This window comes from Thermus sp. (genome assembly GCF_039793865.1).
GTDB lineage: Bacteria > Deinococcota > Deinococci > Deinococcales > Thermaceae > Thermus.
The window spans coordinates 1-55,014 of record NZ_JBAMMI010000091.1 but is presented as its reverse complement, the minus strand read 5'-3'; the positions used below and the strand labels follow the sequence as shown (position 1 = coordinate 55,014).

The following is a 55,014-nucleotide window of genomic DNA, read 5'->3' as shown; positions in this document are numbered from 1 at the left end:
TCAACCGGGAGCCCCTCCCCAACGCCGGGGGGCTTGCCCTCTACGCCGGGGTGGTCTTGGCCCTGGTGGTGGCGGCCTTCCTAAGGCCCATCCTGGTGGAGAAGGTCCTCATCCAGATCCTGGCCATCCTCCTCGGGGGGGCCTGGCTCGTGCTGGTGGGCTTCATTGACGACCAGTTCGGCCTGCCGCCCCTCTTCCGCCTCTTCGTCCAGACCCTCTCCGCCCTCCTCCTCGTGGCCGTGGGGGTGCGCTTTGAGGCCGCCTTCGGCACCCCCTTGGACCCGGCCTTGGGGCTTTTCCTCACCTGGCTCTGGGTGGTGGGAATCACCAACGCCCTAAACCTCATGGACGGCCTGGACGGCCTCGCCGGGGGCATCGCCTTCATCAGCGCCATGAGCCTCCTCTTCGTCTCCGCCCAGTTCCCCTTTTGGGCGGCGGGCACCCTGGTGCTTTCCGCCCTGGCGGGGGCCTCCTTGGGCTTCCTGCGGCACAACCTCCACCCAAGCCGCATCATCCTGGGGGACGCCGGGGCCTACTTCCTGGGCTACACCCTGGCCGCCACCGCCCTCCTCGGCAACCTCAAGCTCACCACCTTCCTGGGCCTCCTCCCCCCGGCCCTCTTCCTCCTCCTCCCCATCCTGGACACCACCCAGGTGGTGGTGCGGAGGCTCCTTAGGGGCCAGAACCCCCTCGCCACCCCCGGCAAGGACCACATCCACCACCGCCTCCTGGCCCGGGGGCTTTCCCAGAGGCGGGTGGCCTTCCTCCTCTGGGGGGCGGCCCTCCTCTTCAACCTCCTCGCCATGGTCTACCTCAGGGTGCCCTGGGAGGCCATCCTGGCGAGCCTTCTCGCCACCTCCCTGGGCCTCGCCTGGGTCACCTACCGGAGGCTTCGGGCCCTTTGGAGGGGCGAATGAAGCGCGTGGTCCTCGCCTTCGGCACCCGGCCCGAGGCCACCAAGATGGCCCCCGTCTACCTGGCCCTGAAGGCCATGCCCTACATCAAGCCCCTCGTCCTCCTCACGGGCCAGCACCGGGAGCAACTCCGGCAGGCCCTCTCCCTCTTCGGCATCCAGGAGGACCGGAACCTGGACGTGATGCAGGAGCGCCAGGCCCTTCCCGACCTCGCGGCCCGCATCCTCCCCCAGGCGGCCAGGGCCCTCAAGGAGATGGGGGCGGACTACGTCTTGGTCCACGGGGACACCCTCACCACCTTCGCCGTGGCCTGGGCCGCCTTTCTGGAGGGGATCCCCGTGGGCCACGTGGAGGCGGGCCTAAGGAGCGGCAACCTCAAGGAGCCCTTCCCCGAGGAGGCCAACCGCCGCCTCACCGACGTCCTCACCGACCTGGACTTCGCCCCCACCCCCCTCGCCAAGGAGAACCTCCTTAAGGAGGGGAAGCGGGAGGAGGGGATCCTGGTCACGGGCCAGACCGGGGTGGACGCCGTGCTCCTCGCCGCCAAGCTCGGGCGGCTTCCCGAGGGGCTTCCCGAAGGGCCCTACGTCACCGTGACCATGCACCGCCGGGAGAACTGGCCCCTTCTCCCCGAGCTCGCCCGGGCCCTCAAGCGGGTGGCCGAGGCCTTCCCCCACCTCACCTTCGTCTACCCCGTGCACCTGAACCCCGTGGTGCGGGAGGCGGTCTTCCCGGTGCTTAAGGGGGTGAGGAACTTCGTCCTTCTGGACCCCCTGGAGTACGGCCCCATGGCCGCCCTCATGCGGGAAAGCCTCCTCCTCGTCACCGACTCCGGGGGCCTCCAGGAGGAAGGGGCCGCCTTAGGGGTGCCCGTGGTGGTGTTGAGGAACGTCACGGAGAGGCCCGAGGGCCTAAAAGCCGGGATCCTCAAGCTGGCGGGCACGGACCCCGAAGGGGTCTACCGGGTGGTGAAGGGGCTTTTGGAAAACCCGGAGGAGCTTGAGCGCATGCGGCGGGCCAAGAACCCCTACGGGGACGGGAAGGCGGGGCAGAGGGTGGCGAGGGGGGTGGCCTGGCGGCTTGGCCTCGAGCCTAGGCCCGAGGACTGGCGTCCGTAGGCCAGGGCCTGAGCTGGTAAAGGCCCACCAGGAGGACCAAGCCCCCCAGGGCGAAGGCGGCAAGCCGCCCACCAAAGAGCTCAAAGAGGAGACCGGTGAGGTAGGCGCCCAAGGGTCCCGTGCCCAGCATCACCAGGCTGTAGACCGCCATGACCCGGCCCCGCAAACGGTCGGGCACGGCAAGCTGGACCAGGGTGTTGGCGTTGATGAGAACGGAGATCATCCCGAAGCCCCCCAGGGCCAGGAAAAGGGGCACGACGGGGGCCGGGGCGAAGAAGAGACCCAGGTGGGCCAGGGCCAGGGCGAAGACCCCGAGGAGGAGCCTTAGGGGCCTCGGCCTCCCGGTGAAGGCCATGATCAGGGCGGCGAGGATCGCCCCCACGCCCACGCTGGAGAGGAGGAAGCCATAGCCCGTGGCGGAAAGCCCGAGGACGAGCCGGGCGTAGGCGGGGACCAGGGTCTGGAAGTTCATGCCGAGGAGGCTCGCGAAGAGGACGAGCCCCACCACCCGGCGCACCAGGGGGTGGCCCAGGACGAACCCCACCCCCTCCAGGGCCTCCCGCCACCAGCGCCCATCCCCCTCCTCCCCTCGAGGCCCCGGGGCGAGGCGGCGGAGGACGAGGAGGAGGGGAAGGAAGGAAAAGGCGTTGGCGAGGTAAGCGGCCCCCACGCCGTAGAAGGCGATGAGGAAGCCCGATAGGGCGGGTCCCAGGAGGCGGCTCGTGTTGAAGCCGAAGGAGTTCAGGGCGATGGCCCCGGGGTAGCGCTCCCGGCCCGCCAGTTCCACGGTGAAGCTCTGGCGCACGGGCTGGTCCATGGCGTTCAGGGCCCCGTAGAGGAAGGCGAAGAGGAGGACGTGCCCGTAGCGCACCCACCCCGTGAGGGTGAGGAGGGCCATGAGGAGGGCGAGGAGCATCATCCCCCCCTGGGTGAAGAGGAGAAGGTTCCGCTTGGGGTAGCGGTCCGCCAGAACCCCGGCGGGGAGGGAGAAGAGGAGGGAGGGGAGGAACTGGAGGGCCACCACCAGGCCGAGCCGCTCGGCGCTCCCCGTGAGGAGGAGGACCAACCACCCCTGGGCCGCGGACTGCATCCAGGTACCCATCTGGGAGGTGAAGAGGGCCAACCAGTAGGCGCGGTAGCGGGGGTCCCGAAGGAGGGCCAGGGCCAGCACCCTCCCATGGTACGACTGACCGCTCAGTCATGCCCCGGGCCACCCCCCGCCTTGACAGGCCCCCAGGACCAGGGTAGGGTATAAGCGCAAAAGTATGCGGGAGGTGAACGCGATGCGGAAAAGCCTTATCCTGCTGGCCTTGTCCCTCACGGCCCTGGCCCTAGGCCAGAAGCCCAAGGTGGTCATCGGCACCGGAAGCACCGGCGGGGTCTTCTTCTACTACGGCACCGCCATGGCCGACATCCTCAACAAGGCTGGAGCGGTGGAGGCCCAGCCCGTGCAGACCGGGGGGTCCTACGACAACCTCCTCCTCCTCCGCGACCGCACCAACCCCCAGGGGAACACCTTCTACTGCGCCCTCACCACCACGGACTCCGCCTACGTGGCCTACACCGGGGAAGACCCCCGCTTCAAGGAAAAGCCCGCCAAGAGCCAGCGGGTGCTCTTCTACATGTACCCCTCCTTCATCCACCTGGTGACCTCGGAGAAGACGGGCATCAAGCTGGTGCAGGACCTAAAGGGCAAACGGGTCTCCACGGGTCAGCCCGGCTCCAGCACCGAGAACCTGGCCCTCCTCGTCCTTCAGGGGGCGGGGATCAAGCCCGAGAGCTTCGCCAAGCGGGAGCGCCTGCCCGTGGCCGAGGGGGCCAAGGCCCTAGCCGAGGGCACCCTGGACGCCTTCTTCTGGGTGGGGGGTCTACCCACCAGCTCCATCGTGGAGCTCTCCCAGACCCTGGCCCGCAAGGGGGACCGGATCTACCTGGTGCCCATAGACCCCAAGAGCACCACGGCCCAGGTGGTCCTGAAGCGCTTCCCCGGCCTGGTGGACACCTACAAGGTGCCCAAGAGCGTCTACAACACCCGGACCGACGTGCCCGGCCTGGCCACGGGCAACATCGTGGTCTGCCCGGAAAGCCTCCCCGAGGAGGCGGCCTACACCATGGTGAAGGCGGTGTTTGACAACCTCCAGACCCTGAGGACCGCCGTGGCCGCGGCCAAGGACACGAGCCTCGAGGCCACCGCCCGCCTCTACGGCAAGCTCCCCATCCCCTTCCACCCCGGGGCGGAGCGCTACCTCAAGGAGAAGGGGCTCATCAAGTAGCACGGCCCTGCGGCCGGGGCCGGGAACCGCCGCGCCCCGGCCGCCCTATGGAGCGGCCATGGACCTGGAAACCCCCTCCCTTCCCGAGACCCCCCTCGCCCGGATCGCCCGCTGGGTTCTCATTCTGGGGGCCCTCTACAGCCTCTACCTCGTCCTCCACCCCTTCACCCCCTTGGCCAAGGCGGAGATCCCTCTTTTGGACATCGTCCAGCTCCAGCGGAGCACCCACGTGCTCTTCCTCCTCGTGGGCGGCTACCTGGTGGCCCTCTACCTCCCGGCCCGCCGCACCTTTGGGGCTTGGCTCTTCGCCCTCTTCAGCCTCGTGCCCCTCTACAACTTCCTCTTTCCCCAAGTCCCCGGGGTGAGCCTGCCCCCGGAGGCCAAGCTCACCGGGCTCCTCTACTGGGGCGTGGCGGTCCTCCCCGCCCTCCTGCCCCGGCTCAGGCGCTACGCCGACCTCCTCGCCGCCCTCCTCGCCCTCTTCCCCACCCTCTACCAGCTCCGCTACTTTGAGGAGCTAGTCTACCGGGCCGTGCTGCCCGAGCCCTGGGACATGGCCATGTCCTTCGGCCTCATCATGCTGGTCCTGGGGCTCGTCTACCGCCTCCTGGGGCCGGTGATGCCGGTGCTGGTCCTCCTCTTCTTCACCTACAACCTCTACGCCGACCTCTTTCCCGGGGCCTTAAGGGGGACCAGGCAGGGCATAGACCTCCTCCTGGGCAAGACCTTCAACGAGACGGAGGCCGGGATCTACGGCCTCATCACCGGGGTCTCCGCCAAGTACCTGGTCTACTTCACCCTGCTTTCCGGCATGATCGGCGCCCTGGGCCTGGGCAAGGTGGTGGCCAACCTGGCCCTGGCCCTGGTGGGCAAAAGCCCCGCCACCCCGGGGCGGGTCACGGGGCTTGCGGGGGTCTTCATGGGGATGTTCTCCGGCTCGGGGGCCGCCGACACCCAGTTCGTGGCCGCCCTGACCAAGCCCCTCTACGAGCGGGCGGGCTACGACCGCCTGATCGCCGCCGGGATCGTGGCCACCGCCGGGACCATCGCCATCGTCACCCCGCCCGTCCTGGGGAGCATCGCCTTCATCATGGCCGAGATCCTTCAGATCCCCTACCTCAAGGTGGCGGCCATGGCCGTGGTCCCCGCCTTCCTCTACCTCACGGCGGTGCTTTCCTTCAACGAGTTCTACGCCCGCAAGGCGGGGCTTCCTCCCGTGGAGACTCCGCTCGGCATGGGCCGGGGGGCCTACCTCCTGCGCTACAGCTTCATCTTCCTCCCCATCCTCCTCATCATCCTCCTCCTCTACCTGGGCTACGAGGTGCGCACCGCCGCGAGCCTGGCCCTTCTCGTCTTCATCCTCCTCGCCTACCTGGACCCTACCTTAAGGCCCAAGGGGTTCGCCCCCATCCTGCGGGGCCTCGAGGAGGGCTTCCGCACCCTCTTGCCCATAGGGATCGCGGTGACCGCGGCCAACCTCATCTTCGCCATGCTGGTCATCTCCGGCCTCACCTCCAAGTTCAGCCAGCTCCTGCAACAGGTCTCGGGGGAGAGCCTCCTCTTCGCCACCCTCCTCACCGCCGTCTTCAGCCTCATCCTGGGGATGGGGGTGCCCCCCACGGCCACCTACGTCATCACCTCGGCCCTCACCGCCCCGGCCATCATCGCCCTGGCCCAGAAGAACGGCATCCCCGAGTCCGCGGCCGTCCTCGCCACCCACATGTTCCTCTTCTACTACGCCACCCTGGCCGACGTGACCCCGCCCGTGGCCCTCTCGGCCTACGCGGCGGCCAGCGTCTTCGGCACCGACCCCTTGAGGACGGGCGTCTACGCCGCCCGGGTGGCCCTGACCAAGTACCTCATCGGCTTCTTCTTTCTCCTCACCTACGCGGGCACCGCCCTCCTGGTGGTGCCGGTCCTGGAGCACTCCCCTCCCGGGGAGGCCTGGGCCCTCATCCTCTGGCGCGTCCTGGCGGTGGCCGCGGGCATCGTCTACTTCTCCGCCTCCGGGGTGGGGTACACGCGGAGGCCCCTTAGGCGCTGGGAGGCCTGGGCTTTGGGGCTTTTGGGCCTCGGCCTCCTCACCCCCCACCTCCTTCTGAACCTCTTCTCCTTCCTCCTGGGCCTGGCCTTCTTCACCCGGAGGTTGACGGGAAGGACCCGGAAGGCTTAAGGTGGCCCTGAAAAGGGGGGAAACATGAAGCGAGCCCTTCTCCTGGCCCTGGCCCTCTTGGCCCCCGCCCTCGCCCAAAAGCCCAAGGTGGTCATCGCCACGGGCGGGGTGGGCGGGGTCTACTTCTACTACGGCACCGCCCTGGCGGAGATCCTGACCAAGGCGGGGGTGGCCGAGGCCCAGGCCATCCAGACCGCCGCCTCCATTGACAACCTCCTCCTCCTGGAAAACCGCACCGGGGGCGGCACCTACTACTGCGCCACCGTCCTGCCCGACTCCGCCTACCTGGCCTACACGGGCGCCCACGAGCGCTTCCGGGAAAAGCCCGCCAAGAGCGTGCGCATCCTCTTCGCCATGTACCCCAACTACCTCCACCTCGTCACCCGGGAGGGCGCAGGGATCCGCGTGGTGCAGGACCTCAAGGGCAAGCGGGTCTCCACCGGAGCCCCGGGCTCGGGCACCGAGGTGGAGGCCCTCCTCGTCCTCCAGGCGGCGGGGCTTTCCCCCAAGGACTTCGCCAAGCAGGAGCGCCTGGGGGCCCAGGAGAGCGCCAACGCCCTCGCCGAGGGCAACCTGGACGCCTTCTTCTGGTCGGGCGGCCTGCCCACGGGGGCCGTCACCGAGCTCTCCGCCTCCCTGGCCCGCAAGGGGCAGCGGATCTACCTGGTGCCCATTGACCCCAAAAGCACCGTGGCCCAGACCTTCCAGAAGCGCTTCCCCGGGCTCGCCGGGCCCGGGGTCATCCCCAAGGCGGTCTACGGGACCCGCGCCGACACCCCCACCCTCACCTTCTGGAACCTCTTCGTCTGCCCCGCGAGCCTTCCCGAGGAGGCCGCCTACGCCCTCACCAAGGCCACCTTTGAGAACCTCCAGGCCCTGCGCCAAGCGGTGGCCGCCGCCAAGGACACCACCCTGGAGAACGCCGTGCGCTTCGTGGGCGGCGCCCTCCCTTACCACGAGGGGGCGCTGCGCTACTTCCGCGAGGTGGGGGCCCTGAAGTAGCCCCGCCCCGGGCCAAGGATGCCGGAGGGAAAGGCGGCCACCCCGGGGAAGACCCTCTCGGCCCGGCGCCTTAGGCGCTGGGCCCTTTGGCTCCTCCTCGCCCTCTCCCTGGTGCGGGTGGTGGAGGTGGAGGGCGGAGGCCAGAGGGCCTTCCTGGCCCTCTTCCCCTGGGAGGAGGCCCGGGTGGAGTTCGTGAACTCGGTGACGGGAAGGCCCGTCCTCCTAGAGTTCCGCCCCCTCTTCCGCTTCCAGGACTTCCGGGCCCACACCGATCCCGAGACCGAAGCCTACTACACCGGCGGGGTCTACCCCTGGAACCAGGCCCTGGCCGGGGAGCGGAGGCGGGAGCTCGCCTACTGCTCCGAGCTGGGCCTGGCCCTAAGGCTCGGAGGGCGCTGGTTCCGGGCCCAGGAGGGGTGCCTGCGCCTCCGCCTGCTCTTTCCCCCCTAGCGCAACACCTGGGGCACGACCCGGAGGGTGAGGGTCTTCCCCTGGCGCCAGACCTTGAGGGCCACCGCCTCTCCCGGCTTCTTGGCGTAGAGGACCTGCCGGAGCTGGGCGATGGAGGTGAGGGGCACCCCGTCCGCCTCCAAGAGGACGTCCCCGTCCACCCCCACCTGCAGGGCCTCCCCCGTGGGAAGCTGGATGTAGGCGAAGCGGCTCGGGGGCTTGAGGCCTGCCCGTTCGGCCGGGCTTCCCTTCTCCACCCCCTGCACGGCAAGGCCGTCCTGCGGCAGGCCGTACTGGGCCCGAAGGCGCTCGGGGTAGGCGGAGAGGGGGATCAGGGCCACGCCCAGGCGCGGGCGGCTTTTGGCGATCTCCTCCGCCGTCAGGGTCTTCCCCGCCTTGAGCGCGGGCAGGTACTGCTTCACCAGGTTGATGGGGAGGGCGAACCCCACCCCGGCGAACTGGGCGGCCCCGAACTGGCCCGTGGGGGTGAAGATGGCGGTGTTGATGCCAATGACCTCGCCCCGGGAGTTGAGGAGGGGCCCCCCGGAGTTGCCGGGGTTGATGGCGGCGTCCGTCTGGATCACCTGGGGCACCAGGCCCGACTCGTCCCCGATAGCCCCGGGGTTCTCCCGGATGGCGGAGACGATCCCCTGGGTCACGGTGAACTCCAGGCCGAAGGGGTTCCCCATGGCGATGGCCTTCTGGCCCACGCGGATCCGGTCCGAGTCCCCCAGGACCAGGGGGACGAGCCGCTCCTTCGGGGCGTCCACCTTGAGGAGGGCCACGTCCAGGGGAGGAGCCGCGCCCACCAGGCGGGCCCGGTACTCCTTGGGGTCGTTGTGGAACTTTACCGTGATCTGGCTCGCCCCCTCCACCACGTGGTAGTTGGTGAGGATATACCCTTCCTTGTCAATGACGAAGCCCGAGCCCGTGCCTTGCTGGGGAGGGGCCTGCAGGAAGGGGGCGAAGAACTCAAACCCTGGAGGGAGCGGGACGCTTTGCGGCCGGGTGACCACGGAGACGTAGACCACCCCGTCCCCATAACGCTCCACGATCTCCACGGTGTTCCGCTCGTACTCCAGAAGACCCCCGTCCGAAGGGGGCGGGGCGGTCTGGGGACGGGGGGTCTGGCCCTGGGAGAGGCCCCACCAGAGCACCGCCCCGGCCATCACCGAGAGCACCAAAAACCCCACGAAGGAACGGCCTAGGTTCATGCGCCACCTCCTGGCCCTACCTTACCCCAGCCCCGTTAGGCGGCGATTAGACGAAGACCACGGTGCGGTTCTCGTGGACGAGGATCCGGTCCTCGAGGTGCCAGCGCACCGCCCGGGCCAACACGGTGCGCTCAAGCTCCTGGCCCAGCCTCTTCATCTCCCGCACCGAGTGCCGGTGGGAGACCCGCACCACGTCCTGCTCAATGATGGGCCCCTGGTCCAGCTCCTCGGTGACGTAGTGGGCCGTGGCCCCGATGAGCTTCACCCCCCGCTCGTAGGCCTGGCGGTAGGGGTCGGCCCCGGCGAAGGCGGGGAGGAAGGAGTGGTGGATGTTGAGGATGCGCATGGGGTAGCGCTCCACGAAGCCGGGAGAGAGGACCTGCATGTAGCGGGCGAGGACCACGAGCTCCACTTGCTCCTCCTCCAAAAGGGCGAGGATCCTCTCCTCCGCCTCCTCTTTGCGCCCCTTCTCCACGGGCACGTGGTGGTAGGGGACGCCGAAGCGCTCCACCTCCTCCTCGTGGTCGGGGTGGTTGGAGACCACGAGGCGTAGCTCCATGGGAAGCTCCCCCACCCGGTAGCGCCAAAGGAGCTCCAAGAGGGGGTGGGCCGGCTTGGAGACCAGGATGGCGGTGCGCTTCCTCTCGGAGGCGTAAGCCAGGCGCCACCGCATTTGGAAGCGGCCCGCCACCACCTCCTGGAAGGCCCTTTCCAGGGCGGGGCGGGCCAGGTCCAGGTGGGAGGCGGTGAAGGCCACCCGCATGAAGAAGGTCCCCCCCTCGGGGTCGGTGGAGTGCTGTTGGAGGTCGGTGATGTTGGCCCCGTGGGCGTAGAGGAAGCCGCTCACGGCGGCCACGATACCGGGGCGGTCGGGGCAGGTGACGAGAAGCCGCGCCTCCTCCATGGGGGCTACTATATCCCCATGGAGACCAGGACCACGGACCTCTCGGACCTCTACCCGGAAGGGGAAGCCCTCCCCATGGTCTTCAAAAACTTTGGCGGCAGGGCCCGTTTCGCGGGGCGGGTCAGGACCCTTAAGGTCTTTGAGGACAACGCCTTGGTGCGCAAGGTCCTGGAGGAGGGAGGAGAAGGCCAGGTCCTCTTCGTAGACGGAAAAGGCTCTTTGCGCACGGCCCTCCTCGGGGGCAACCTGGCCCGCCTGGCCTGGGAAAAGGGGTGGGCCGGGGTGGTGGTCCACGGGGCGGTGCGGGACACGGAGGAACTCAGGGAGGTCCCCATCGGCATCCTGGCCCTGGCCGCCACCCCCAAAAAAAGCGCCAAGGAGGGCAAGGGAGAGGTGGACGCGCCCCTTACGGTTCTCGGGGCGCGGGTGCTTCCGGGAAGCTTTCTCCTAGCCGACGAGGACGGGATTCTTCTCCTCCCCGGGCCCCCGAGCGGCGCCCAAAGCGGCGGATGAGGTCCTCCTCGGTGAGGGCCAAGAGCACCGGCCTCCCATGGGGGCAGACCCAGGGGGTCTCGCAGGCGAGGAGGGCGTCCAGCAGGGCCTGGCCCTGGGCCTGCCCCAAGGGGTGACCCGCCTTGAGGGCGGGCAGGCAGGCGAGCCGGGCGAGAAGCCCCCGAAGGCTCCCTCCCTCGCCCCGCAGGGCCTCCTTGAAGACCTCGGGAAGCAGAAGGGGGTAGGGGTGGAGAAAAGGAGGCGCCTCCAGAAGGCGGACCCTCAGGGGCCCGAAGGGCTCGTAGGCGAAGAGCCGCCCCTCCATCCCCTGGCCCAGGCGCTCCGCCTCTCCGGGAGAGAGCTCCACCAAAACCGGGTACGGGAGAGGGGCCAGGCCCTCGGCCTGAAGGCGCCGCCTGAGCTCCTCAAAGAGCACCCGCTCGTGGGCGGCGTGCTGGTCCACGATGTAGAGGGTGCCCTCCCCCTCCGCCAGGAGGTAGCTCTCCCGGAACTGGGCGAGGAAGCGGAGCCGGGGAAGGCCGGAAGGGGTGGGCGGGGGGAGGGGAAGAAGGGGCTTGGGGTCGGGGAGGAGGCGGGCCAGGTTTTTCCGGCCCAGGGCCTCCCTAAGGGCTTCCTCCACGAAGGCCTCCGCCTCGGGCTCCAGGGAAACCTCCTCCTTGCGGGCATCCAAGCGGAGCCGGTAGGCGGAAGGGGGAAGCCTGAGGTTTAGGACCCCTACGGGGAAATGCCCCTCGGGGAGGAGCTCCCGGTAGGCCCGGCGCACGGCCTTGAGAAGCCCTGGAGGAAAGGCCACGGGGCGGACGTTCACCGAAAGGAAGAGGGCGTCTTCCCGGGCGCGGGAAACCTGGGGGCCGGAAAGGAGCCCCACCAGGGCCCACTCCCCCGCCTCGGCCTCCACGGGGAAAAGCCTCTCGGCCAAGACCCTACCGAAGGCAAGCCGGGCCGCCTCTAGAAGCCCCGCCCCCGGGAAGAGGAGCCTCGCCTCCCCCTCCACGAAAAGGGCCAGGGAGAGGTAGGGGTGGTGGAGGAGGTAGCGCCTGAGGAGCTCCAAAACCCCCCGGACCTCCCCTTTGGGGTCCCGCCCCTCGCCCCCGAAGAGGCCCAGGACCTCCACCCGGGTACCTGGGGGGGCGGGGCCCTCCTTCACCTCCACCCGCTCCCCCTTCACCCAAAGGAGGCCGCCGCCGAGCTGCTTCCGGGGCCGGGAGCGGATCTTGAGCGTGGCCGCCTGCCTCAGGGCGTAGAGGGCCTGGCCCCGGAAGCCCAGGGTGCGGATCCTCCCGGGGTCCTGGAGCTTGCTGGTGGAGAAGGGCTCCACGGCGAGGGGGAGGTCTTCCAGGGGAATCCCCTCCCCGTCGTCCTCCACCACGAGCCTTTCCAGCCCTCCGCCCCATAGCTCCACCCGCACCCTCCTGGCCCCCGCGTCCAGGGCGTTTTCCAGAAGCTCCCGCACGGCGTCCCGCACGGAAAGGAGGACCTCTCCCCGAGCGAGAAGGCCCCGAAGCTCCGGGGGCAGGGGGCGGATCACCCCTTCATGCTACCCAAGGGGGCGCCGAGGGCCAAGGCCCGTAGCTCGTGGAGGAGCCTCAGGGCCTCGAGGGGGGTGAGGCGGTCGGGGTCTAGGGCGAGGAGGCGCTCCAAGACCTCTTCCAGGGCGCCCTCCCGCCTCGCGGCCATGGCCTGGAGGAGGGCCTTGGCCCGGGCCACCACCCCCTCCGGCAGGCCCGCCAGGGCCGCCACCTCCACCCCGTAGCTCTTGGAGGCGGGGCCCGGGAGGACCTGGTGGTAGAAGACGAGCCCCCCCGCCTCCTCTTTGGCGGCCACGTGCAGGTTCTTGAGCCGGGGCAGGGCGAGGGCGGTGAGCTCAAAGTAGTGGGTGGCGAAGAGGGCGTAGCACCGCCGCTCGTGCAGGGCCTCGGCCAAGGCGGTGGCGATGGCCACCCCGTCCAGGCTGCTCGTGCCCCGGCCCACCTCGTCTAGGAGGACCAGGCTCCTCTCCGTGGCCTCCTTGAGGATGAGGGCCACCTCCTCCATCTCCACCATGAAGGTGCTCTTCCCCCCGGCGAGGTCGTCGGAAGCCCCGATCCTCGTGTAGATGCCGTCAAAGAGGGGAAGATGGGCCTCCTCCGCGGGCACGAAGCTCCCGATCTGGGCGAGGAGGGCGATGAGGGCGGTCTGGCGCAGGAAGGTGCTCTTCCCCGCCATGTTGGGCCCGGTGACGAGGACGAGCTCGTGGGCCATCTCCAGGTCGTTGGGGACGAACTCCGCGCGGCGCTCCACCACCGGGTGGCGGCCCGCCCTTATGCGAAGCCTCTCCCCGAAGCGGGGCCGGGTGTAGCCGTAGCGCACCGCCACCTCGGCGAGGGCGGCAAAGACGTCCAGCTCGGCGAGGATCCTCGCCGCCTCCCTCAAGGCCTCCGCCTCCTTCCTCGCCCTCTCCCTGAGGGCCAGGAAGACCTCCTCCTCCCGCCTCTTGATCAGGGCCTCGAGGCGGTAGAGCTCCCGCTCCCGCTCCTTCATCTCCGGCAGGGTGTAGCGCTGCCGGTCCTTGAGGGTCTGGACGGGGCGGTACTCCTTGGGCACCTCTTCGTAGTAGGGGCGGGTCACCTCCAGGTAGTAGCCGAAGACGGCGTTGTACCCCACCTTGAGGGTGGGGATGCCCGTCCTCTCCTTCTCCCGGGCCTCGAGGTCCAGAAAGTAGGCTACCCCCTCGGCGTGGGCCCGCCTCAGGGCGTCCAGGTCGGGGTCGTACCCCTCCCGGATGAGCCCCCCCTCGGAGACCTTGAGGGGGGGGTCCTCCACCAGGGCCGCCTTGAGCTCCTCCCGAAGGCCGGAGAGGTCGGGAAGCCCCACCTCCTCCCCAAGGAGGCCCCCAAGCTCGGGGAGGATCTCCAGGCTCCGGCGGAGAGCGGCGAGGTCTTTGGGGCTCGCCCGGCCGAGCTCAAGCCGGGTGGCCAGGCGCTCCAAATCCGCGAGGCGGAAGAGGAGCCGCCGCACCCCCTCCCTCAGGGCCCCCTCCCGCACGAAGCGCTCCACCCGGTCAAGCCTCGCCTCCAGGGGGCCCCTCTCCAAGAGGGGGTGGCGGAGCCAGGCCTGGAGGAGCCTGCGGCCGGGCGCGGTCCTGGTCTCGTCCAGCACGGAGAAGAGGGTGTCCTGCCCCCTTAGGGGTTCAAAGACCTCGAGGGCCTTCAGGCTCGCCTCCGGCAGGCGCACGAAGGCCCCGGGGTCGTAGAGGCGGAAGGGCCGCACGCTCAAGGCCCCCCCCTGGGTGGCCCGGGCGTAGGCGAGAAGCGCCCCCTGGGCCCGCCTCAGGGCCAAGGGCCCCTCCCCTTCCGGCGCGAAGGGGGCCTCGGAGAGCATCACGGGAAAGCGCTTGCGGAACTCCTCCAGGAAGGCCCCGTTTTCCCGAAGCTCCGGGGCGAGGAGGACCTCGGCGGGCCGGTGGCGGAAAAGCTCCTCGTATAGGGCGCTTTTGCTCTTGAGGAGGGTCCCCTTGAACTCCCCGGTGGAGACGTCCAAAAAGGCCAGCCCCCACCCGTCCCCCGTGGCGACGGCGGCCAGGTAGTTGGCCTCCCGGGGAAGGAGGGCCTCCTGGGTGAGGGTCCCCGGGGTGAGAAGCTGGGTCACCTCCCGCCGCACCAGGCCTTCCGCCTCCTCGGCGGGCTCCACCTGGTCCGCCACCGCCAGGCGGAAGCCCATCTTGAGGAGCCTCTCGGCGTAGGCGTCAAAGGCCCTTATGGGGATCCCCGCCATGGGGGTGGTGAAGTCCTTGCTGGTCTTGTGGGTGAGCACAAGGCCGAGGGCGCGGGCGAGCCGCTCCGCGTCCTCCCCAAAGCACTCGTAGAAGTCCCCCACCTGGAAGAGGAGGAGGTAGTCGGGGTAACGGTCCCTCAGCTCCACGTACTGCTGGAGGAGGGGGGGTAGGGGACCCGGGCCCTCGCCCTTCAGCACGCCTTTCATCATACGCCGCCTCGGCTCCCAAAGTACCCCTGGCGCAGGCGCGGGGGAGGGGCGCTGGCCAGGCCCAAACCCTCCCCCATACCCCCCCTTTGACACGGGGAGCCCCTTTGGGTAAGGTACGGATGTCCCTTTGGGAGGACACCATGGGAAAAACGGTTAACCGGCGGCAACTCCTCAAGCTCCTAGGCGCAGGCGGGGCCCTCCTGGCCTCGAGGCCCGCCCTGGCCCAGACCTCGGCCCAGGCGGAGGAGGCCCTCCCGAGCTTCACCGGCCCCAAGGCCAACCCCTACTGGAACGGGGTCCACCCCTACGCCGTCTACCCCCAGAAGCTCCCCCTGCTCCGCATGACGGACCGCCCCATCCAGCTGGAAACCCCCCGCCACTACTTCCGCACCGTCTTCACCCCCAACGAGGCCTTCTACGTGCGCTACCACCTGGACGAGATCCCCAACGAAATAGACCTCTCCACGTGGCGCCTAAAGCTTGAGGGCAACTTTGAGCGGCCCGTGGAGCTTTCGCTGGAGGACCTCATCCGCAAGTTCAAGCCCGTCTCCATCGCTGCCGTGAACCAGTGCTCGGGCAACTCCAGAAGCCGCTTCCAGCCCCGGGTCCCGGGCGGCCAGTGGGGCAACGGGGCCATGGGCAACGCCCTCTGGACCGGGGTACGGCTCAAAGACCTCCTGGACTACGCCGGGGTGAAGCCGGGCACGGTGCAGATCCAGTTTGAGGGGCTGGAGCGGGGCAAGGGGCCGGAAAACCTGGGCTCGGGCCGCTTCCTGAAGTCCTTGGACCTGGACGACCCGGTCATAGAGGAGGTCATCCTGGCCTACCTCATGAACGGGGAGCCCCTTCCCATGCTGAACGGCTTCCCCCTGAGGCTCGTGGTGCCCGGGAAGTTCGCCACCTACTGGCTCAAGCACGTGACCTGGATCCGGGCCCTCACCGAGGAGGACAAGAACTTCTGGATGGCCTCCGCCTACCGGGTCCCCGACACCCCCAACGGCTCCACCACCCCCGAGGACGTGGCGGCGGGCCGGGTCAAGACCGTGTCCATCGGTCACTTCAAGATGCCGGTGCGCTCTTTCATCATTGATCCCGACGGCTCCTACCCCCTCATCGCCGGGCTTCCCGCCAAGATCCGGGGCATCGCCTTCAGCGGCCACGGTAAGGTGGTGAAGGTGGAGGTCTCCACCGACGGCGGCCAGACGTGGCACCAGGCCTTCCTGGGCCCGGACTACGGCAAGTACTCCTTCCGCACCTACGAGTTCACCTGGCGGCCCGAGCGCCCCGGCACCTACGTCCTGGCGGTGCGGGCCACGGACGAGAAGGGGAACGTGCAGCCGGACACCGGGGTTTGGAACCCTGGCGGATACCTTTGGAACAAGATTGAGCGCCAGGAAGTGGTGGTCCTGGCCGCGAAGTAAGGAGGTTGAGCGATGAAGCGTCGTTGGCTGACCCTCACGGCCCTGCTGGCCCTCGGCTTAGGCGTGGCGCAGATCCCGGGGGTGGTCCAGGGGAACTACACGGGCGGCACCCTCGGCACCATCACCCAGCCCGCCCCGGCCCAGCCCAGCGAGGGCAGCGTCTACCGGGTCGGGGCTTGGCCCCTTTACACCGCCGAGCTTCCCGACGGCCCTGGCAAGGAGCTCGTCCTCTCCTACTGCCAGGTGTGCCACAGCGTGACCTACATTCCCATGCAGCCTCCCCTTCCCGCCGCCACCTGGGAGGCCGAGGTCACCAAGATGATCAAGACCTACGGGGCCCAGATCCCCGAGGACGCGGCCAAGCAGATCGTCGCCTACCTGCAGGCCCACTTCACGCCTGAGACCCGCAAGGAATGAACCGGGTTCTCTCCCTCCACCTGGGCACGGGGCCGGGGCTACCCAAGGCCCAGGTGGAGGAGCTTATCCTCGTGGCGGGCTTCGGGGCCCAAGGGGACCGGCACGCTGGGAAGGACCCCGACCGGGCGGTGTTGGTGGCGGGGCTTCCCGCCTACGAGAAGGCCCAGAAGGCGGGGATAGAGCTCCCCTTCGGGGCCCTGGGGGAGAACCTCCTCCTGGACCTGGACCCCCACGCCCTGCCCCCAGGGGCGAGGCTTCGGGTGGGGGAGGCCCTTCTTCAGCTTTCCCACGTCTGCACCGTGTGCAAGAGCCTCTCCCAGTTTGACCTCCGCCTGCCCAAGCTCCTCTACGGGGGGCGGGGGGTGTACGCCCGGGTCCTTCAGGGCGGGGCGGTGCGGGTGGGGGACCCGGTCCTCGTCCTCGCCCCAGCCGGATAAAGAAGAAGGGAAAACCTCCCCGGGGAGGCTTCCCCGGGGGGCGTCCTTTGGGGCTACACCCCCACGAGCCCCGGCACCCGGTAGGCGAAGTAGGCGGGGCGCTCCCCCTTGGGCTCGTTCAGGACCTCAATCCGCCCTTCCAGGCCCGCCTCCACCGCCTTGAGCTCCTTCAGGTAGTCCATGAAGCTCTCGGCGTCCGAGAAGCCCGTGTCCACCCGGTAGCCCTGGGCCTCCTTGAGGACGGCGAAGCCGTCCCCCCCGTTGGCGATGAAGTTGTTCACCACCACGCGGTAGGTGGCCTCGAGGTCCAAGGGCACGTACCCCTTCTCCGTCCTCACCTCCACCCGCACCACCCGGCTCCCCGCAGGGCGGGCGAGGTCAAAGGCGTAGCGCAGGCCCGAAACTTGGAGGAAGCGGCCCGCCTGGTTCTCCCACTGGGAGACCCCGTTCTCCAGGGCGGCCAGGACCTCCTTGCCCTTGAGGTCCATCACCACCAGGGTGTTCCCGAAGGGCAGGACCTCGTAGACCTTGCCCACGGTGATGGGGCCCTTGGGGATGGAGGCCCGGATGCCCCCGCCGTTTTGCAGGGCGATTTGGGTGCCGGCGCTCTTGGTCTTCCAGAGCATGCCGTCGGCGATGAGGTTCCCCAGGTTGCTCTCCCGCCTCCGCACCACGGCCCGCTCCCCCACCAGGTCCACCTTGGCCTCGGCGATCACCTGGCTCATGAGGGCCATCACCGGCTGGGCGTAGGCCAGGAGGGCCTCCTTGGCGAAGAAGTCCTCGGGAGCGGCCTCGGGGGTCATGAGGAGGGCCTCCCCCTTGTAGGCGAGAAGCTCCCCCTTGGCCCCGAAGGTGACCTCCAAAAGGCCCACCACCTTCCCCCACTCCCAGGCCTGCACCACCAGGACGTCCTTCCCCTCGGGGTTCTTGACCACCGTGGGGTAGGGCCCGGCGGGAGCGAGCTCTTTGTGGGGGAAGCTCCCCAAGAGGGTGTGGGAGTGGCCCCCCACGATCACCTGGGCCCCCACGAGCCTCCGGGCGAGCTTCAGGTCCTCGGCGTAGCCCAGGTGGGAGAGGACCACGATCTTGTTCACCCCCTTGGCGAGGAGCTCGTAGACCGCCTTCTGGGCGCTCTCATAGGGGTCCAGGAAGGCCACGGTGGGCCCAGGGTTGGCGATCTCCTTGGTGTCGGGGGTGGTGAGGCCGATGACCCCGACCCGCTCCCCGCCCACCTCCACCACGGCGTAGGGGGCGAAGAGGCCCTTCAGGCGAGGCTCCTGGCTTGCGTCCACGTTGGCCGAGACCACCTTGAACCTCGCCCCCTTGAGGAAGTCCGCCAAAGGCCCTGGGCCCAGGTCAAACTCGTGGTTCCCCAGGGCCATGACCCGGTAGAGGGCCCGGTGCATGAAGTAGCGGTCCGCCAGGCCCCGGTACTGGTTGAAGTAGAGGGTGCCCTGGAAGACGTCCCCCGCGTCCAGGAAGAGGAGGTTCCGCCTCGAGGCCCTAAGCCGGTCAAAGAGGGCGATCCGGCGGGCCACGCCTCCCACCGGGGTCTTCTTGCCGGAGAGGGTGAGCTCCACGGGCTCCAGGTGGGCGTGGGTGTCGTTGGTGTGGACCAGGGTCAGGGTGAAGCCTCCCTGGGCCAGGGCCCGGCCGAGCCCGGCCAGACCCCCCAGGGCCATACCCGCCTTCAATACCTCCCGCCGTTTCATGTCCGCCTCACCTCCGCGACCAGTTTACCCTCAGACCTTCAGGGCGGCGTCAAGAGGGCCGCATGACTATTCGTTCCGGCGTATTTGGCTTGGCGTGTGGCTATCCCTTGACACTAAGCACATTTTGCTTGTACACTCGGCGGCAAGATCCGGGCTAAAGCTCGGCTTTAGCCCGATCGGTCGCGCAAGGAGGCGAAAATGGGGCACACCAAGGCCGAGATCTTAAAGGCGCTCAAGGGGGAAAAGGTCAAGTTCTTGCGGCTCCAGATCACCGACATCCTGGGCGTGGTCAAGAACGTGGAGGTGCCGGAATCCCAGTTTGAGAAGGCCCTGGACGGGGAGATCATGTTTGACGGCTCCTCCATTGAGGGCTTCACCCGCATCGAGGAGTCGGACATGCTCCTAAGGCCGGACTACAACACCTTCGTCGTCCTCCCCGACCTGGTGGAGGATTCCGCCCGGGGGCGGGTGGCGCGGCTCATCTGCGACGTCCACTACCCCGACGGCCGCCCCTTTGAGGGGGACCCCCGCCACGTCCTCAAGCGCCAGATAGAGCGTCTGAAGAAGCTCGGGTTTGACAACCTGTACGCCGGTCCCGAACCCGAGTTCTTCCTCTTCCTCAGGACCCCGGAGGGCCTCCCCACCACCGAGACCCACGACCGGGCGGGCTACTTTGACCTGGCCCCCATCGATAAGGGCGAGGAGGCCCGCCGGGACATGGTGAACGCCCTGGTGGCCATGGGCTTTGAGATCGAGGCCGCCCACCACGAGGTGGCCCCAGGCCAGCACGAGATTGACTTCAAGTACGCCGACGCCCTCACCACCGCCGACAACATCGCCACCTTCAAGTGGGTGGTGAAGCGGATCGCCCTCAACCACGGCCTCCACGCCACCTTCCTGCCCAAGCCCATGCGCGGCATCAACGGAAGCGGCATGCACACCCACCTCTCCCTCTTCAAGGGCGGGGAGAACGCCTTCTATGACCCCAAGGCCGAGTACCAGCTCTCCCAGACGGCCCTCCACTTCATCGCCGGGCTCTTGGCGCACGCCGAGGGCATGGTGGCCATCACCAACCCCCTGGTGAACTCCTATAAGCGCCTCACCCCCGGCTACGAGGCCCCCACCAACATCGCCTGGTCCGCCTCCAACCGCTCCGCCATGATCCGCATCCCGGCGCGGCGGGGCGTGGGCACACGGGCCGAGCTCCGGATGCCCGACCCCTCGGCCAACCCCTACCTGGCCCTGGCGGTCATGGCCGCCGCGGGCCTGGACGGCATAGAGCGGAAGCTCCTCCCCCCGCCCCCCATCCAGCGGAACATCTACCAGATGAGCGTGCGGGAAAGGCGGAAGCACAAGATCCGGGAGCTTCCCGGGACCCTCAGGGAGGCCCTCGAGGCCCTCAAGAAAGACCCCGTGATCCGGGAAGCCCTGGGGGAGCACGTCTACACCCACTTCCTCCAGGCCAAGCAGATGGAGTGGGACGACTACCGGGTCACGGTTCACCAGTGGGAGCTGGACCAGTACCTGGCCACATACTGACCCCGGGTATCCGGCCCCCCGCCTTGCCCCGGGCGGGGGGTGACCCTTGGGTCAGGAATAAACTTACAGCGGGGCATTGACAAACCCACCTACCCCCCCCTTAGAATAGGGCCGCAACGCGAGCGCGTGCTTAAGGAGGTCGGTATGAGGAAAATCGGGCTTCTGGTAGCAGGTGCGGTTGCCTTGGGCATGGCCTTGGGGCAGGCCAACGTGATCAAGATCGCCACCCAGTCCCCCCTCTCCGGCCCCCAGGCCGCCTTGGGCGAGCAGATCAAGCTGGGGGCGGAGCTGGCCATCGAGGAGACCAAGGCCCGGTTCAAGGCCCTAGGCTTTGACCTGGTCCTGGTGCCCTACGACGACCAGGCCAACCCCGACGTGGGCGTGGCCAACGCCAACCGCATCATCAACGACCCCGACATCCTGGGCGTGGTGGGCCACCTGAACTCCGGCGTGGCCATCCCCTCCAGCGAGGTCTACGCCCGGGTGGGGCTGGTCATGGTCTCCCCCGCCAACACCAACCCCCGGGTCACGGACCGCGGGCTTCCCAACGTGAACCGCATCTGCGGGCGCGACGACGTGCAGGGGCCCGTGGGGGCGGAGTACGCCTTCAACAACCTCAAGGTGCGGAACGTCTTCGTCATCCACGACAAGACCGCCTACGGCCAGGGGCTGGCGGAGGAGTTCAAGAAGCGCCTCGAGGCCCTGGGCGGTAAGGCGGTGGCCTTCGTGGGCACCGAGGAGCAGTCCAACTTCACCCCCATCATCAACCAGATCCGGGGGGCGAGGCCCGTTCCCGAGCTCGTCTACTTCGGGGGCATCTACAGCCAGATCGGGCCCTTCGTGAAGCAGCTCCGCGAGCGCGGCGTGAAGGTCCGCCTCATGGGCGGCGACGGCCTGGACGCCAGCGAGTTCGTGCGCCTGGCGGGCAAGGAGAGCGCCGCCGGCACCTTCTACACCACGGTGGCGGGCCCTGTCTCCGCCTTCCCCAAGGCCAAGGCCGTGGCCGAGCGCTTCAAGCGGAAGTACGGCAAGGACATGGAGGGCTTCGGCATCTACGCCTACGACTCCGCCAACGTGATCTTGATGGCCCTGGAAAACGCCATCAAGGCCGCCGGGGGCAAGAAGCCCACCCGGGAGCAGGTGAGCCAGGAGGTCCGCAAGGTCAAGATGGAGGGCCTCACTGGCACCATCGAGTTTGACGACAAGGGGGACAACAAGAAGGCCAAGTACTTCGTCATGCAGGTGGCCGCGAGCGGCAACTGGGCCGACAACAAGCTCATCCGCGTGATTGAGATGGCGGCCCCCAAGTAAACTCGAGGGGACGCCTGGAGGGGGTGGCCTCCCGGCCACCCCCTTGGCCCGAAGAAAGGAGGTCCCTTGCTAGAGCAGATCCTCTCCATCCTGCCCCAGGTGATCTTCGACGGCCTGGTGCTGGGGTTCGTCTACGCCATGGTGGCCCTGGGGTACACCATGGTCTACGGGGTGCTGGAGCTCATCAACTTCGCCCACTCCGAGATCTTCATGATCGGGGCCGTGGTGGGGGTGGAGGTCTTCCGCTACCTGGCCCCAAAGGTGCCAAACGGCTTCCTCCTCCTCCTCATCGCCCTCCTCCTGGGCGGGGCCCTGGCCGGGGGAACGGCCATCCTGGTGGAGCGCTTCGCCTACCGCCCCTTGAGGAAGCGGGGTACCACCAACCGCCTGGTCCCCCTCATCACCGCCATCGGGGTCTCCTTCATCCTCCAGGACCTGGTGCGCCTCATCGAGGGCCTCTGGCACAACGAGTTCTTCCTGCGCATGCGCACCGTGGAGGACCTCGAGGGCTCCTTTGACCTCTTCGGTGGGGCCATCTTCATCCAGACCAAATCCCTCATCCTCATCGGGGTCTCCATGGCCATGCTGGTGGGTCTCACCTACCTGGTGAACCGCACCAAGCTCGGGGTAGCTATCCGCGCCGTGGCCCAGGACCTTTCCACCGCCAGCCTCATGGGCATTGACCCCGACCGCATCATCTCCCGCACCTTCCTCATCGGCGGGTCTTTGGGCGGGGTGGCCGGGGTGCTCTTCGCCCTGCAGTACACCACGGTGAACGCCTACGTGGGCTTCCTGCCGGGCATCAAGGCCTTCACCGCCGCGGTCTTGGGCGGTATCGGCAACATCCCCGGAGCCATGCTGGGGGGCTTGGTGCTCGGCCAGCTGGAAAACTTCTTCGGCACCTACCTGCCCATCCTGACGAACGGCAACTTCGGCACCGAGTACAAGGACGTGGTGGCCTTCCTCATCCTTATCTTCATCCTCCTCTTGCGGCCCCAGGGCCTCCTGGGGCAGGTGGTCAAGGAGAAGGTATGAACGCCCTCGCCCTCGCCCTAAGCCTGGGCTACCTGGCCCTCGCCTTCTTCACCCCAGGAGCCTTGAGCAACTTTTTCGGCCTAGGCGCCCTCCTCTACACCGCCTTCGCCCGCCTTACCCCGAACGCCCGCGCCCTAAACCTTGCCCTCCTCACCCTGGCCTTTACCCTGGGTCTCCAGCGCTCCGGCAACACCCTGGGCCTCATCGGCCTGGTGGGTGTCCTGGTGGCCCTGACCACCCTGCCCAGGATCCCCACCTGGATCCGGGTCCTGCTGGGCCTGGCCATCCTCCTTCTTTCTGTCCCCGTCGCGGGTTTCGCCAACACCTTCGTCTTTGAGCTGGGCATCCAGATCGGCATCTACGCCGCCATGGCCCTGGGCCTCAACGTGGTGGTGGGGATGGCAGGGCTTCTGGACCTGGGCTACGCCGCCTTCTTCGCCGTGGGGGCCTACACCTGGGCCATCTTCGGCTCGGAACAGGCCAGGAACTTCATGAGGGGCAACTTCCCCCTGCCCGGGGAGTACATGTACCTCTTCATGGGGATCGCCATCGTCACCACCGCCCTCACCGGCCTTCTCATCGGCCTGCCCGCCCTGCGCTTAAGGGGGGACTACCTGGCCATCGTCACCCTGGGCCTTGGGGAAGTGGTGCGCATCCTGGCCAACAACCTGGACCACCCCATCAACTTCACCAACGGACCCCAAGGCATCACCCCCGTCGTGCGCCCCCCTATAGGCTGGTTCCGCAACCTCATGGCCCATCTGGGCGTGCGCCTGGATCAGACCACGGACTACCAGCTCTTCTTCTACCTCCTGGTCCTCCTCATGATCGGCCTGGTGGTCCTGGTAAACGTCAACCTCGCCAACTCCCGCTTCGGCCGCGCCTGGGTGGCCATCCGGGAGGACGAAACCGCCGCCCGCTCCATGGGGATTCCCCTCCTCCCCACCAAGCTCCTGGCCTTCATGACCGGGGCGGCCTTCTCGGGGGTCATGGGGGTGATCTACGCCGCCCAGCGCACCTTCGTCTCCCCAGAGTCCTTCACCCTCTTGGCCTCCATCACCATCCTGGCCATGGTCATCCTGGGGGGGATGGGCTCCATCCCCGGAGCCATCCTGGGGGCGGCGGCCCTCACCATCCTCAACCTGGACGTCCTCAAGACCTTCAGCGAGTTCGTGCGCACCAGCTTCCCCCAGATCCCAAGCCAAGTGGACCCCGCCAAGTACGAGAGGCTGGTCTTCGGGCTTATCCTGGTGCTCATGATGATCTTCCGCCCGGAAGGGCTGATCCCTGAGAGGCGCCATCGGGCGGAGATGGAGGAAGCATGAAGGCCCTCGAGGTCCATGGCGTCACCAAGCGCTTCGGCGGCCTGGTGGCCGTGAATCAGGTGAGCCTTTCCGTGAACCAGGGGGAGATCTTCTCGGTCATCGGCCCCAACGGGGCGGGCAAGACCACCTTCTTCAACCTCCTTACCGGGATCTACGCCCCCGACGAAGGCCGGATCCTCTTTTTCGGCAAGGACATCACCGGCTTCCCCCCCGACCGCGTGGCCAAGGAGGGGGTGGGACGCACCTTCCAGAACATCCGCCTCTTCGGGGCCATGACCGCCCTGGAAAACCTCCTGGTGGGGATGCACGTTCACATCCGCGTGCCCTACTTCCACGCGGTCTTCCGCACCGCCCTCGCCCGGAGGGAGGAGAGGCGGGCACGGGAGGAGGCGGAAAGGCTCCTCGCCTACGTGGGGCTTCTCCACCGGAAGGACGAGCTGGCCAAGAACCTCCCCTACGGGGAGCAGCGCAAGCTGGAGATCGCCCGGGCCCTGGCGCTCAGGCCCAAGCTCCTTCTCCTGGACGAACCCGCCGCCGGGATGAACCCAAAGGAGACGGAAGCGCTCCAGGAGTTTATCCAGAAGCTCCGGGAAGAGCTTGGCATCACCATCGTCCTCATTGAGCACGACATGCGCCTCGTGATGCGCATCTCCGACCGCATCGCCGTCTTGGAGTACGGGTCCAAGATCGCCGAGGGCACCCCCGAGGAGGTGCGGAGAAACCCCCGGGTCATCGAAGCCTACCTGGGCAAGGGGGCGGCGGGGGGTGCGGCATGAGCCTTTTGGAGCTCAGGGACGTCCACACCTACTACGGGCACATCCACGCCCTAAAGGGCATCTCCCTCCGGGTAGAGGAGGGGGAGATCGTCACCCTCATCGGTTCCAACGGAGCGGGCAAAAGCACCACCTTGCGCACCATCAGCGGCCTGGTGAGGCCAAGACAAGGCGAGGTCCTCTTCCAGGGTAAGCCTATCCACCGCCTCCCCGCCCACGAGATCGTGGCCTTAGGGGTGGGGCACGTGCCCGAGGGGCGGAAGATCTTCCCCCGCCTCACCGTGGAGGAGAACCTGGAGATCGGGGCCTACCTGGAGAAGGACCGCAAGGTGGTGGAGGCGCGCAAGGAAGAGGTCTATAGCCTCTTCCCCCGCCTCTACGAGCGCCGCCAGCAGAAGGGGGGTACCCTCTCGGGAGGCGAGCAGCAGATGCTGGCCATCGGCCGGACCCTGATGCAAAACCCCCGCATCCTCCTCATGGACGAGCCCTCCATGGGCCTCGCCCCGGTGCTGGTGGACTTCATCTTTGAGATCATCCAAAAGCTCAACCGGGAAGGGCGCACCATCCTCCTGGTGGAGCAAAACGCCCGTCTGGCCCTCCAGATCGCCCACCGGGGCTACGTCCTCGCCACGGGGGAGATCACCCTCTCGGGCCCCGCCAAGGAGCTGGCCCAGAACCCCGAGGTGCAGAAGGCCTACCTGGGGGAAGGCTAGACCCCACCTCCGCTTGCGCCCCCTGCCGGGGGCGCCTTATACTTCGCCTGTACCCAAAGGGGCACGCCCCGGAAAGGAGCGGGTATGAAGAAACTCCTCATAGGCGCCCTGGTTGCGATGAGCCTCGGAGCGGCCCAGAAGACCCTGGTCTTCGGGGCCAACGGGGAGCCGGTGAGCCTCGAGCCCGGCAACATCACCGACGGCATCTCCATCTACGTCCAGCGCCAGATCTACGACACCCTGGTGGACTTCAAGCCGGGGAGCACCGAGGTCACGGCCGGCCTAGCCACCAGCTGGTTCAGCAGCCAAGACGGCAAGGTCTGGACCTTCCGCCTGCGCCAGGGGGTGAAGTTCCAAGACGGCACCGAGCTCACCGCCGAGGCGGTGAAGTTCAACGTGGAGCGCTGGTGGGACCCCAAGAACCCCACCCGCATTGACGCCGCCGCCCGCTACGAGATCTGGCCCGAGCTTTTCGGCGGTTTCAAGGGCGAGGAGGGCTCCTTACTGAAGGAAATCCAGGTGGTAGACAAGTACACCATCCGCTTTGTCCTCACCCAGCCCTTCCCCGCCTTCCCCGCCGCCATCGGCTCGGGCTACTTCGGCATCGCAAGCCCAAGCGCCATAAGGAAGGACGGGGCCAAGTACGGCTCTCCCACGGGAAGCGCCGTGGGCACCGGGCCCTTCCGGCTGGTAGAGTGGCGGCCTGGGGAGCAGATCGTCCTGGAGAGGAACCCCACCTACTGGAAGGCGGGCCTCCCCAAGATGGACCGGGTGGTCATCAAGGTCATCAAGGACCCCGCCGCCCGCCTGGCGGCCCTCAAGGCCGGGACCATTGACTTCACCACCGACATCCCCCCCGCCAACCTCAAGGACCTCGAGGCCGACCCGAACCTCCAGGCGGTCTTCCGCCCCTCCTTCAACGTGGGCTACCTGGCCCTAAACCCCGCCTACAAGCCCCTCTCCGACCCCAGGGTGCGCCAGGCCATCGCCATGGCGGTCAACAAGAAGGCCATCGTCCAGGCCTTCTGGGGGAAGCTGGGCCTGACGGACGGCCACTTCACCCCCCCTTCCATGAAGGCCTTCCAGTCGCCCAAGGTGACGGACTACGAGTACAACCCCCAGAAGGCCAAGGCCCTCCTGGCGGAGGCGGGGTACCCGAACGGGTTTGACCTGGAGCTCTGGTACATGCCCGTCTCCCGGCCCTACTTCCCCACCCCCAAGGAGATCGCCGAGGCCATGGCCGCCGACCTCTCCGCCCTCGGCATCCGGGTGAAGCTCCAGACCAAGGACTGGGCCAGCTACCTGGCGGACCGGAAGAAGGCCCCCGGTTTCCAGGCCTACATGCTGGGCTGGACCGGGGACTACGGCGACCCTCAGAACTTCTACGACCCCCACTTCGCCTGCCCCATCGCCGACCTCTTTGACGGCGCCGGCAAGCCCCTTTGTGTGAAGGAGCTCGGGGACCTCCTCGCCAAGGCGGCCACCACGCCAGGCCTCGAGGAGCGCAAGCGGCTTTACCAGCAGGCCGACGAGCTCACCTTCAACCTCGCCCTCCGCATCCCCATCGTCCACTCCCAGCCCCTCCTCGCCAAGCGGAAGAACGTGACCGGCTGGACCCCGAGCCCCCTGGGCTCCGAGTCCTTTGAGACGGTGGAGAAGCGCTAGGCCCTTTGGTCCCGGACCCCCCTAGGGGGGGTCCGGGCTTCTTGCGGAAACATGGGAAGCTACGTTTTGAGACGGCTTTTGGGACTGGTCCCGGTCCTCTTCGGGATCAGCTTCCTGGTCTTCCTTTTTCTCAAGCTCATTCCCGGGGACCCCGCCCAGGCCATCCTGGGCGAGCGGGGCAGCCCGGAACAGCTCCAGGCGCTACGGGAAAAGCTCGGGCTAAACCGCCCCCTCCACGTGCAGTACCTCACCTTCCTCAGGAACGTGCTGACCGGGGACCTAGGGGTGAGCGCCGTCTCCACCATTCCCGTGGGCGAGGAGCTGAAGCGCCGCTGGCCTGCCACCTTTGAGCTGGCCCTGGCCGCCACCGCCCTCGCCGTCCTCCTGGGAATCCCCATCGGCATCCTCGCCGCCGTGCGGCGGAACACCCTATGGGACACCCTCTCCATGTCCTTCTCCCTGGTGGGGGTGTCCATGCCCGTCTTCTGGCTCGGCCTCCTCCTCGTCTATCTCTTCGCCGTGAACCTCCACTGGTTGCCCACGGGAGGCCGGCTCTCCACCGACCTCGCCCTGAACTTCCGCCCCCTCACGGGCTTCCTCCTCCTGGACGGCCTTCTCGCGGGGAAGCCCCACGTGACCTGGGACGCCCTGCGGCACCTCGTCCTCCCCGCCGTCACCCTGGGCACCATCCCCCTGGCCATCATCACCCGCATCACCCGGAGCGCCATGCTGGAGGTCCTCTCCCAGGACTACGTGCGCACCGCCCGGGCCAAGGGCCTCTCCGAGCGCCAGGTGATCCTCAAGCACGCCCTGAAGAACGCCCTCCTGCCGGTGGTGACCATCGTGGGCCTCCAGTTCGGCACCCTCCTCGGCGGGGCCATCCTGACCGAGACCATCTTCTCCTGGCCCGGCATCGGCTCCTACATCTACGAGGGGATCCTGAACCGGGACTACCCCGTGGTCCAGGCCGGGGTACTGGTGGTGGCCACGAGTTTCGTCCTCATCAACCTCCTGGTGGACCTCTCCTACGCCCTTCTGGACCCCCGCATCCAGTACAGGTAAGCCATGGAAAGCCCTACCCATCAAGCCCTCAAGCGGTTCCTCAAGTCGCCCTCGGGCAAGGTGGGCCTGGCCCTCACCCTGGCCCTGGTCCTCCTCGCCCTCTTCATCCCGGTGCTCAAGCCCTACGACCCCACCACGGACCGCGACTACCTCAACCGCCTCAAGCCCCCCTCCCTGGAACACCCCTTTGGCACGGACCACCTGGGGCGGGACATCTTCACCCGGGTCCTTCATGGAAGCCGCATCTCCCTCCAGGTGGGGGTCCTCTCCGTGGGGATCGGCCTCGTGGCGGGCACCCTCTTGGGCCTCATCGCCGGCTTCTTCCGAGGGCGGACGGAGGTGGCCATCGGCTGGCTCGCCGACCTTCTCCTCGCCTTTCCCGGAACCCTCCTCGCCATCGCCATCGTGGCCGTGGCCGGGCCGAGCCTGCAAAACGCCATGATCGCCATCGGCGTGGTGCAGATCCCTGTCTACATCCGCCTCGCCCGGTCCATGGTTCTCTCCTTGAGGGAGCAGGACTTCGTCCAGGCGGCCGTGGCCCTGGGGGCGGGGAACGGCCGGATCCTCTTCAAGCACATCCTCCCGGGCACCCTCCCTCCCCTCGTGGTCCAGGCCACCCTGTCCATCGGGACGGCCACCCTCGAGGCCGCCGCCTTGGGCTTCCTCGGCCTCGGCGCCCAGCCCCCCGCCCCCGAGTGGGGGGCCATGATCGCCGACAGCTTCAAGGGGGGCTACGCCATGAACGCCCCCTGGACCATGATCTTCCCGGGGCTTTTCATCATGATCACCGTGCTGGCCTTCAACCTCCTGGGGGACGGCCTCCGGGACGCCTTGGACCCGAGGAGCCGCTAAGTTACGCCGGGCCTCCCCACGACCTCCGTCCGGCCAGCGCACACTTAAAGGGAACCTCAACGGAAGGCGGGGGGCGAAGGGGTATCATGGGGCCATGAGGAAAGGCCTTCTCGCGGCACTCCTCCTTCTTCTTTCTGCCTGCCAGGTACTGGAAGGCTCGGGCTACCGGGTGGCCGAGGCCCAGCTCCTCTTCCCCGAGGCCACGGAGCGCTGGACCTACTTCTACGGGGAGCCCAGGGAGGTGCGGCTCTCCGAGAGGACCCTCCGGCTGGAAAGGCCCCAGGGGGAGAGCCTTTGGGCCGTACCTGGGGCCCTCTGGGTAGGGGATAGCCCGGTGCTCCGGGAGGTGGGCCCCGCCCTCCGCCCCCCGGCCGAGGCGGTGCGGGGAATCTCGGGAAGCCTCCTGGAGGTGCGTACCCAGGCCGCCCTCCGCTCCACCTGGCTCTTTGACGGGGCGGGCTGGGTGCGGCTCACCGGGGGCATGAAGGAGGGGGAAAGGCGTGTGGTCTCCCAGCCCGCCGAGTACCGCACCCCCGAGCTCTACGCCTTCACCGAGGCCGAAACCCGGGTCCTCCTGCGGGAGGTGCTGGCCCGGCGGGGGGGCAGGCAGGTGGTGCTCTTTGAGCTCGCCGAACCGGTCCTGCGGCCCCTCAGCCTGGACCCCGCCCCCGACGCCTACCGGGCGGGGGCCCTCCTCGTGCAGTACGGCCTTAAAGTGGAGCTGGTGAGCCCGCCTGCTCCCCTCTACCGGGTCCTGGACCGGGGCGTGAACGCCGCCTACCAGGAGGAGGCCCCCAGGGCCTTCCTGGCCAACGACCCCAGCCGCTTCGCCGAGGTCTGGGGGCTCGTGGCGGGCAACCGCCTCCCCCGCCCCCCCACCCCCGCGGTGGACTTCCGCACCCGGAGCGTGGCCGCCTTCTTCTGGGGCCTGAAGCCCACGGGGGGGTACGGCCTCGAGGTGGCCGGGGTCACCTACGCCGGGGAGGCCGCCCGGGTGGTCCTCTCCCTCACCTCTCCCAGGCCTGGGGCCATCGTCACCCAGGCCCTCACCAGCCCCTACGTGGTGCTGGAGCTACAGAAGGTCCGCCGGGTGGTCTTCGCCGACCCCTCGGGCCGGGTCCTGGCCGAGGACCGCGAGTAGCCGCCCCACCAGGTACAAGGAGCCCGCGGCGAGCACCGGGGCCCCGTCCTCTCGGGCCCGCGCCAGGGCCTCCTCCAGGGCCTCCCGGGGGTCCTCAAAGAAGGGGGTCCCAAGCTCCGGCCCCAAGGCCCCCTCCCCCGCCCGGGCGTAGCGGACGCTCCTCGCCTTGGGAAGGAGGTGGGCGAGAATACCCCCCACGTCCTTCCGGGGAAAGGCGCCAAAGAGGAGGTGGTAGGCGGAAAACTCCCGGGCCAGGGCCTCGGCCGCCGGGGGGTTGTGGGCCCCGTCCAGGTAGACCTCCACCCCCTCCACCAAAAAGCGCTCCATCCGCCCCGGGTGCCGCGCTTCCAAAAGCCCCCGGGCGATGGCCTCCTCGGGGAAGCCGAGAAGCCGCAGGGCGGCGGCGGCGAGGCGGGCGTTTTCCTCCTGGTAGGCCCCCTTGAGGCCGGGCGGGGCGGGGAGGGCGAAGAGGGGGTCCTCGGGGTCCAGGACGAAAAGGGGCGCCCCCCGCTCCTCCGCCACCCTTCGGGCCACCTTTAGGCCCACCCCCCTCGCCCCCGTGACCACCGGGACCCCTTCCCGGAAGGCCCCGGCCTTCTCCCGGGCCACGGCCTCGAGGCTCCCCCCCAGGGCCTCCAGGTGGTCCTCCCCCACGTTGGTGAGCACGGTGAGGACCACGCGGGGAAGGGCGTTGGTGGCGTCCTTCTCCCCCCCCACCCCGGCCTCCACCGCGGCCAGGGCCACCCCCCTCTCCCGGAAGTGGAGGAAGGCAAGGGCAGTGGCCAGGTCAAAGAAACCCGGGGGCTCCTCCCAGGCCTCCCCCTTGGCCCACGCCACGAAGGCCACCACCCTTTCCTCGGGCACCAGGCCCAGGTGGGTGCGGATCCTCTCCCGGAAGTCCACGAGGTGAGGGCTGGTGTAGGCCCCGTAGGCGAGGCCCCGGGCGCGGAAGGCGGCCTCGAGGTAGGCCACCACGCTCCCCTTGCCGTTGGTGCCGAGGACGTGCACCGCCGGGAAGGCCCCCTCGGGGTGGCCCAGGCGGGCGAGGAGGGCCCGCACCCGGCCCGTGCCCCGCTCCCCCGTGCGCCTTTGGGCGAAGAGCCACTCCAGGGCCTCCCGGTAGGTCATGGCCTACTCCGCGTACTGCAGGCGGTAGAGGGTGGCGTAGTACCCTCCCTTCGCCAAGAGGGCCTCGTGGGTCCCCTCCTCCAAAAGCCTCCCCTTGCGGAAGACCAGGATGCGGTCCACCCGGCGGATGGTGGAGAGGCGGTGGGCGATGAGGATGGAGGTCCTGCCCTCCATGGCCCGGTAGAGGGCCTGTTGCAGCCGGGCCTCGGTCTCGGAGTCCACGTTGGCCGTGGCCTCGTCCAGGATGAGGAGGATGTCGGGGCTCATGAGGAGGGCCCGCACCAGGGCGAGAAGCTGCTTCTCCCCCGTGGAAAGCCCCGCCCCCCTCTCCCCAAGGAGGGTGCGGTACCCCTGGGGCAGGCGCAGGATGGCCTCGTGGACCCCCAAAAACCTCGCCACCTCCACCACCTTCTCCTCGGGGATGGAGGGGTCAAAGAGGCGCAGGTTGTCCAAGACGGTGCCGGAGAAGAGGAAGGGGTCCTGGAGGACGATGCCGATGTGGCGGCGAAGGTCCTCCTGGCGGTAGTTCCGCACGTCCTCCCCGTCTATGCGCACCTCGCCCCGCTGGGGGTCGTAGAAGCGGGCGATGAGGCTCACCACGCTGGTCTTCCCCGCCCCCGTGGCCCCCACCAGGGCCACCTTCTCCCCCGGGCGGATGCGGAAGGAAACCCCCCTTAGGACCCAGTCCTTCTCCGTGGGCTCCACCCCCTTGGGGGTGTAGGCCAGCCAGACGTCCCGGAACTCCACCTCCCCGAGGAAGCGCAGGATGGGCTTGGGGTTCTCCGGGTCCTTGAGCTCCTCCTCCGTGTCCAAGACGCCGAAGATGCGCTCGGCGCTGGCCATGGCCCCCTGGAAGAGGTTGAACTTGTCCGAGAGGTCCTGGAGGGGCTGGAAGAGCTGGCGGGTGTAGTCCACGAAGGCCACCAGAAGCCCCAAGGAGGCCGCCCCCCGCACCACCTGGCCGCCCCCCACGTAGATGAGGCTGGCCACGGCAAGATCGCCGAGGAAGCCCACCACGGGGAAGAAGAGGGCGAACCAGCGCACGATCTCCACCCAGGCCCAAAGGAGGTCCCGGCTTAAGCGGTCCAGCTTCTCCTCCCGCTCCTTCTCCTTCACGAAGAGCTTTATGGTCTCCACCCCGGAGAGGTTTTCCTGGAGGGCGGCGTTCAGGCGGGCAAGCCTAAGGCGCATCTCCCGGTAGGCGGCGCGCATCCCCTGCCGCACCCAGGCGGTGACCCAGAGGAGGACGGGGACCACCAGGAGGACCACCAGGGTGAGCCTGGGGCTTAAGGTCAGCATGAAGGCGAGGAGGCCAAAGAGGGTGAAGAGGTCGGCGACGACCCCCACGAGCCCTCCCGTAATGAACTGGTTGATGGCGTCCACGTCGGAGGTGATGCGGGTCATGAGGCGGCCCACGGGGTTTTTGTCGTAGAAGCCCGGGTGGAGGCGCATGAACTTGGCGAAGAGGGCGCTCCTCAGGTCAAAAAGGACCCGCTGCCCCACCCACTGGATGAGGTAGGTCTGGCCGTAGGTGGCGGCGAAGTTCACCCCCCGCACCAGGAGGAACCCCAGGCTCACCCAAAGGAGGAGCTGGAAGCGCTCGGGGAGGGGCTTGGGCTCCTTTGGCACCAAGGCCCCGTCTATGGCCCACTTGAAGAAGAGGGGGGTGGCCGCGGCGGTGAGGGTGGTGAGGAGGAGGAAGAGAAGGGCCAGGCCCACCTGGAAGCGGTAGGGCCTCACGTACTGGAGAATCCGGGCGAAGAGCGCCCGGTCAAAGGCCTTGGTGTAGGCGGTCTCCTCGTTCACCCCTCCACCTCCTCCATGCGCTGGATGCGGTCCAGCTCGGCGTAGAGCCCCCCGGCCTCGAGGAGGCTCTCGTGGGTCCCCTCCTCCACGATCCTCCCCCCGTCCAAGACCACGATCCAGTCGGCGTGGCGCAGGGTGGCGGTGCGGTGGGAGATGAGGAAGGTGGTCTGCCGCCCCAAGACCGTTTTTAGGCCTTGGAGGATCCTGGCCTCGGTCTCGGTGTCCACGGCGCTTAGGGCGTCGTCCAGGATGAGGATCTTGGGCCCCTTGGCCAGGGCCCGGGCCAGGGCCACCCGCTGGCGCTGGCCCCCGGAGAGGGTGATGCCCCGCTCCCCGAGGACGGTCTCGTACCCCTTGGGGAAGGCGAGGATCTCCTCGTGGACCCCGGCGAGCCGCGCCGCCCACTCCACCCGCTCAGGGTCCGGCCGCTCCAGGCCGAAGGCGATGTTTTCCAGGATGGTCTCGCTGAACAAGAAGGGCTCCTGGGGGGCCACCCCCACCGCCTGGCGCAGGACCTTGAGGGGCAGGCGCCGCGCCTCGTACCCCCCCACCCAAACCCGCCCCTCCGTGGGGTCCAGAAGGCGGGGGATGAGGGCGGCGAGGAGGCTCTTGCCCGAACCCGTGCGCCCGGTGATGCCCAGGGTCATGCCCTCGGGGACGGTGAGGGTGAGGTCCTTGAGGACCCAGCGCCCCCCGAGCTCAAGCCCCACCCCCTCCAGGCGCACCTCCCCCGAGAGGTCCTTTAGGCCCACGGGCAAGGGGTCCTCGTCCCGGATGCGGGGCTTTTGGTCCAGGATCTCCAGGAGGCGCTTCAGGCTGGTGAGCCCCCGCTGGTACATGGCCATGACCCAGCCCAGGCCCAGGATGGGCCAGGTGAGCTGGGCCAGGTAAGCGTTGAACTGCACCAGCTGGCCCACGGTCATCTCCCCCCGGACCACCATCCCTCCCCCCACCCAAAGAACGGCGAGAAAGGCGAACCCCATGAGGAAGCCCAAGAGGGCCTGCATGGGGCCCTCCACCCGGGCCAGGGCCAGGCTCTTCTCCACGTAGACCCGGTTGAGGTCTTGGAAGCGGGAAAGCATCCGGCCCTCTAGGGCATACCCCTTCACCACCCGGATGCCGCTGAAGGCCTCCTGGGCCAGGGTGCTGATCTGGTCAAAGGCCTCCTGGGCCTCGCGGTAGCGGCGGTCCACCAGCCTGAGCAGGTAGAAGACGAAGAGGGCGATGACGGGCAGGATCAGGGTGAGGTAAAAGGCCAGGCGGGCGTTCACCGCGTACATGGAGCCGAAGGCCAGGAGGACCAGGAAGGAAAGGCGGCTTCCCATCATGATCCCCGGGCCCACCATCTCCCGCACCGCGGAGAGGTCGGTATTCAGGCGGTTCATCAGGTTCCCCACCCGGGTACCCTGGTAGAAGCTCCGGTCCAGGCGGAGGAGGTGGTGGAAGAGGTCCCGCCTGAGGTCGTACTCCACCAGGCGGCTCGCCACCACCGAAAGGCGCCGCATGGCGTAGGAAAGCAGGGCCGAGGCCGAGGCGGCAAGGAGGAGGTAAAGGGCGTACCGCCCGTAGGGTCCTCCGCGGCCCACCGCGTCCACGGCGAGGCGCAGGAAGTAGGGCCCCAGGACGAAGAAGAAGATGGAGGCCAAGCCCGCCAAGACCCCCAGGAGATACCGCCCCCGGTAGGGAGAGAGGTACGGGAGGAGGCGGTAGAGGAGGGCTGACCGCTCGGTCATGTCCTGAGTCTAAGCCAGAAGGCCCCAGCCTCAAGGGGCCAGGCCACAGGCTTGTACCCTTTTGGCGTGAACCCTTCGCCTAAGCGCTGTGGGCCTTCTTTCCCGGGGCCCTCATGCTGGCGCAAGGTGGTATTACCCCCCCATCTCCCGCTTGAGGGCCTTAAGCTCGCCTTCCCAGTCCTCCCCCAGGGTGAGGAGCCGGTGGGGTTTGGTGAGCCTCCGGGCCGCCTTCCTGAGCAGGCCGGGGATGGGCGGGCAGGCGTAGGAGACCACGAGGAGGAGGGCCTTGACCCGGCCCAGGCGGTGGAGGTAGTGGACCATGCCGAGGAGCTCCCGGTCCGTGGGCAGGTCCATGGGGAGGAGGCGGTCCCCCTCCTCGCGGAGCCTCTCCGGGGGCAGGTCGGGGAAGAAGGGGAGGAGGTCCACCCGGGCCAGGGCCTCCGCCACCTCCCTCCGGAAGGCCTCGTCCTCCAGGAGGTAAGGCTGGGCCACCACCCCCACGCTTCCTGGCGGGGTCTTGAGGGGTGGGGCGGGCTTGAGGAGGCTTTTGGTCTGGTCCAGGGCCCGGCCTACCCGCATGGGGTTGCGGGTGAGGATCTGGCCGATCTCCCCCGCCCGGCCCAAGACCCGCTCGGAAAGCTCGGCGGGCACCTTGAGCACCGGGGGAAGCCCGGGGTAGTAGCGGTGGAGGGTGGCCTCGAGGTCCAAAAGCCAGGGGCACTGCCCTCCCCCCCGCTCGGATTCCACCCCCCCCTGCAGATCGGGAAGGAGGAGGTAGTCCACCCCCTTCGCCTTCAAGGCCTCCACCTGGGAAAGAAGCCCTTGCACGGGCAGGCAGTAAGGCAGGCGGGAATCGGGGTCAACCGAGGCCCGCACCACCTCCACCCCCAAGGCGCGAAGGTAGGCCTCCCAGAAGCCCAGGTACCGCCTTGAGAGGAAGCCCTGAAGGACGCCCACGCGCATACGCCCTATCCTACGCCAAGAGCCCAAAGAAAGGAAAGGAGCGCTTTCCGCCCCTCCCAAAGGCTCTGGGGAAGGACCCACTCCTCCTCGGTGTGGGCCCCGCCCCCCCGGTAGGCCCCTAGGGCGAGGGCGGGCACGCCCCGCTCCAGGGCGGCGGCGGCGTCGGTGGAGCCTGCCTGGAAGAGGGGCTTTTCCCCCACGGCGGCGAGGGCCCGCCTGGCCGCCTCCCGCAGGGCTTCGCTCGCCGTGAGGCCCGCGGGCCTCTCCCCCAGGACCTCGAGGTCCAGCTCTACCCGGTGCTCCTGGGCCGCCGCCTCGAGGACCTCCCGGGCCCGGGCGAAGAGGGAGGCGAGGCGCGAGGCCTCCAGGGCCCGGATCTCCAGGAGGGCCGAGGCCTCCTTGGGGATGGCGTTCACCGCCCCGCCCCCCTCGAGGCCGCTGGCGTTGAGGCTTGCCGCCTTCTCCCCCAGGAAGAGGGCGTGGAGGGCGGAAAGCCCCCGGGCCAGGGCGAAGACGGGGTTGGGGCTTCCCCGGTCCCCCCAGGCATGCCCCCCAGGGCCCAGGAAGCGGACCCGGAAACGCACCGAGCCCACCGCCCGGTCCACCACCCCCGGGAGGTAGCCGTCCACGGCCACCACCACCTGGGGAGAGAGGGCGGCCACCAGGGCCCTCGCCCCCTTGAGGTTCCCCAGGCCCTCCTCCCCCACGGTAAAGCCCCGCACCACCCCGGGGATTTCCGGCAAGGAGAGGAGGACCGCCACCCCGCCCGTGTTGTCCCCCACTCCGGGGCCGTAGAGCCTCTCCCCCGCCCGCCGGGGTAGGGCCGGGGGAAGGACGGTGTCCAGGTGGGCGAGGAGGAGCACCCTCCCCTCCCCGGCCCACACGTTACCCAGGCCGTCGCGACGAGCCCCAGGGAGCCTCGAGGCCACGTAGTCCCCCCTCGCCTCCTCCCCCGCGAGGGGGGCGAGCTCCAGGAGGAAGCGCACCGGGTCCACTACTCTTCCGGCTCGGGCTGGGCCAGCCCCTCGCGGATGGCGTAGAGGGCGGCCTGGGTGCGGTTGTTCAGGTGGAGCTTCTGGAAGATCTCGGAAAGGCGGTTGCGCACCGTCTTTTCCGAGAGGCCGAGCTCGGCGGCGATCTCCAGGTTGGTGTAGCCCTGGGCCACCAGCTTCAGGATCTGCACCTCCCGCTCGGAAAGCTCGGCGTGCAAGGGAACCTGGGCCTCCCGCTTGGCCCGGAAGTCCTGGATGATCCGCCCGGCGAGCTCGGCGTCCAGGAGGACCTCCCCAGCGTGGACCCGGCGGATGGCCTCGGTGAGCTCCCGGGCGTCGGCGTCCTTGAGGAGGTACCCCCTCGCCCCCGCCTTCACCGCCTCAAAGACGTAGGCGTCCTGGCGGTACATGGTGAGGATGATGACCTTGGCCTGGGGCCACTCCTTGAGGATGGCCTGGGTGGCCTGCACCCCGTCTAGGCCCGGCATCTGGATGTCCATGAGGACCACGTCGGGCTTGGCCTCGAGGGCGTGCCTTAGGGCCTCCCAGCCGTCCTTGGCCTCTCCCACCACTCGGAAGTCCCCCTCCGCCTCCAAAAGGCTTTTGAGCCCCTGGCGGAAGAGGGCGTGGTCGTCTGCCAAAAGCACCCGGATCACCCCCTTATTGTAGCCCTCCCCCGAAGGCCCGGTGGTAGGGTGGAGGGGTGAAGGTCTTCGCCGTGGAAAAGCTGGTGCCCGGGGGCTACGGCCTGGCCCGGGGGGAAGAGGGGGCAGTCCTGGTGAAGGGGGCCTTCCCGGGAGAGGTGGTGCGGGGAAGGCCCGTGCGCCGCCGGGGAGCCCTCTTCCTGGAGGAGGTGGAGGTGCTCTCCCCCCGCCCCGACCGCTACCCCCACCCCCTCCCCCCCTCCGCCGACCTACCCCTCGCCTATCAAGCCCAGCTTCCCCTCAAGGAGGGCCTGGTGCGGGAGGCCCTGGAGCGCATCGCCGGGCTCTCCCTTCCCCTAAGCCCCATCCGGCCCTCCCCAAGACCCCTCGCCTACCGCACCGCCGCCCAGTACGCCCGCCACCCCTTGGGGGGCCTGGCCTACCGCCTCCCCCAAAGCCGCGCCCTTTTCCCCGTGGCCGAGGACCCCCTGGTGGCCGAGCCCCTGGCCTGGGCCCTGGAGGTCCTGAGGCTCTGGCCCCTCCCCGTGGAGGAGGTGGCCCTAAGGGGAAGCCTCAAGGAGGGAAAGGTCCTCCTGGGGCTCATCGGGGGAAACCCCGAGGCCCTGAAGCGGCCCGCCCGGGCCCTGGTAAAGGAGGGCTTCGCCGGGGTGGTCTGGGCCGAGCCCTCCCCCAAGGGGCGCTTCCGGGGGCAGGTGCGCCCCCTCCACGGGGAAAGGACCCTCCTGGAAGCCTTCGGTCCCCTCACCACCACGGTGAGCGTGGAGAGCTTCGCCCAGGTGAACCCCGAGGCCATGGGCCTCCTCCTGGAGGAGGCCCGGGGGCTGGTCCTCGGGGGGAAGAGGGCGATAGAGCTCTACGCGGGCTCGGGCCTCCTCTCCCTCCTCCTCGCCCCCCGCTACGGGGAGGTGGTGGCGGTGGAGATCAGCAAGGAGGCGGTGCGCCGGGGGGAGGCCGACCGGAAGCGGCTTGGAGTGGAGAACCTCCGCTTCCACCGGGGAGACGCCCGGGAGGCCCGGGCCCTGGGCGCCTTTGACCTGGTGGTCCTGGACCCCCCGCGGGCGGGCCTCGCCCCGGAGGTCCGGGCGTACCTCAAGGAAACCCGCCCCCGGGAAATCCTCTACGTGGCCTGCGACCCCGCCACCTGGGCCCGGGACGTGGGGGAGCTGGTCCGGGAAGGCTACCGCCTGGCCTTCGCCCGGCCCTACGATTTCTTCCCCTTCACCCACCACGTGGAGGTCCTCTCCCTCCTCCGCCTAGGGGAGGGGTAAGCCGGCGAAGAAGGGGGCGGGGTCCACCGGCACCCCGAAGAGGCGTACCTCCAGGTGCAGGTGGGGGCCGGTGGAAAGCCCGGTGCTTCCCAAAAGCCCCACCACCTGCCCGGCCTGCACCCTTTCCCCAAGGCGCACCCTCCGCTCCTTAAGGTGCCAGTACCCCGTGCAAAGCCCCGCCCCGTGGGCCACCACCACGGCCTCGCCCCGCACCTTCAGCCTCTCCGAGAGGACCACCACCCCACCCGCCACCGCCCGCACCGGGGTGCCCTCGAGGGCGGCGTAGTCCAGGCCCTCGTGGTAGGAGGTGAAGAGGTCGCCGTAGCGCCGCCGGACCCCGAAGGGGCTGGTGATCCGCCCCGAGAGGGGGAGGCGAAAAGCGAGGCCCGAGGGCAAAGCCCCCTCCTTGGGGCAGGCGGCCACCACCTTCTCCCGCTCCGCCTTGAGCCCTGGGTCCTTGAGGAGGGCCTCGAGGGCCGGGGAGAGGCGGAGGGTCTCCTGGGGGTAGCCCCCCGGGGCCACGCGCAGGGGCACCTCCACCCTTTCCCCGTCCAAGAGGAGCCGCAAGGGGTGCACCCCGGGCTCCGCCAGGGCCCCCACCGGGAGGAGGCCGAGGAGCCTGGCCCCTTGGGGGAAGAGGGGGTAGGTGGCCCCGAGAAACTCGGCCTGGCCCTCCCGGTAGCCCTCCACCACCAGGCCGAAGGCCCGCCCCTGCACCGGGGCAAGGTAGAGGGCCCGCCCCCGGGGGAGGGCCACCTCCACCGCCCGGCGCACCCGGAGGACCTGCCCGGGCCGGATGCGGCCAGGGTCCTTAAGCCCGTTGAGGCGGGCGAGCTCCTCCACCGTGGTGCCGTAGCGCCGGGCGATGGCGAAGAGGGTCTCCCCGGGGGCCACCACGTGGGTCTGGGCCCAGGCCAGGGCCAGGAGGAGGCCGAAGGCGAGGAGGCGGCGCATGGCCTTATGCTAAGGCAGAGGAGCCCCCATGGTGCTGATCCTGAACGGCCCCAACCTGAACCTCCTGGGCACCCGGGAGCCCGAGGTCTACGGCCGCACCACCCTGGAGGAGCTGGAGGCCCTCTGCGAGGCCTGGGGGGCGGAGCTTGGGCTTGGGGTGGCCTTTCGGCAGACCAACTACGAGGGCCAGCTCATTGAGTGGGTGCAGCAGGCCCACCAGGAGGGGTTTTTGGCCATCGTCCTGAACCCCGGGGCCCTCACCCACTACTCCTACGCCCTCCTGGACGCCATAAGGGCCCAGCCCCTTCCCGTGGTGGAGGTCCACCTCACGAACCTCCACGCCCGCGAGCCCTTCCGCCGCCACTCCGTCACCGCCCCCGCCTGCCGGGGCATCATTTCCGGCTTCGGGCCCCTCTCCTACAAGCTCGCCCTCCTCTACCTGGCGGAGACCCTGGAGGTGGGAGGCTGAGCCTCGAGGCCCCTCTTTGGACCCTTTCCCGCTTAGAGCGGTGGGGGAAAGCCCCGTGCTATAATGAAAGCTGGCGTCTAAACGCCTCTTAGGAGCGCTATGTCCCAGGTACTGCCCGTAGAGATCACCGAGGAACTCAAGCAGAGCTTCATCAACTACGCCATGTCCGTCATCGTGGACCGGGCCCTGCCCGACGTGCGGGATGGGCTCAAGCCGGTCCAGCGGCGCATCCTCTTCGGGGCCTACCAGGAGGGGGTGCTCCCCAACCGCAAGCACGTGAAGAGCGCCAAGATCGTGGGCGAGGTCATGGGCAAGTACCACCCCCACGGGGACGCCGCCATCTACGACGCCCTGGCCCGCCTCGCCCAGCCCTGGAACCTGCGCTACCCCCTCATTGACGGCCAGGGGAACTTCGGCTCCATTGACGGCGACCCGCCCGCCGCCCAGCGCTACACCGAGGCGAGGCTTTCCCCCATGGGGGCGGAGATGCTCCTGGACATAGACAAGGAGACGGTGGACTTCCGCCCCAACTACGACGGCTCCCTCAAGGAGCCCGAGGTCCTCCCCGCCGCCATCCCCAACCTCCTGGTGAACGGGGCGAGCGGCATCGCCGTGGGCATGGCCACAAGCCTCCCGCCCCACAACCTCTCCGAGGTGGTGGACGCCCTGGTGGCCATGATCGAGAACCCAGGGATCCCCCTCGAGGAGGTCATGCGCCACCTCCCGGGGCCCGACTTCCCCACCGGGGGGAAGCTCTCCCGGAAGGGCATCCGGGAGGCCTACGCCACGGGCCGGGGAAGCCTCAAGGTGCGGGCCAAGGTGCGCGTGGAGGAGAAGGGCCAGAGGCCCGTCCTGGTGGTCACGGAGATCCCCTACCAGGTGAACAAGGCGGGCCTCATCGCCCAGATCGCCGCCCTGGTGAAGGCCAAGAAGCTTGAGGACATCGTGGCCCTCCGGGACGAGTCCGACCGCCAGGGCCTCCGCATCGCCATTGAGCTCAAGCGGGGGGCGAACCCCCAGGTGGTCCTGAACCAGCTCTACAAGCACACCGCCCTCCAGACCTCCTTCACGGTGAACCTCCTCGCCATCGTGAACGGGGAGCCCAAGGTCCTCTCCCTCCTGGACCTCATGCGCCACTACCTGGACCACCGCAAGGAGGTCCTAAAGCGCAAGAGCCTCTTTGACCTCAAGAAGGCGGAGGAGAGGGCCCACATCCTGGAAGGGCTCCTAATAGCCCTGGACCACATTGACGAGGTCATCGCCCTGATCCGCGGCTCCGAGGACGCCCCCAAGGCCCGCACCGCCCTCATGGAGCGCTTTGGCCTAAGCGAGGCCCAGGCCCAGGCCATCCTGGACATGCGCCTCCAGCGCCTGGTGGCCCTGGAGCGGGAGAAGCTCTTGGAGGAGTACCGGGAGCTCATGGAGGAGATCGCGCGGCTCAAGGCCATCCTCGAGGACGAAACCCGCCTCTGGGGGGAGGTGAAGCGGGACCTCCTCCGGGTCAAGGAGCGGTACGGGGACGCGCGTCGCACCCTCATCGCCGAGTTTGAGGAGAGCTTCAGCCCCGAGGACCTCATTGAGGACGAGCCCATGGTCATCACCCTCACCGCCCAGGGCTTCCTCAAGCGCCTCCCCTTGGAGAGCTATCGGGCCCAAGGGCGGGGGGGGAAGGGCCTTTTGGCGGGCAAGACCAAGGAGGAGGACGAGGCCACCCAGGTCTTCGTGGCCGACGCTCACGACGACCTCCTCTTCTTCACGAACCGCGGCCGGGTCTACCGCCTCAAGGTCTACGAGCTCCCCGAGATGGGCCGCCAGGCCCGGGGGGTGCACGTGAAAAGCCTCCTTCCCCTCTCCGAGGAGGAGGAGGTGGCCGCCCTCCTCTCCGTGCGGGGCCTCGAGGGCGAGGGCTACCTGGTCTTCGCCACCGAGCGGGGCCTCGTCAAGCGCACCGCCCTCAAGGAGTACCAGAACCTGGGCCAGGCGGGCCTCATCGCCATAAGGCTCCAGGAGGGGGACCGCCTGGTGGGGGTGGCCCTCTCCGACCCCGAGGACGAGGCCATCCTGGCCACCGCCGAGGGCCAGGCCATCCGCTTCCCCCTGGAGGAGGTGCGGGCCACGGGCCGGGACACCCAAGGGGTGACCGGGATCCGCTTCAAGAAACCCGCCGACCGGGTAGTCTCCTTGGTCACGGTGAAGCCCGGGGAGATGGTGGACCTCCTCTCCGTGAGCACCCGGGGCTACGGCAAGCGCACCCCCCTCTCCGAGTACCCCCTGCAGGGGCGGGGCGGGATGGGGGTCATCACCTACGCCGTCTCGGCCAGGGTGGGAAGGCTCGCCGCCCTCCTCAAGGTGCGGGGGGCGGAGGACCTCCTGGTGCTCTCCAAGAAAGGCCTCGCCCTCCGCACCCCCGTGGCGGAGATCCGCCAGTACTCCCGGGCCACCGCCGGGGTAAAGGTGATGAACCTCCCGGAGGAGGACGAGGTGGCGAGCGCCTTCGTGGTGGAGGAGGAGAGGTAGATGGAGGAAGTGGTCTTCATCACCGTGCCCAGCGAGGAGGTGGCGAGGACCCTCGCCAAGGCCCTGGTGGAAGAGCGCCTGGCGGCCTGCGTGAACATCGTCCCCAGCCTCACCTCGGTCTACCGCTGGCAGGGGGAGGTGGTGGAGGACCGGGAGCTCCTCCTCATCGCCAAGACCACCACCCACGCCTTCCCCAAGCTCAAGGAACGGGTCAAGGCCCTCCACCCCTACACCGTGCCCGAGATCCTGGCCCTGCCCGTGGCCGAGGGGAACCGGGAGTACCTGGAGTGGCTTAGGGAGAACACCGGATGACCCCGGATATGCTGGACTTCCTCCGGGCGCTCCACGAGGCGGGAGCCCGGTTTTTGGTGATCGGCGGGTACGCCCTGGCCTTCCTGGGGAGGCCCCGCTTCACCAAGGATCTGGACCTGTGGGTGGACGCCCAGGAGGCAGAGAGGGTCCTCGCCGCCATCCGCGCTTTCTTCGGCGGGGACGACCTGGGCCTTGCCGTGGAAGACCTGGCAAGCCCAGGCGTGGTCCAGCTGGGCTACGCCCCCAACCGCATTGACCTGGTCATCCTGGACGCCCCCCCCTTTGACGCGGCCTTCGCCCGGGCCCTGGAGCGGGAGGTGGCGGGCGTCAGGGTCTACGTGGTGCACCCCGAGGACTTCAAGGCCCTGAAGCGGGCCTTCGGCCGACCCGTGGACCTCAGGGACCTGGAGGAGCTGGAATGAGAACCATCCGGTCCGTGGCCCGCCGCTTCCCCCTGGAAGCCCCGCCCGACGACCGGGCGGAGTGGCGGGAGGTACCCCTGGAGGAGCGCCTGAAGGCGGTGTGGGAGATGGCCCTCTTCTGGGCAAGGCTGGAGCTTGCCCAGGCGGAAAGGGAGGGGAGGAGGGCGGAGATCGCCGTGGAGCGGCTCCTCCCCGTGGCCCGGAGGCGCCCCTTGGGGAAAGGGTAGCCGGAACCAAATTTTTACAACCCGAAGGTTTACAAAATCCCCAGCGGCGTGCTACCCTGGGGGCAAGGAGGGAACCATGACCCAGGCCCGCGAAACCGCAAGCTTCAAGCCCGGAGAGGTCATCCTCTACCCCGGGGTGCCGGGGCCCAGGGAACGGGCCTTCCGGGTGCTCAAGGGGGTGGTGCGCCTCGAGGCGGTGGACGAGGAGGGCAACGCCCTCACCCTCCGCCTGGTGCGCCCCGGGGGGTTCTTCGGCGAGGAGGTCCTCTTCGGCCAGGAACGGGGCTACTTCGCCGAGGCGGTGACGGAGGTGGTCCTGGAGCCCCTACCCAAGGAGCCCCCTCCTGAGGTGCTGAGGGAACTCACCCAGCACCTGTCCCAGGCCCTCTCTGAGTCTTACCGCAGGATTGAGCGCCTGGCCACCCAGCGCCTCAAGAACCGCATGGCCGCGGCCCTCTTGGAGCTGGCGGAAACCCCCTTAGCCCAGGAAGAGGGAGGTGGAATCGTCCTCCACGCCACCCACGACGAGCTGGCCGCCGCCGTGGGGAGCGTGCGGGAGACGGTGACCAAGGTCATCGGGGAGCTCTCGCGGGAGGGCTACATCCGCTCGGGTTACGGCAAGATCTTCCTCAAGGACGTCCGGGGCCTCAAGGAGCTGGCCCAGGCCCGGGGGGACGGCCGGTAGCCGCGCCAGGATGAGGGCCCCGGTGCAAACCCTCCTCGCTTGGGAGCAAGCGCGGGGTCCACAATAGGCCCACCCCGTAAGCCCCGCCCCACCCGGGGGGCGTTGGCATAAACTGAAGGCCATGCGCCTCCGGCAACGCCTCCTCACCGGCCTGGTCACCCTTCTTCCCCTGCTGGTCACCCTCTACTTCCTGGGCTGGGTCTACACCTACTCCGGGAGCTACATCCAGGGTTTTCTCCGCCTCCTGAACCTCGAGGTGCCCCCCACCTACCTACCCCTCCTCCCCTTCGTCGGCCTCCTCTTGGCGGCGGTCCTCATCTACCTGGTGGGCGCCCTGGCCGAGAACTACCTGGGCAGGAGGCTTATCCTCTCCCTGGAGCGCTCCCTTCTCCTCCTGCCCATCGTGCGGGACATCTACAAGGCGGTGCAGCAGATCGCCCACACCCTCTTCGGGCAAAAGGAGGTGAAGTTCAGCCGAGCGGCGGTGATCGAGTACCCGAGGCGGGGGCTTTACACCCTCTGCTTCGTGGTCCAGCCCGTGGGGCACCGCCTTCCCCCTCTACCCGAGGGGTACACCGCGGTCCTCGTGCCCACGAGCCCCGTGCCCGCCAGCGGCATGGTGATCCTGGTCCCCTCGGAGGAGGTCATCCCCTTGGAGATCAGCGTGGAGGACGCCCTCAAGTACGTGGTCTCGGCGGGCTTCCTCCTCCCGGAAAAACCCCAAGGCCCCTTAACCTCCCTCCCACAAAAGGCGGAAAGGCCCTCCTAGAATGGGGGAAGGATGCGGTGCCTCCTCGTCCTCCCCCTCCTCCTGGCCGCGGCCCTGGCGGCCGTTCCCCCCCTCCTCGGCCCCACCCTGCCCCCGGGCACGGAGCTCAGGCTCCTCTCCGCCGACCTCAGGACCCTTCACGGGGCCTGGCGAGTGGAGGGCAGGCGCCTCCTTCCCCTCTCCCCACCCCTTGCGCCCAAGGCGGGGCAGGAGGTGCAGCTTCTCCTGGTCCTCCCGGGGGAGAAGCCCCGGGCCTTCCCCGGGATGGCCGAGCGGGGGGACGTCTTCCTCCCCTGGGAAAAGGAGCAGGTGAGCCTCCTCAGGCTCCTCAAGGAGGTCTACGGCCTCGCCCCTCCGGAAAGGCTTTGGCCATGAAGCGCATCCTCCTCATCGAGGACGACCCCGGGGTGGCCCAGCTGGTGGAGCTGGAGCTCAAGGAAGCGGGCTTCGCCGTGGACTGGGCGGCAAGCGGCATGGAGGGCCTGGTGAAGCACCGGGAGAAAAAGCCTGACCTGGTGGTGCTGGACCTGGGCCTTCCCGACCTGGACGGGGCCGAGGTGGCCCGGAGGATCCGCGCCACCGACGACACCCCCATCCTGGTCCTCACCGCCCAAGACGCCGTGGACCGCAAGGTCTCCCTGCTCTCCGAGGGGGCGGACGACTACCTGGTGAAGCCCTTCCACCCCGCCGAGCTTCTGGCCCGCATCCAGGTGCAGCTCCGCCGCAAAGGAGAGGGGGAGGTCTTCTCCGTGGGGCGGCTGGAGCTTTACCCCAGGAGGCGGCAGGTCTTCTTCGGGGAGCGGGAGGTGCGGCTTTCCCCCAAGGAGTTTGACCTCCTCTCCCTCCTCATGAGCCGCCCGGGACGGGTCTTCTCCCGCCAGGAGATCGAGGAGCGCATCTGGGGGAGACCCCTGGGCAAAGACTCCAACGTGCTGGACGTCCACGTGGCCAACCTCAGGGCCAAACTCCGGGAGGCCGGGGCCTACGGCTACCTGCGCACGGTGCGGGGGCTGGGCTACGCCGTGCGCCAGGGCAAGGGCGAGGAAGGCTAGGACCGGGCGGCCAGGGGGGTTTTCGGTGCTCTCCTTCCGCACCCGCCTCTTCTTGGCCTTCAGCCTCCTCTGGTTCCTCTTCCTGGGGGGAGCCTTGTACCTGGCGGGGCGGGGGGTGGAAGGGGCCCTCAAGGGCCACCTCGAGGCCACCCTCCTAAAGGACGCCCGCACGGTGGCCGAGGCCTACCAGAAGGGTCGGTCCGGAGCCCTCCTCACTACCGGGGGGGTGTACCTCCACCTCTACGCCGAGGACGGGGAGCCCCTGGTCCTCACCCGCCCCGACCACCGCCTGCCCCGGGAGGCCCTCCGGCAGGCGGGGCCCGAGCCCAGGGCCTTCTGGGCTCGGGGTTTTCTGGCGGCGGTGGTGCGCACCTCCTTGGGCCTCCTGGTCCTCACCGCCGAGGCGGCCCCCATTGAGGCCACCCTCGCCGCCCTGAGGCGGGCCCTTCTGGAGGCCTTCTTCCTCCTCTTCCCCCTGGGGGTGATCCTGGTCTACCTCACCGCCCGCCTGGCCACGCGGCCCCTAGAGGTGGCGGCCCGCGAGATCGCCACCCGGAGCCCCGAGCGGCTGGAACCCGTGCCCCTCACCCTCCCAAAGGACGAGTTCGGCCGCATGGTGGAGACGGTGAACGCCCTCCTCTCCGCCCTCAAGGAGGCCAAGGAGCGGGAGCGGGCTTTCCTCGCCGAGGCCAGCCACGAGCTCCGCACCCCCCTCACCGTCCTCCTCGGCCACCTGGACCGCCTGGGGCGGAACCCCATGGACCTCGAGGCCCTCCGCACCGCCCGGGCCACCGCCGAGAGGATGCGCCGCCTGGTGGAGGACCTCTTGGCGTTGGCCCAAGGCGAGGCGGGCTTCCGCTTCAGCCCCCACATCGTGGACCTGAAGGCCCTGGCGGAAGAGGCCGCCCGGGAGCACGGGGTGGCCTTCCGGGGAGAGGAAGCCGAGGTCCTGGGCGACCCCGACCGCCTCTTGCAGATGCTTCGCAACCTCGTCGCCAACGGGGCGCGGGCCGCGGGGAAGGAGGGGGTGCAGGTAAGGGTGCGCCGGGAGGAAGGCCACGCCCTCCTGGAGGTGGAGGACTCGGGGCCCGGGATCCCCCAAGACCTCCTCCCCCACCTTTTCCAGCGCTTCGCCCGGGGGCCCGGGGGCGGGACGGGGCTCGGCCTCGCCATCGCCCGGGCCATCGCCAAGGCCCACGGCGGGGATATCTCCGTGGAAAGCCGCCCCAGGCGCACGGTCTTTAGGGTGCGGCTACCCCTTTTGGAGGAGGAGTAGGGCTTATGCTAGGGCCAAATGCGCGTGGCCCTCTTCATCACCTGCCTGGCGGACCAGTTCTACGCCGAGGCCGGGGTGGCGGCGGTGCGGCTCCTTAGGGCCCTGGGGGTGGAGGTGGACTTCCCCGAGGGCCAGACCTGCTGCGGCCAGCCCGCCTTCAACGCCGGGTACTGGGAGGAGGCGAGGCCCCTGGCGAAGCGCACCCTAAGGGTCTTCGCCGAGGCGGAGTACGTGGTCCTGCCCTCGGGAAGCTGCGCCAGCATGGTGAAGAACCACTACCCCGAGCTCCTTCCCGGAAACCGGGAGGCCTTGGCGATGGCCGAGAAGACCTACGAGCTCTCCCAGTTCCTGGTGCGGGTCCTCGGGGTGGAGAGGCTCGGGGAGGGGCTTAAGGGGAGGAAGGTGGCCTACCACCACGGCTGCCACGCCCTGAGGGAGCTTGGGGTGCGGGAAGAGCCCCTTCTCCTCCTCCAAAACGCCGGGGCGGAGCTTCTTCCCTGGGAGGCCGGAGAGGAGTGCTGCGGCTTCGGGGGGCTCTTCTCGGTGAAGCTCCCCGAGGTCTCTTTGGCCATGGCGGACCGGAAGCTCGCCACCTTGCCCGAGGCCGAGGTCCTCACCTCCACGGACGCGGGCTGCCTCCTCCACCTCGCGGGGCGCCTGGGCAAAAAGGGCAAAAACCTCAGGGTGGCCCCCCTCGCCACCCTGCTCTGGGAGGCGTATGCGGGCTAAGGCCAGGCTCTACCCCAAGGAGGCGGCAAGGCTCCTCCGGGAAAAGCCCGGGGTGCGGGAGGCGGTCACCGGGGCCACCCTCCACTTTGAGAGGAACCGCCTTAAGGCCTACGCCGAGGTCCCCATCGGGGAGTGGCGGGAGAGGGCCAAGGCGGTGAAGGACCACGTCCTAAGCCACCTGGACCACTACCTGGAGCTCGCGGAAAGGCGGCTTAGGGAAAACGGCGTCCAGGTGCATTGGGCCGAGACCCCCGAGGACGCCCACCGGGTCCTCAGGGAGATCGTCCAAAGGCACGGGGTCAAGCGGGCGGTGAAGGCCAAGAGCATGCTCACCGAGGAGCTCGGGGTGAACCCCCTCCTGGAGTCCTTGGGGGTGGAGGTCTACGAGACCGACCTCGGGGAGTACCTGATCCAGCTCTTGGGCGAGCCCCCAAGCCACATCGTGGGCCCCGCCATCCACCTCTCCCTGGAGGAGATCCAGAAGCTTTTCCACCAGCGCTTCGGCACCCCCCCGGACGCCCCCCCCGAGGCCCTGGCCCAGGTGGCGCGGCGGGTGCTTAGGGAGGCCTTCCTCTCGGCCGAGCTCGGCCTGAGCGGGGCCAACTTCCTGGTGGCGGAGACCGGGACCCTGGCCCTCATGGAAAACGAGGGGAACATCAGGCTCTCCACGAGCCTCCCCAGGGTGCACGTGGCCTTCGTGGGGCTGGAGAAGCTCCTTCCCCGCTCCGCCGACCTCGCCCTCTTCCTCCCCCTCACCGCCCGGGCGGCCACGGGGCAGCGCCTTTCCACCTACGTTTCCCTCCTCCAGGGCCCGGCCAGGGCGGGGGAGGAGGGCCCCGAGGAAGTGCACGTGGTCCTGGTGGACCACGGGCGCACCGCCCTCCTTCAGGATCCCGAGGCCTGGGAGACCCTGCGGTGCCTCCGCTGCGGGGCCTGCCTCAACGCCTGCCCGGTTTACCGCCAGACCGGGGGGCACCCCTACGGCTATGTTTACTCGGGGCCCATCGGGGCGGTTTTGGACCCCGGGCTCCTCGGCCTGGAGGAGGCCTACCCCCTGCCCTACGCCTCCACCCTCTGCGGGGCCTGCTATGAGGCCTGCCCGGTGAAGATCCCCATCCCCAAGCTCCTCCTCGCCTGGCGGCACCGGGCGGTGGCCGAGGGCCTCACCCCCGCCTGGGAGGGGGCGGCCATGCGGGCCTTCCGCAAGGTCATGGAAAGCCCCGCCCTCTACCGCCTCTTCTCCAAGGGCCTGAGGGGGCTTCCCCTGCCCCAGGACCTCCTCCCCCTCCTCAAGGCCTGGACCGAGGGCAGGGGCCCCCTAAGGCCAAGCCCCAGGCCCTTCCACGAGCTCTGGAAGGAGGTGGAAGGTGGACGCTAGGACCCGCATCCTCGCCCGCGTGCGGCGCGCCCTGGGGGGAAGGCCCAAGGCCCTCCTCCCCGAGCACCCCCACACCCCCCTCCCCCTGGACCCCGTGGACCTCCTCCTTAGGCGCCTAAAGGAGAACGGGGCCGAGGCCGAAAGGCTTCCCCGGGAGGAGGCCCAAGCCTTCGCCCTAAGCCTCGCCCAGGGGCTTCCCGGGGCCGCCTTCGGGAAGACCCTTGCCGAAGACCTCAGGCCCCCCCTTCCCGAGCTTCCCCCCGAGGAGGCCCCCCTGGGCCTCTCCTACGCCCTCTTCGCCGTGGCGGAGACGGGGAGCGTGGCCCTTTCCAGCGAGGAGGGCCGAAGGGTCCAGCTCCTCCCCCCCATCCACCTGGTCTTCGTGGAGGCGGGGAGGGTGTACGGGACCCTCCTCGAGGCCCTGGAGGACCTCAAAGCCCTCCCCGCCGCCCTCGGCCTCCACTCCGGCCCCTCCAAGAGCGCGGACATCGGCCAGGTGATGGTCAAGGGGGTCCACGGACCCGGGAGGCTCGTGGTGGTCGTGCTCACCGGCCCGGAGGGACCTCCAGATAGGCCGGAGGGGGAGAAAGAGGGCGGAGGTTGAGGCGGAACCCCCCCTCGCCCCGCACGAAGAGGGGCCACCACACGAAGTTCGCCCGCCCGGCGATAGCCTCCTGGGGCACGGGGCCGAAGGTGCGGGAATCCTCGGAACCCCCGAGGGTGCGGTTGTCCCCCATGACGAAGTAGTAGCCCTTCCTCAGCTTGATGCGGCCCACCTCACAGGACTCCTCCAGTCGGCTCCGGTCCAGCACCTCCTTGGAGGGAGGGAGGAGCATCTCCTTGAGGGGCCTGAGGTAGGCGGGGAGGAGCTCCACGGGGAAGTCCCCCTGCTGGGTGATGATCCGGGTCATGCGCCCCTCCTTGTAGCACACCCCGGGGAAGGAGTCGGGCCAGGGGGAAAGGCGATCGGTGATGTGGGTTTCCGCCAGGGGCTTCCCGTTCACGTACACCACCCCCCGCTCCACGTAGACCTCGTCCCCGGGGACCGCCACGATGCGCTTGATGAAGAAGGCCCGGAAGGAGAAGCCTAAGACGGGAAAGCGGGCGGTGGCGAAGGGGGTGCCCTCCGGGGGCTTCAGGATGGCGATCTCTCCCCGGCGCCACTCCGTTAGGCCGAAGCGCACCAGCCAGGTCTCCCACTTGGGCACCAGGACCCTCTCCCCGTTTATCAAGGTGGGGAACATGCTCTGGCCCACCACCCCCACGGTGGTGAAGACGAAGGTGGTGACCAAAAAGGCCACCAGGAGGGCCTCCCCCACCTGGCGGAACCACTCCTTGAACAGGTACTCCCAAAAAGCCTTCATACCCCTCCCACTTTAGCAAGGGCCGCCCGCGCCGCCTGGCGGCCGGCCTCCACGATCTCCTCGAGGCGGCGGAAGTCCTCTATGCCCACCCCCTGGAGGCTCGGTCGGACGTAGACCTCCGGGGCATAGAGGGTGAGGCGCACCGAGGTGAGGTGGACCTGCATCAGGTCCACCGCCCGCCGGGCCAGGGCGAGAAGGCCCCGGGGCACCTCCTCCACCGCCCTTTCCGGGGTCACGTCCACGGCGTAGACCTCCCCCGCCCCCAGGAGGCGGGCGGCGTCCACGGGCAGGTTGTCCAGCACCCCCCCGTCAAAAAGAAACCTCCCCTCCCGCTCCACCGGGGCCAGAAGGCCGGGGTAGGCGGCCGAGGCCAGCACGGCGCTCGGCAGCTCCCCCTGGGTCAGGAAGACCAGCCTCCCCGAGACCGCGTCCACGGCGGTCACCACCAAGGACCGCTTGAGCCCAGAAAAGGTTTCGGGCAGGTGCTCGGCCAGAAAATCCTTGAGCTTTCTGCGGGAGAAAACCCCCTCCCTGGGGGAAAGGCCGAGAAGGCCCAGCCAGGGGGTTTTCCGGGCCAAGGCCAGCATCTCCTCCGGGCTTTTCCCCGCGGCGAAGAGGGCCCCCACGATGGCCCCCATGCTGGTGCCCGCCACCACCTGGAAGTCCAGGCCAGCTTCTAAAAAAACCTCCAGGGCCCCGATGTGGGCGAGGCCCCGGGCCCCGCCTCCGGAAAACGCCAGACCGCGCACGGGAAAATCCTAACGGCTCCCAGGTGAAAGAGGTGAGGGGCGGGTATAGTGGAGGCGGTGAGCCTGGCGGGGAAGACCCTCCTTGAGCGCTACCGGGTGGTGCGTCCTCTGGGCCAGGGGGCGCTGGCCACGGTCTACCTGGCCTTTGACCCCTTCGGTACCCCCTACGCCCTCAAGGTCTTCCCCAAGGGGACCGAGGCCCGGCGGGACCGGGAGCTTTGGGTGGGGAAGCGGCTTTCCCACCCCAACCTCAACCCGGTGCTGGAGGCTTTAAACCTGGAGGAAGGCCCCGCCCTCCTCCTGGCCTACGCCCCGGGGGAGGAGATGGACCGCTGGATGCTCCGCCGCCCCGGGAAGAAGCGGGCCCTCCTCGTTTTCCGGCAGCTCCTCGAGGCCTTAGCCCACATGCACGAGAAGGGCCTGGTCCACCGGGACGTGAAGCCGGAAAACCTCATCGTGGCCGGCACCGACGAGGCGAGGCTTTTGGACTTTGACCTCTCGGGTCCGGCCCTCGAGGCCTTCAAAAAGCCCTTGCGGGTGGGCACCCTGCCCTACCTGGCCCCGGAGCAGGTTCTGGGGCGAAGCCCTGGGCCGGAGGCCGACGTCTACGCCGCCGGGGTCATACTCTATTGGATTCTTTCCGGGGAGCACCCCTTCGTGGGGACGCCGGAGGAGGTCCTCCTGGGCCACCTGCATGGGGCCGTCCCCCCCTTGACGGACCTGGCCCCAAAGGAGCGGGAATACCTGGAGCGCCTCCTGGCCAAACGGCCCGAGGCCCGCTTTTCCACGGCGGGGGAAGCCTTAAAGGCCTTTCCCTTTTAGCGCCCATGCCTTCGTGTGTCCTCCTCTCCATCCTCCTCGGCTCGGCCCTTTTCGCGGGCCTGGGCGAGGTGGCGGTGGGGCGGCTTTGGGTGGAACCTCCCTCCGGGAGGTCCCCCCGCCCGGCAAGGGGCCCTGCCCCAGGCCCTAGCGGGCGAAGGCCCCGTTGGCCAGAAAGCTGAGAATGCCGGAAAGAAGCCCCTGGGCCACCTTTTCCCGATAGCTCGCCTCCCGAAGGCGCCTGCCCTCTGCCGGGTGGTCGCCGAAGCCGATCTCCACCAGGACCGCCGGCACCTTGGCGTAGCGGAGGACGAAGAGGTCCCCGGGGAAGCTCCCCCGGTAGGGGCTTCCCGTGGCCTGGGAGAGCTTTCGGCCCAGGGTTTCGGCGAGGCGCTGGCTGTAGCGCTGGTTGGCCTGGGCCACGATGTCCGAAAGGATGCGCTCGGCCACGCTCTTGGTCTCCTCGGTGAGGCGCTTGCCCAGCTCCCCGCCGCCGTTTTCCCGGATCACCTGGGCCACGACCCTCGGGTCCTGGGCCCGGCCGAAGAAGTAGACCTCCACCCCTCGGACGGTGCGGGTGGGGAAGGCGTTCACGTGGATGGAGATGAAAAGGTTCACCCGGGAGCTGTCGGCCATGGCCGCCCTCCGGGAGAGGTCCTCCCGTTTATCCGGGGAGAGGTGGGCGTCCCGGTCGCGGGTGAGGCGGACCTCTATCCCTTCTCCCTCCAGGAGGCGCTTTAGGCGGAGGGCCACGTCCAGGACCACCTCCTTCTCCACCACGTAGCCCACCATCCCGGGGTCTATCCCCCCGTGCCCCGGGTCCAGGAGGACCACGGGCTTGGGGGGCTTAGGGGCGCGCCTTGCGGGCGGAGAGGAGGAAGGCGAGGGCGGATCCTTGGCCTTCTTCAGGCTCAGATCCAGCACCAAGCGCTCGGGATCGGCGTAGCGCTGGGCCTTCACCTCCACCAGGGCCTTGAGGCGCACCAGGACCCGCACCCCCCCCTTCTCGGGCACCACCTGCACCGAGGCCACCTCGGGAGAGTTCACCAGGAGGTCCCGAGCCTCGGCCCTGAGGCCGGAGAAGAAAAGGGTGAGCAGGCCGCCCTCCTGGTCCAGACGGTAGGCCACCCCGGCCGAGGGCAGGTCAAAGACCAGGCGGGTAAAGCCCTCGTGGACTCCCACCCTGGGGAAGGCCAGGGCGAAGCTCCATAGGAAGCAAAGGCTCCAAAGCCACCGCATTCAGGCCCCATTCTAGCGGCTTGGATGAGGACTTGGTAAAATCCAGCTCATGACGAAGAAGGTGGTCCTCTACAACCTGGTGGGGCACCGCTTCCTGGGGGTGAACGAGAGGGGGGACAAGGTGATGGTGGACGGGGACGAGCCCTCCACCGGGCCCCGTCCCATGGAGCTCCTCCTCATGGCCCTGGGGGCATGCACGGCCTACGACGTGGTGGACATCATGAGGAAGAAGAAGCAGCCCCTCTCCCGCTACCGGGTGGAGGTGGAAGGGGAAAGGGCCGAGACCCACCCCAAGCGCTACACCCGCATCACCGTCACCCACATCGCCTCCGGGCCCAACGTGACCCTCGAGGCCCTGGAGAGGGCCGTCCACCTCTCCCACACCAAGTACTGCTCCGCGTCCGCCAACCTCAACGCCGAGATCACCACCCGGGTGGTCCTGGAGCCCTGGGAGGAAGGGGAAGGGTAATGTTCCTCGCGGTGGACATCGGCAACACCTCCACCGCCCTTGGCCTCTTTGAGGGGGAGCGCCTCGTGGCCCACTTCCGCATCCACACCGAAAGGATGCGGATGGAAAGCGAGTACCGGGTCATCCTGAAAAACCTCTTCGCCCTGGAAGACCTCCCGCCCCCCAAGGCCGCCCTCCTCGCCAGCGTGGTCCCTCCCGTGGAGCGGGAGATGAAAAGGGCCATAGAAAGGCTTTTCGGCATCCAGGCCGACATCGTGGACGCCGAGGCCACGGGCCTCGAGGTCCTCATAGACAACCCCAAGGAGGCCGGGGCCGACCGCCTGGTGAACGCCGTGGGGGCCCTGGCCTACGAAAGCCCCACGGGCCGCTACATCGTGGTGGACTTCGGCACCGCCACCACCTTTGACCTGGTGGAGGCGCCGGGCCGCTACCTGGGCGGGGCCATCACCATCGGCCCCCAGACCGCCGCCGACGCCTTGGCCGCCCGCACCGCCAAGCTCCCTCGCATAGACCTGGTACCGCCTAAGCAGGCTGTGGGGAAGAACACCCTCGAGGCCCTCCGCTCGGGCCTGGTGCTGGGCTACACCGCCCTGGTGGAGGGCATGGTGCGCCGCTTCAAGGAGGAGGCGGGGGAGGCCCTGGTCATCGCCACCGGGGGCTTTGCCGAAACCCTTAAGCCCATCTGCCCCTCCTTTGACGTGGTGGACGAGGACCTCACCCTCAAGGGGCTTCTTCGCATCCACCTGGCGCGAGGGTAAACCCATAAACGTACCGCCCCTCCTCCGGCAAAAGGGCGTACCGCCAACCCTCCACCCGGTAGAAGCCTAGGTCCCGCCACCTCCCCGGGGCCTCCCTGAGGAAAATCCGGAGGGGCGTGCCCTCCCGGTGGGCCAGAAGGAGCCTGAGGTTCCCGCCCAGGGGTTCCTGGTGGCCCCGCTTCCCCTCCCCCATGTAGAGGATGCGGCCCCCGCGCAAAAAAGGTTCCGGTACCCCGACTCCCCCCGGTCCAGCAGAAGGCTACGTGGGCTTGCCTTGCAAAGATCGGGGCGACGGGTGTATATCTCCCTCCTGATGGGCAAGCGAGGCTTTGCTCGCAGGGAAC

The 55,014-nt window shown here is 68.9% G+C and carries 53 protein-coding genes and 1 pseudogene (1 of these 54 only partly in view); 37 read left to right on the top strand and 17 right to left on the bottom strand.

All coding sequences use genetic code 11. From position 1 onward, the window contains the following. Positions 1-917 carry the 3' portion of an MraY family glycosyltransferase gene (locus ABJK26_RS09005; RefSeq protein WP_347241950.1) on the top strand. It extends 169 nt beyond the left edge of the window, so only the last 917 of its 1,086 coding nucleotides appear in the window; its start codon lies beyond the left edge, outside the window; the stop codon is at positions 915-917. Beyond that, on the top strand, positions 914-2,032 hold the full coding sequence (wecB, locus tag ABJK26_RS09000; RefSeq protein WP_347241949.1) for a UDP-N-acetylglucosamine 2-epimerase (non-hydrolyzing): 1,119 nt from the start codon (positions 914-916) through the stop codon (positions 2,030-2,032). The genes ABJK26_RS09005 and wecB overlap by 4 nt, the downstream gene beginning before the upstream one ends. On the opposite strand, the gene ABJK26_RS08995 is transcribed toward wecB, so the two are convergent. Beyond that, the gene (locus ABJK26_RS08995) at positions 2,007-3,203 is read right to left on the bottom strand and encodes an MFS transporter (RefSeq protein WP_347241948.1); all 1,197 of its coding nucleotides are present in this window, start codon (positions 3,201-3,203) and stop codon (positions 2,007-2,009) included. The two genes, wecB and ABJK26_RS08995, sit on opposite strands and share 26 nt — an antisense overlap. 112 nt (positions 3,204-3,315) lie before the next feature. Here ABJK26_RS08995 and ABJK26_RS08990 point away from each other — a divergent pair, with 112 nt between their 5' ends. From ABJK26_RS08990 to ABJK26_RS08975, 4 genes are read left to right on the top strand one after another with little or no spacing between them, the layout of a single operon-like run. Then, positions 3,316-4,305: a TAXI family TRAP transporter solute-binding subunit gene (locus ABJK26_RS08990; RefSeq protein WP_347241971.1), complete on the top strand. Its 990-nt coding sequence runs from the start codon at positions 3,316-3,318 to the stop codon at positions 4,303-4,305. Between the two features lie 58 nt (positions 4,306-4,363). Beyond that, on the top strand, positions 4,364-6,478 hold the full coding sequence (locus ABJK26_RS08985) for a TRAP transporter fused permease subunit (protein WP_347241947.1): 2,115 nt from the start codon (positions 4,364-4,366) through the stop codon (positions 6,476-6,478). A gap of 24 nt (positions 6,479-6,502) precedes the next feature. Beyond that, entirely contained in the window at positions 6,503-7,480 is a 978-nt protein-coding gene (locus ABJK26_RS08980; protein ID WP_347241946.1) for a TAXI family TRAP transporter solute-binding subunit, read from the top strand. Positions 7,481-7,498: 18 nt separating this feature from the next. Then, positions 7,499-7,930, top strand: a complete 432-nt coding sequence (locus tag ABJK26_RS08975; protein ID WP_347241945.1) for a hypothetical protein — start codon at positions 7,499-7,501, stop codon at positions 7,928-7,930. Here ABJK26_RS08975 and ABJK26_RS08970 read toward each other — a convergent pair. Then, positions 7,927-9,144 (bottom strand): trypsin-like peptidase domain-containing protein, encoded by a 1,218-nt coding sequence (locus tag ABJK26_RS08970; protein WP_347241944.1) that lies wholly within the window; start codon positions 9,142-9,144, stop codon positions 7,927-7,929. The two genes, ABJK26_RS08975 and ABJK26_RS08970, sit on opposite strands and share 4 nt — an antisense overlap. 46 nt (positions 9,145-9,190) lie before the next feature. Next, a complete protein-coding gene (purU, locus tag ABJK26_RS08965) occupies positions 9,191-10,048 on the bottom strand; it encodes a formyltetrahydrofolate deformylase (protein WP_347241943.1) in 858 nt (285 codons plus the stop codon). A gap of 18 nt (positions 10,049-10,066) precedes the next feature. Between purU and rraA the strand changes: the two genes are divergently transcribed. Beyond that, complete coding sequence (rraA, locus tag ABJK26_RS08960; protein ID WP_347241942.1) at positions 10,067-10,561, top strand: ribonuclease E activity regulator RraA; 495 nt, start codon at positions 10,067-10,069, stop codon at positions 10,559-10,561. Here the strand turns inward: rraA and mutL are convergent. Together mutL and mutS are read right to left on the bottom strand one after the other, a co-directional pair. After that, positions 10,455-12,089 carry a DNA mismatch repair endonuclease MutL gene (mutL, locus tag ABJK26_RS08955; protein WP_347241941.1) on the bottom strand — a complete coding sequence of 545 codons (1,635 nt, stop codon included), beginning with the start codon at positions 12,087-12,089 and terminating at the stop codon, positions 10,455-10,457. The genes rraA and mutL overlap by 107 nt on opposite strands. After that, positions 12,086-14,521: a DNA mismatch repair protein MutS gene (gene mutS / locus ABJK26_RS08950; RefSeq protein ID WP_347241940.1), complete on the bottom strand. Its 2,436-nt coding sequence runs from the start codon at positions 14,519-14,521 to the stop codon at positions 12,086-12,088. The genes mutL and mutS overlap by 4 nt, the downstream gene beginning before the upstream one ends. 143 nt (positions 14,522-14,664) lie before the next feature. On the opposite strand from mutS, the gene ABJK26_RS08945 reads away from it, so the two are divergent. The 3 genes from ABJK26_RS08945 to ABJK26_RS08935 are packed head-to-tail and all read left to right on the top strand — an operon-like array spanning position 14,665 to position 16,799. Further along, positions 14,665-15,945 carry a molybdopterin-dependent oxidoreductase gene (locus ABJK26_RS08945; RefSeq protein WP_347241939.1) on the top strand — a complete coding sequence of 427 codons (1,281 nt, stop codon included), beginning with the start codon at positions 14,665-14,667 and terminating at the stop codon, positions 15,943-15,945. A gap of 12 nt (positions 15,946-15,957) precedes the next feature. Then, the gene (locus tag ABJK26_RS08940; protein WP_347241938.1) at positions 15,958-16,362 is read left to right on the top strand and encodes a cytochrome c; all 405 of its coding nucleotides are present in this window, start codon (positions 15,958-15,960) and stop codon (positions 16,360-16,362) included. Next, a complete protein-coding gene (locus ABJK26_RS08935; protein WP_347241937.1) occupies positions 16,359-16,799 on the top strand; it encodes an MOSC domain-containing protein in 441 nt (146 codons plus the stop codon). Before ABJK26_RS08940 ends, ABJK26_RS08935 begins: the two co-directional genes overlap by 4 nt. A gap of 53 nt (positions 16,800-16,852) precedes the next feature. On the opposite strand, the gene ABJK26_RS08930 is transcribed toward ABJK26_RS08935, so the two are convergent. After that, entirely contained in the window at positions 16,853-18,511 is a 1,659-nt protein-coding gene (locus ABJK26_RS08930) for a 5'-nucleotidase C-terminal domain-containing protein (RefSeq protein ID WP_347241936.1), read from the bottom strand. 198 nt (positions 18,512-18,709) lie between these two features. Between ABJK26_RS08930 and glnA the strand changes: the two genes are divergently transcribed. The 10 genes from glnA to ABJK26_RS08880 all read left to right on the top strand — a co-directional run bounded on the left by glnA (position 18,710) and on the right by ABJK26_RS08880 (position 29,927). Next, positions 18,710-20,050 (top strand): type I glutamate--ammonia ligase, encoded by a 1,341-nt coding sequence (gene glnA / locus ABJK26_RS08925; RefSeq protein ID WP_347241935.1) that lies wholly within the window; start codon positions 18,710-18,712, stop codon positions 20,048-20,050. A gap of 144 nt (positions 20,051-20,194) precedes the next feature. Continuing rightward, a complete protein-coding gene (locus ABJK26_RS08920) occupies positions 20,195-21,361 on the top strand; it encodes a branched-chain amino acid ABC transporter substrate-binding protein (RefSeq protein ID WP_347241934.1) in 1,167 nt (388 codons plus the stop codon). Between the two features lie 66 nt (positions 21,362-21,427). After that, positions 21,428-22,396 carry a branched-chain amino acid ABC transporter permease gene (locus ABJK26_RS08915; protein WP_347241933.1) on the top strand — a complete coding sequence of 323 codons (969 nt, stop codon included), beginning with the start codon at positions 21,428-21,430 and terminating at the stop codon, positions 22,394-22,396. After that, positions 22,393-23,721, top strand: a complete 1,329-nt coding sequence (locus ABJK26_RS08910) for a branched-chain amino acid ABC transporter permease (RefSeq protein WP_347241932.1) — start codon at positions 22,393-22,395, stop codon at positions 23,719-23,721. Before ABJK26_RS08915 ends, ABJK26_RS08910 begins: the two co-directional genes overlap by 4 nt. After that, positions 23,718-24,497, top strand: a complete 780-nt coding sequence (locus tag ABJK26_RS08905) for an ABC transporter ATP-binding protein (protein ID WP_347241931.1) — start codon at positions 23,718-23,720, stop codon at positions 24,495-24,497. Before ABJK26_RS08910 ends, ABJK26_RS08905 begins: the two co-directional genes overlap by 4 nt. Next, on the top strand, positions 24,494-25,207 hold the full coding sequence (locus ABJK26_RS08900) for an ABC transporter ATP-binding protein (protein ID WP_347241930.1): 714 nt from the start codon (positions 24,494-24,496) through the stop codon (positions 25,205-25,207). Before ABJK26_RS08905 ends, ABJK26_RS08900 begins: the two co-directional genes overlap by 4 nt. 84 nt (positions 25,208-25,291) lie before the next feature. Beyond that, entirely contained in the window at positions 25,292-26,872 is a 1,581-nt protein-coding gene (locus ABJK26_RS08895) for an ABC transporter substrate-binding protein (protein WP_347241929.1), read from the top strand. A 51-nt stretch (positions 26,873-26,923) separates the two neighbouring features. Further along, positions 26,924-27,934 (top strand): ABC transporter permease, encoded by a 1,011-nt coding sequence (locus tag ABJK26_RS08890; RefSeq protein WP_347241928.1) that lies wholly within the window; start codon positions 26,924-26,926, stop codon positions 27,932-27,934. A 3-nt stretch (positions 27,935-27,937) separates the two neighbouring features. Then, positions 27,938-28,786, top strand: coding sequence for an ABC transporter permease (locus ABJK26_RS08885; RefSeq protein ID WP_347241927.1), 849 nt, complete (start codon positions 27,938-27,940; stop codon positions 28,784-28,786). A gap of 94 nt (positions 28,787-28,880) precedes the next feature. Further along, positions 28,881-29,927 (top strand): protease complex subunit PrcB family protein, encoded by a 1,047-nt coding sequence (locus ABJK26_RS08880; RefSeq protein ID WP_347241926.1) that lies wholly within the window; start codon positions 28,881-28,883, stop codon positions 29,925-29,927. Here the strand turns inward: ABJK26_RS08880 and ABJK26_RS08875 are convergent. The 6 genes from ABJK26_RS08875 to ABJK26_RS08850 all read right to left on the bottom strand — a co-directional run bounded on the left by ABJK26_RS08875 (position 29,859) and on the right by ABJK26_RS08850 (position 37,205). Continuing rightward, positions 29,859-31,055: a cyanophycin synthetase gene (locus ABJK26_RS08875; RefSeq protein WP_347241925.1), complete on the bottom strand. Its 1,197-nt coding sequence runs from the start codon at positions 31,053-31,055 to the stop codon at positions 29,859-29,861. The two genes, ABJK26_RS08880 and ABJK26_RS08875, sit on opposite strands and share 69 nt — an antisense overlap. A 3-nt stretch (positions 31,056-31,058) precedes the next feature. Next, positions 31,059-32,861, bottom strand: a complete 1,803-nt coding sequence (locus ABJK26_RS08870) for an ABC transporter ATP-binding protein (RefSeq protein WP_347241924.1) — start codon at positions 32,859-32,861, stop codon at positions 31,059-31,061. Next, positions 32,858-34,594 (bottom strand): ABC transporter ATP-binding protein, encoded by a 1,737-nt coding sequence (locus ABJK26_RS08865; protein WP_347241923.1) that lies wholly within the window; start codon positions 34,592-34,594, stop codon positions 32,858-32,860. The genes ABJK26_RS08870 and ABJK26_RS08865 overlap by 4 nt, the downstream gene beginning before the upstream one ends. A gap of 132 nt (positions 34,595-34,726) precedes the next feature. After that, entirely contained in the window at positions 34,727-35,557 is an 831-nt protein-coding gene (locus ABJK26_RS08860) for a hypothetical protein (protein WP_347241922.1), read from the bottom strand. Positions 35,558-35,562: 5 nt separating this feature from the next. Next, positions 35,563-36,552, bottom strand: a complete 990-nt coding sequence (locus tag ABJK26_RS08855) for a M20/M25/M40 family metallo-hydrolase (protein WP_347241921.1) — start codon at positions 36,550-36,552, stop codon at positions 35,563-35,565. Beyond that, entirely contained in the window at positions 36,552-37,205 is a 654-nt protein-coding gene (locus ABJK26_RS08850; RefSeq protein WP_347241920.1) for a response regulator transcription factor, read from the bottom strand. The genes ABJK26_RS08855 and ABJK26_RS08850 overlap by 1 nt, the downstream gene beginning before the upstream one ends. 47 nt (positions 37,206-37,252) lie before the next feature. On the opposite strand from ABJK26_RS08850, the gene ABJK26_RS08845 reads away from it, so the two are divergent. Beyond that, positions 37,253-38,482: a methyltransferase domain-containing protein gene (locus ABJK26_RS08845; protein WP_347241919.1), complete on the top strand. Its 1,230-nt coding sequence runs from the start codon at positions 37,253-37,255 to the stop codon at positions 38,480-38,482. Here ABJK26_RS08845 and ABJK26_RS08840 read toward each other — a convergent pair. After that, the gene (locus tag ABJK26_RS08840; protein ID WP_347241918.1) at positions 38,468-39,436 is read right to left on the bottom strand and encodes a M23 family metallopeptidase; all 969 of its coding nucleotides are present in this window, start codon (positions 39,434-39,436) and stop codon (positions 38,468-38,470) included. The genes ABJK26_RS08845 and ABJK26_RS08840 overlap by 15 nt on opposite strands. A 28-nt stretch (positions 39,437-39,464) precedes the next feature. On the opposite strand from ABJK26_RS08840, the gene aroQ reads away from it, so the two are divergent. The 13 genes from aroQ to ABJK26_RS08775 all read left to right on the top strand — a co-directional run bounded on the left by aroQ (position 39,465) and on the right by ABJK26_RS08775 (position 49,876). Beyond that, on the top strand, positions 39,465-39,905 hold the full coding sequence (aroQ, locus tag ABJK26_RS08835; RefSeq protein WP_347241917.1) for a type II 3-dehydroquinate dehydratase: 441 nt from the start codon (positions 39,465-39,467) through the stop codon (positions 39,903-39,905). Positions 39,906-40,004: 99 nt separating this feature from the next. After that, positions 40,005-42,422, top strand: a complete 2,418-nt coding sequence (gyrA, locus tag ABJK26_RS08830; protein ID WP_347241916.1) for a DNA gyrase subunit A — start codon at positions 40,005-40,007, stop codon at positions 42,420-42,422. Further along, positions 42,423-42,734: a divalent-cation tolerance protein CutA gene (gene cutA, locus ABJK26_RS08825; protein ID WP_347241915.1), complete on the top strand. Its 312-nt coding sequence runs from the start codon at positions 42,423-42,425 to the stop codon at positions 42,732-42,734. It abuts the gene before it with no gap. Next, positions 42,731-43,156, top strand: a complete 426-nt coding sequence (locus ABJK26_RS08820) for a nucleotidyl transferase AbiEii/AbiGii toxin family protein (RefSeq protein ID WP_347241914.1) — start codon at positions 42,731-42,733, stop codon at positions 43,154-43,156. Before cutA ends, ABJK26_RS08820 begins: the two co-directional genes overlap by 4 nt. Further along, the gene (locus ABJK26_RS08815) at positions 43,153-43,383 is read left to right on the top strand and encodes a hypothetical protein (protein WP_347241913.1); all 231 of its coding nucleotides are present in this window, start codon (positions 43,153-43,155) and stop codon (positions 43,381-43,383) included. Before ABJK26_RS08820 ends, ABJK26_RS08815 begins: the two co-directional genes overlap by 4 nt. A 76-nt stretch (positions 43,384-43,459) precedes the next feature. Continuing rightward, positions 43,460-44,068, top strand: a complete 609-nt coding sequence (locus ABJK26_RS08810; protein ID WP_347241912.1) for a helix-turn-helix domain-containing protein — start codon at positions 43,460-43,462, stop codon at positions 44,066-44,068. 121 nt (positions 44,069-44,189) lie between these two features. Then, positions 44,190-44,837 (top strand): DUF502 domain-containing protein, encoded by a 648-nt coding sequence (locus ABJK26_RS08805; protein ID WP_347241911.1) that lies wholly within the window; start codon positions 44,190-44,192, stop codon positions 44,835-44,837. Between the two features lie 12 nt (positions 44,838-44,849). Continuing rightward, positions 44,850-45,212 (top strand): hypothetical protein, encoded by a 363-nt coding sequence (locus tag ABJK26_RS08800; RefSeq protein WP_347241910.1) that lies wholly within the window; start codon positions 44,850-44,852, stop codon positions 45,210-45,212. Continuing rightward, the gene (locus tag ABJK26_RS08795) at positions 45,209-45,889 is read left to right on the top strand and encodes a response regulator transcription factor (RefSeq protein WP_347241909.1); all 681 of its coding nucleotides are present in this window, start codon (positions 45,209-45,211) and stop codon (positions 45,887-45,889) included. The genes ABJK26_RS08800 and ABJK26_RS08795 overlap by 4 nt, the downstream gene beginning before the upstream one ends. A 25-nt stretch (positions 45,890-45,914) precedes the next feature. After that, positions 45,915-47,165, top strand: a complete 1,251-nt coding sequence (locus ABJK26_RS08790; RefSeq protein WP_347241908.1) for a HAMP domain-containing sensor histidine kinase — start codon at positions 45,915-45,917, stop codon at positions 47,163-47,165. An 18-nt stretch (positions 47,166-47,183) separates the two neighbouring features. Then, positions 47,184-47,894, top strand: a complete 711-nt coding sequence (locus ABJK26_RS08785; RefSeq protein ID WP_347241907.1) for a (Fe-S)-binding protein — start codon at positions 47,184-47,186, stop codon at positions 47,892-47,894. Continuing rightward, on the top strand, positions 47,884-49,272 hold the full coding sequence (locus tag ABJK26_RS08780) for a LutB/LldF family L-lactate oxidation iron-sulfur protein (protein WP_347241906.1): 1,389 nt from the start codon (positions 47,884-47,886) through the stop codon (positions 49,270-49,272). The genes ABJK26_RS08785 and ABJK26_RS08780 overlap by 11 nt, the downstream gene beginning before the upstream one ends. Continuing rightward, the gene (locus tag ABJK26_RS08775; protein ID WP_347241905.1) at positions 49,262-49,876 is read left to right on the top strand and encodes an LUD domain-containing protein; all 615 of its coding nucleotides are present in this window, start codon (positions 49,262-49,264) and stop codon (positions 49,874-49,876) included. Before ABJK26_RS08780 ends, ABJK26_RS08775 begins: the two co-directional genes overlap by 11 nt. Here ABJK26_RS08775 and lepB read toward each other — a convergent pair. Then, positions 49,818-50,636 (bottom strand): signal peptidase I, encoded by an 819-nt coding sequence (lepB, locus tag ABJK26_RS08770; protein WP_347241904.1) that lies wholly within the window; start codon positions 50,634-50,636, stop codon positions 49,818-49,820. The genes ABJK26_RS08775 and lepB overlap by 59 nt on opposite strands. Continuing rightward, entirely contained in the window at positions 50,633-51,385 is a 753-nt protein-coding gene (locus ABJK26_RS08765) for a patatin-like phospholipase family protein (protein WP_347241903.1), read from the bottom strand. Before ABJK26_RS08765 ends, lepB begins: the two co-directional genes overlap by 4 nt. A 48-nt stretch (positions 51,386-51,433) precedes the next feature. On the opposite strand from ABJK26_RS08765, the gene ABJK26_RS08760 reads away from it, so the two are divergent. Further along, positions 51,434-52,207 (top strand): serine/threonine-protein kinase, encoded by a 774-nt coding sequence (locus ABJK26_RS08760; protein ID WP_347241902.1) that lies wholly within the window; start codon positions 51,434-51,436, stop codon positions 52,205-52,207. Between the two features lie 144 nt (positions 52,208-52,351). Here the strand turns inward: ABJK26_RS08760 and ABJK26_RS08755 are convergent, their stop codons facing one another. After that, on the bottom strand, positions 52,352-53,443 hold the full coding sequence (locus tag ABJK26_RS08755) for an N-acetylmuramoyl-L-alanine amidase (protein ID WP_347241901.1): 1,092 nt from the start codon (positions 53,441-53,443) through the stop codon (positions 52,352-52,354). A gap of 49 nt (positions 53,444-53,492) precedes the next feature. On the opposite strand from ABJK26_RS08755, the gene ABJK26_RS08750 reads away from it, so the two are divergent. Then, a complete protein-coding gene (locus tag ABJK26_RS08750; protein WP_347241900.1) occupies positions 53,493-53,912 on the top strand; it encodes an OsmC family protein in 420 nt (139 codons plus the stop codon). Further along, positions 53,912-54,670: a type III pantothenate kinase gene (locus tag ABJK26_RS08745; protein ID WP_347241899.1), complete on the top strand. Its 759-nt coding sequence runs from the start codon at positions 53,912-53,914 to the stop codon at positions 54,668-54,670. Before ABJK26_RS08750 ends, ABJK26_RS08745 begins: the two co-directional genes overlap by 1 nt. Here ABJK26_RS08745 and ABJK26_RS08740 read toward each other — a convergent pair. After that, positions 54,633-54,991 (bottom strand): annotated as a pseudogene (locus ABJK26_RS08740) (hypothetical protein). The gene ABJK26_RS08745 and the pseudogene ABJK26_RS08740 overlap by 38 nt on opposite strands. Between the last annotated feature and the right edge of the window lie 23 nt (positions 54,992-55,014).

Excerpts from the sequence above, each read along its gene's own strand:
- wecB (WP_347241949.1), top strand. The coding sequence starts at position 914 with ATGAAGCGCGTGGTCCTCGCCTTCGGCACCCGGCCCGAGGCCACCAAG.
- ABJK26_RS08990 (WP_347241971.1), top strand. The coding sequence starts at position 3,316 with ATGCGGAAAAGCCTTATCCTGCTGGCCTTGTCCCTCACGGCCCTGGCC.
- ABJK26_RS08985 (WP_347241947.1), top strand. The coding sequence starts at position 4,364 with ATGGACCTGGAAACCCCCTCCCTTCCCGAGACCCCCCTCGCCCGGATC.
- ABJK26_RS08980 (WP_347241946.1), top strand. The coding sequence starts at position 6,503 with ATGAAGCGAGCCCTTCTCCTGGCCCTGGCCCTCTTGGCCCCCGCCCTC.
- ABJK26_RS08975 (WP_347241945.1), top strand. The coding sequence starts at position 7,499 with ATGCCGGAGGGAAAGGCGGCCACCCCGGGGAAGACCCTCTCGGCCCGG.
- ABJK26_RS08970 (WP_347241944.1), bottom strand. The coding sequence starts at position 9,144 with ATGAACCTAGGCCGTTCCTTCGTGGGGTTTTTGGTGCTCTCGGTGATG.
- purU (WP_347241943.1), bottom strand. The coding sequence starts at position 10,048 with ATGGAGGAGGCGCGGCTTCTCGTCACCTGCCCCGACCGCCCCGGTATC.
- rraA (WP_347241942.1), top strand. The coding sequence starts at position 10,067 with ATGGAGACCAGGACCACGGACCTCTCGGACCTCTACCCGGAAGGGGAA.
- mutS (WP_347241940.1), bottom strand. The coding sequence starts at position 14,521 with ATGAAAGGCGTGCTGAAGGGCGAGGGCCCGGGTCCCCTACCCCCCCTC.
- ABJK26_RS08945 (WP_347241939.1), top strand. The coding sequence starts at position 14,665 with ATGGGAAAAACGGTTAACCGGCGGCAACTCCTCAAGCTCCTAGGCGCA.
- ABJK26_RS08940 (WP_347241938.1), top strand. The coding sequence starts at position 15,958 with ATGAAGCGTCGTTGGCTGACCCTCACGGCCCTGCTGGCCCTCGGCTTA.
- ABJK26_RS08935 (WP_347241937.1), top strand. The coding sequence starts at position 16,359 with ATGAACCGGGTTCTCTCCCTCCACCTGGGCACGGGGCCGGGGCTACCC.
- ABJK26_RS08930 (WP_347241936.1), bottom strand. The coding sequence starts at position 18,511 with ATGAAACGGCGGGAGGTATTGAAGGCGGGTATGGCCCTGGGGGGTCTG.
- glnA (WP_347241935.1), top strand. The coding sequence starts at position 18,710 with ATGGGGCACACCAAGGCCGAGATCTTAAAGGCGCTCAAGGGGGAAAAG.
- ABJK26_RS08920 (WP_347241934.1), top strand. The coding sequence starts at position 20,195 with ATGAGGAAAATCGGGCTTCTGGTAGCAGGTGCGGTTGCCTTGGGCATG.
- ABJK26_RS08910 (WP_347241932.1), top strand. The coding sequence starts at position 22,393 with ATGAACGCCCTCGCCCTCGCCCTAAGCCTGGGCTACCTGGCCCTCGCC.
- ABJK26_RS08905 (WP_347241931.1), top strand. The coding sequence starts at position 23,718 with ATGAAGGCCCTCGAGGTCCATGGCGTCACCAAGCGCTTCGGCGGCCTG.
- ABJK26_RS08900 (WP_347241930.1), top strand. The coding sequence starts at position 24,494 with ATGAGCCTTTTGGAGCTCAGGGACGTCCACACCTACTACGGGCACATC.
- ABJK26_RS08895 (WP_347241929.1), top strand. The coding sequence starts at position 25,292 with ATGAAGAAACTCCTCATAGGCGCCCTGGTTGCGATGAGCCTCGGAGCG.
- ABJK26_RS08890 (WP_347241928.1), top strand. The coding sequence starts at position 26,924 with ATGGGAAGCTACGTTTTGAGACGGCTTTTGGGACTGGTCCCGGTCCTC.
- ABJK26_RS08885 (WP_347241927.1), top strand. The coding sequence starts at position 27,938 with ATGGAAAGCCCTACCCATCAAGCCCTCAAGCGGTTCCTCAAGTCGCCC.
- ABJK26_RS08880 (WP_347241926.1), top strand. The coding sequence starts at position 28,881 with ATGAGGAAAGGCCTTCTCGCGGCACTCCTCCTTCTTCTTTCTGCCTGC.
- ABJK26_RS08875 (WP_347241925.1), bottom strand. The coding sequence starts at position 31,055 with ATGACCTACCGGGAGGCCCTGGAGTGGCTCTTCGCCCAAAGGCGCACG.
- ABJK26_RS08865 (WP_347241923.1), bottom strand. The coding sequence starts at position 34,594 with ATGACCGAGCGGTCAGCCCTCCTCTACCGCCTCCTCCCGTACCTCTCT.
- ABJK26_RS08860 (WP_347241922.1), bottom strand. The coding sequence starts at position 35,557 with ATGCGCGTGGGCGTCCTTCAGGGCTTCCTCTCAAGGCGGTACCTGGGC.
- ABJK26_RS08840 (WP_347241918.1), bottom strand. The coding sequence starts at position 39,436 with ATGCGCCGCCTCCTCGCCTTCGGCCTCCTCCTGGCCCTGGCCTGGGCC.
- aroQ (WP_347241917.1), top strand. The coding sequence starts at position 39,465 with ATGGTGCTGATCCTGAACGGCCCCAACCTGAACCTCCTGGGCACCCGG.
- gyrA (WP_347241916.1), top strand. The coding sequence starts at position 40,005 with ATGTCCCAGGTACTGCCCGTAGAGATCACCGAGGAACTCAAGCAGAGC.
- cutA (WP_347241915.1), top strand. The coding sequence starts at position 42,423 with ATGGAGGAAGTGGTCTTCATCACCGTGCCCAGCGAGGAGGTGGCGAGG.
- ABJK26_RS08820 (WP_347241914.1), top strand. The coding sequence starts at position 42,731 with ATGACCCCGGATATGCTGGACTTCCTCCGGGCGCTCCACGAGGCGGGA.
- ABJK26_RS08815 (WP_347241913.1), top strand. The coding sequence starts at position 43,153 with ATGAGAACCATCCGGTCCGTGGCCCGCCGCTTCCCCCTGGAAGCCCCG.
- ABJK26_RS08810 (WP_347241912.1), top strand. The coding sequence starts at position 43,460 with ATGACCCAGGCCCGCGAAACCGCAAGCTTCAAGCCCGGAGAGGTCATC.
- ABJK26_RS08805 (WP_347241911.1), top strand. The coding sequence starts at position 44,190 with ATGCGCCTCCGGCAACGCCTCCTCACCGGCCTGGTCACCCTTCTTCCC.
- ABJK26_RS08800 (WP_347241910.1), top strand. The coding sequence starts at position 44,850 with ATGCGGTGCCTCCTCGTCCTCCCCCTCCTCCTGGCCGCGGCCCTGGCG.
- ABJK26_RS08795 (WP_347241909.1), top strand. The coding sequence starts at position 45,209 with ATGAAGCGCATCCTCCTCATCGAGGACGACCCCGGGGTGGCCCAGCTG.
- ABJK26_RS08785 (WP_347241907.1), top strand. The coding sequence starts at position 47,184 with ATGCGCGTGGCCCTCTTCATCACCTGCCTGGCGGACCAGTTCTACGCC.
- ABJK26_RS08780 (WP_347241906.1), top strand. The coding sequence starts at position 47,884 with ATGCGGGCTAAGGCCAGGCTCTACCCCAAGGAGGCGGCAAGGCTCCTC.
- lepB (WP_347241904.1), bottom strand. The coding sequence starts at position 50,636 with ATGAAGGCTTTTTGGGAGTACCTGTTCAAGGAGTGGTTCCGCCAGGTG.
- ABJK26_RS08755 (WP_347241901.1), bottom strand. The coding sequence starts at position 53,443 with ATGCGGTGGCTTTGGAGCCTTTGCTTCCTATGGAGCTTCGCCCTGGCC.
- ABJK26_RS08750 (WP_347241900.1), top strand. The coding sequence starts at position 53,493 with ATGACGAAGAAGGTGGTCCTCTACAACCTGGTGGGGCACCGCTTCCTG.
- ABJK26_RS08745 (WP_347241899.1), top strand. The coding sequence starts at position 53,912 with ATGTTCCTCGCGGTGGACATCGGCAACACCTCCACCGCCCTTGGCCTC.